Origin of the sequence: Nocardioides sp. YIM 152588 (assembly GCF_040191335.1) — a bacterium.
In the GTDB taxonomy this organism is placed as follows: domain Bacteria; phylum Actinomycetota; class Actinomycetes; order Propionibacteriales; family Nocardioidaceae; genus Nocardioides.
The window spans coordinates 1-50,721 of record NZ_JBEGDJ010000031.1 but is presented as its reverse complement, the minus strand read 5'-3'; the positions used below and the strand labels follow the sequence as shown (position 1 = coordinate 50,721).

Annotated in this window: 52 protein-coding genes; 13 read left to right on the top strand and 39 right to left on the bottom strand. The window is 72.8% G+C overall.

Translation table 11 applies throughout. From position 1 onward, the window contains the following. The 3 genes from ABLM29_RS14915 to ABLM29_RS14905 form a co-directional block, all read right to left on the bottom strand. On the bottom strand, positions 1-295 hold a 295-nt coding region (locus tag ABLM29_RS14915; RefSeq protein WP_349714914.1), incomplete at its 3' end, for a hypothetical protein. Between the two features lie 182 nt (positions 296-477). After that, the gene (locus ABLM29_RS14910; protein ID WP_349714913.1) at positions 478-738 is read right to left on the bottom strand and encodes a DUF4229 domain-containing protein; all 261 of its coding nucleotides are present in this window, start codon (positions 736-738) and stop codon (positions 478-480) included. A gap of 78 nt (positions 739-816) precedes the next feature. Then, a complete protein-coding gene (locus tag ABLM29_RS14905; protein WP_349714912.1) occupies positions 817-1,335 on the bottom strand; it encodes a hypothetical protein in 519 nt (172 codons plus the stop codon). Positions 1,336-1,412: 77 nt separating this feature from the next. Between ABLM29_RS14905 and ABLM29_RS14900 the strand changes: the two genes are divergently transcribed. Further along, complete coding sequence (locus ABLM29_RS14900; protein WP_349714911.1) at positions 1,413-1,634, top strand: hypothetical protein; 222 nt, start codon at positions 1,413-1,415, stop codon at positions 1,632-1,634. 89 nt (positions 1,635-1,723) lie between these two features. Here the strand turns inward: ABLM29_RS14900 and ccsB are convergent, their stop codons facing one another. Genes ccsB through hemL form a run of 6 tightly spaced genes read right to left on the bottom strand, consistent with a single transcriptional unit; the run spans position 1,724 to position 7,825 of the window. Beyond that, positions 1,724-2,779, bottom strand: a complete 1,056-nt coding sequence (ccsB, locus tag ABLM29_RS14895; RefSeq protein WP_349714910.1) for a c-type cytochrome biogenesis protein CcsB — start codon at positions 2,777-2,779, stop codon at positions 1,724-1,726. After that, positions 2,776-4,407 (bottom strand): cytochrome c biogenesis protein ResB, encoded by a 1,632-nt coding sequence (gene resB, locus ABLM29_RS14890; RefSeq protein WP_349714909.1) that lies wholly within the window; start codon positions 4,405-4,407, stop codon positions 2,776-2,778. Before resB ends, ccsB begins: the two co-directional genes overlap by 4 nt. Then, a complete protein-coding gene (locus tag ABLM29_RS14885) occupies positions 4,404-5,168 on the bottom strand; it encodes a cytochrome c biogenesis CcdA family protein (RefSeq protein WP_349714908.1) in 765 nt (254 codons plus the stop codon). Before ABLM29_RS14885 ends, resB begins: the two co-directional genes overlap by 4 nt. Further along, the gene (locus tag ABLM29_RS14880) at positions 5,161-5,784 is read right to left on the bottom strand and encodes a TlpA family protein disulfide reductase (RefSeq protein ID WP_349714907.1); all 624 of its coding nucleotides are present in this window, start codon (positions 5,782-5,784) and stop codon (positions 5,161-5,163) included. The genes ABLM29_RS14885 and ABLM29_RS14880 overlap by 8 nt, the downstream gene beginning before the upstream one ends. After that, positions 5,781-6,476, bottom strand: a complete 696-nt coding sequence (locus ABLM29_RS14875) for a histidine phosphatase family protein (protein WP_349714906.1) — start codon at positions 6,474-6,476, stop codon at positions 5,781-5,783. The genes ABLM29_RS14880 and ABLM29_RS14875 overlap by 4 nt, the downstream gene beginning before the upstream one ends. Beyond that, positions 6,473-7,825 (bottom strand): glutamate-1-semialdehyde 2,1-aminomutase, encoded by a 1,353-nt coding sequence (gene hemL / locus ABLM29_RS14870; protein WP_349714905.1) that lies wholly within the window; start codon positions 7,823-7,825, stop codon positions 6,473-6,475. Before hemL ends, ABLM29_RS14875 begins: the two co-directional genes overlap by 4 nt. A gap of 258 nt (positions 7,826-8,083) precedes the next feature. Between hemL and ABLM29_RS14865 the strand changes: the two genes are divergently transcribed. Continuing rightward, positions 8,084-9,337: a lytic transglycosylase domain-containing protein gene (locus ABLM29_RS14865; protein ID WP_349714904.1), complete on the top strand. Its 1,254-nt coding sequence runs from the start codon at positions 8,084-8,086 to the stop codon at positions 9,335-9,337. Positions 9,338-9,371: 34 nt separating this feature from the next. Here ABLM29_RS14865 and hemB read toward each other — a convergent pair whose 3' ends face one another. From hemB to ABLM29_RS14830, 7 genes are all read right to left on the bottom strand, one after another. Continuing rightward, positions 9,372-10,358 carry a porphobilinogen synthase gene (gene hemB / locus ABLM29_RS14860; RefSeq protein WP_349714903.1) on the bottom strand — a complete coding sequence of 329 codons (987 nt, stop codon included), beginning with the start codon at positions 10,356-10,358 and terminating at the stop codon, positions 9,372-9,374. Positions 10,359-10,623: 265 nt separating this feature from the next. Further along, the gene (locus tag ABLM29_RS14855) at positions 10,624-12,297 is read right to left on the bottom strand and encodes a bifunctional uroporphyrinogen-III C-methyltransferase/uroporphyrinogen-III synthase (protein ID WP_349714902.1); all 1,674 of its coding nucleotides are present in this window, start codon (positions 12,295-12,297) and stop codon (positions 10,624-10,626) included. Further along, entirely contained in the window at positions 12,294-13,331 is a 1,038-nt protein-coding gene (gene hemC / locus ABLM29_RS14850) for a hydroxymethylbilane synthase (RefSeq protein ID WP_349714901.1), read from the bottom strand. Before hemC ends, ABLM29_RS14855 begins: the two co-directional genes overlap by 4 nt. Beyond that, complete coding sequence (locus ABLM29_RS14845; protein WP_349714900.1) at positions 13,328-14,647, bottom strand: glutamyl-tRNA reductase; 1,320 nt, start codon at positions 14,645-14,647, stop codon at positions 13,328-13,330. Before ABLM29_RS14845 ends, hemC begins: the two co-directional genes overlap by 4 nt. After that, on the bottom strand, positions 14,644-15,309 hold the full coding sequence (locus ABLM29_RS14840; RefSeq protein WP_349714899.1) for a redox-sensing transcriptional repressor Rex: 666 nt from the start codon (positions 15,307-15,309) through the stop codon (positions 14,644-14,646). The genes ABLM29_RS14845 and ABLM29_RS14840 overlap by 4 nt, the downstream gene beginning before the upstream one ends. A gap of 170 nt (positions 15,310-15,479) precedes the next feature. Then, positions 15,480-15,752: a glutaredoxin family protein gene (locus tag ABLM29_RS14835; protein ID WP_349714898.1), complete on the bottom strand. Its 273-nt coding sequence runs from the start codon at positions 15,750-15,752 to the stop codon at positions 15,480-15,482. Next, positions 15,749-17,344 carry a class I adenylate-forming enzyme family protein gene (locus ABLM29_RS14830; protein ID WP_349714897.1) on the bottom strand — a complete coding sequence of 532 codons (1,596 nt, stop codon included), beginning with the start codon at positions 17,342-17,344 and terminating at the stop codon, positions 15,749-15,751. The genes ABLM29_RS14835 and ABLM29_RS14830 overlap by 4 nt, the downstream gene beginning before the upstream one ends. Positions 17,345-17,427: 83 nt before the next feature. Between ABLM29_RS14830 and ABLM29_RS14825 the strand changes: the two genes are divergently transcribed. The 3 genes from ABLM29_RS14825 (at position 17,428) to ABLM29_RS14815 (ending at position 20,585) form a co-directional block, all read left to right on the top strand. Beyond that, complete coding sequence (locus ABLM29_RS14825; protein ID WP_349714896.1) at positions 17,428-18,315, top strand: HAD family hydrolase; 888 nt, start codon at positions 17,428-17,430, stop codon at positions 18,313-18,315. A gap of 97 nt (positions 18,316-18,412) precedes the next feature. Next, positions 18,413-19,204 carry a sigma-70 family RNA polymerase sigma factor gene (locus ABLM29_RS14820; RefSeq protein WP_349714895.1) on the top strand — a complete coding sequence of 264 codons (792 nt, stop codon included), beginning with the start codon at positions 18,413-18,415 and terminating at the stop codon, positions 19,202-19,204. A gap of 148 nt (positions 19,205-19,352) precedes the next feature. Continuing rightward, the gene (locus tag ABLM29_RS14815) at positions 19,353-20,585 is read left to right on the top strand and encodes a DUF5667 domain-containing protein (protein ID WP_349714894.1); all 1,233 of its coding nucleotides are present in this window, start codon (positions 19,353-19,355) and stop codon (positions 20,583-20,585) included. 131 nt (positions 20,586-20,716) lie between these two features. Here the strand turns inward: ABLM29_RS14815 and ABLM29_RS14810 are convergent, their stop codons facing one another. The 4 genes from ABLM29_RS14810 to ABLM29_RS14795 form a co-directional block, all read right to left on the bottom strand. Continuing rightward, on the bottom strand, positions 20,717-21,949 hold the full coding sequence (locus ABLM29_RS14810; protein WP_349714893.1) for a 1-acyl-sn-glycerol-3-phosphate acyltransferase: 1,233 nt from the start codon (positions 21,947-21,949) through the stop codon (positions 20,717-20,719). Then, positions 21,942-23,027 (bottom strand): NAD-dependent epimerase/dehydratase family protein, encoded by a 1,086-nt coding sequence (locus ABLM29_RS14805; RefSeq protein WP_349714892.1) that lies wholly within the window; start codon positions 23,025-23,027, stop codon positions 21,942-21,944. The genes ABLM29_RS14810 and ABLM29_RS14805 overlap by 8 nt, the downstream gene beginning before the upstream one ends. Before the next feature lie 24 nt (positions 23,028-23,051). Next, a complete protein-coding gene (locus ABLM29_RS14800; protein ID WP_008356322.1) occupies positions 23,052-23,153 on the bottom strand; it encodes a 30S ribosomal protein bS22 in 102 nt (33 codons plus the stop codon). A gap of 150 nt (positions 23,154-23,303) precedes the next feature. Continuing rightward, positions 23,304-23,513, bottom strand: a complete 210-nt coding sequence (locus tag ABLM29_RS14795) for a helix-turn-helix domain-containing protein (RefSeq protein ID WP_349714891.1) — start codon at positions 23,511-23,513, stop codon at positions 23,304-23,306. A gap of 236 nt (positions 23,514-23,749) precedes the next feature. Between ABLM29_RS14795 and ABLM29_RS14790 the strand changes: the two genes are divergently transcribed. After that, the gene (locus tag ABLM29_RS14790; RefSeq protein WP_349714890.1) at positions 23,750-24,499 is read left to right on the top strand and encodes an HAD family hydrolase; all 750 of its coding nucleotides are present in this window, start codon (positions 23,750-23,752) and stop codon (positions 24,497-24,499) included. An 823-nt stretch (positions 24,500-25,322) separates the two neighbouring features. Further along, positions 25,323-25,592, top strand: coding sequence for a hypothetical protein (locus ABLM29_RS14785; protein WP_349714889.1), 270 nt, complete (start codon positions 25,323-25,325; stop codon positions 25,590-25,592). 67 nt (positions 25,593-25,659) lie between these two features. On the opposite strand, the gene ABLM29_RS14780 is transcribed toward ABLM29_RS14785, so the two are convergent. The 10 genes from ABLM29_RS14780 to ABLM29_RS14735 form a co-directional block, all read right to left on the bottom strand. Next, entirely contained in the window at positions 25,660-25,932 is a 273-nt protein-coding gene (locus ABLM29_RS14780; RefSeq protein ID WP_349714888.1) for a type II toxin-antitoxin system RelE family toxin, read from the bottom strand. Continuing rightward, positions 25,929-26,192 (bottom strand): type II toxin-antitoxin system Phd/YefM family antitoxin, encoded by a 264-nt coding sequence (locus ABLM29_RS14775; protein ID WP_349714887.1) that lies wholly within the window; start codon positions 26,190-26,192, stop codon positions 25,929-25,931. The genes ABLM29_RS14780 and ABLM29_RS14775 overlap by 4 nt, the downstream gene beginning before the upstream one ends. Positions 26,193-26,631: 439 nt before the next feature. Further along, positions 26,632-29,109: a DUF4132 domain-containing protein gene (locus ABLM29_RS14770; RefSeq protein WP_349714886.1), complete on the bottom strand. Its 2,478-nt coding sequence runs from the start codon at positions 29,107-29,109 to the stop codon at positions 26,632-26,634. A gap of 3 nt (positions 29,110-29,112) precedes the next feature. Continuing rightward, the gene (locus tag ABLM29_RS14765) at positions 29,113-29,505 is read right to left on the bottom strand and encodes a hypothetical protein (protein WP_349714885.1); all 393 of its coding nucleotides are present in this window, start codon (positions 29,503-29,505) and stop codon (positions 29,113-29,115) included. A 223-nt stretch (positions 29,506-29,728) separates the two neighbouring features. Continuing rightward, positions 29,729-30,529 carry a pyrroline-5-carboxylate reductase gene (gene proC / locus ABLM29_RS14760; RefSeq protein WP_349714884.1) on the bottom strand — a complete coding sequence of 267 codons (801 nt, stop codon included), beginning with the start codon at positions 30,527-30,529 and terminating at the stop codon, positions 29,729-29,731. Between the two features lie 5 nt (positions 30,530-30,534). After that, positions 30,535-31,470: a proline dehydrogenase family protein gene (locus ABLM29_RS14755; protein WP_349714883.1), complete on the bottom strand. Its 936-nt coding sequence runs from the start codon at positions 31,468-31,470 to the stop codon at positions 30,535-30,537. Positions 31,471-31,515: 45 nt separating this feature from the next. Next, on the bottom strand, positions 31,516-32,250 hold the full coding sequence (locus tag ABLM29_RS14750) for an ABC transporter permease (RefSeq protein WP_349714882.1): 735 nt from the start codon (positions 32,248-32,250) through the stop codon (positions 31,516-31,518). Beyond that, complete coding sequence (locus tag ABLM29_RS14745; protein ID WP_349714881.1) at positions 32,247-32,978, bottom strand: ABC transporter ATP-binding protein; 732 nt, start codon at positions 32,976-32,978, stop codon at positions 32,247-32,249. The genes ABLM29_RS14750 and ABLM29_RS14745 overlap by 4 nt, the downstream gene beginning before the upstream one ends. Positions 32,979-33,039: 61 nt before the next feature. After that, complete coding sequence (locus ABLM29_RS14740) at positions 33,040-33,810, bottom strand: sugar phosphate isomerase/epimerase family protein (RefSeq protein ID WP_349714880.1); 771 nt, start codon at positions 33,808-33,810, stop codon at positions 33,040-33,042. Between the two features lie 38 nt (positions 33,811-33,848). Further along, positions 33,849-34,787 carry a Ppx/GppA family phosphatase gene (locus ABLM29_RS14735; protein WP_349714879.1) on the bottom strand — a complete coding sequence of 313 codons (939 nt, stop codon included), beginning with the start codon at positions 34,785-34,787 and terminating at the stop codon, positions 33,849-33,851. 67 nt (positions 34,788-34,854) lie between these two features. Here ABLM29_RS14735 and ABLM29_RS14730 point away from each other — a divergent pair, with 67 nt between their 5' ends. From ABLM29_RS14730 to ABLM29_RS14720, 3 genes are all read left to right on the top strand, one after another. Beyond that, positions 34,855-35,628 (top strand): DUF3109 family protein, encoded by a 774-nt coding sequence (locus ABLM29_RS14730; RefSeq protein ID WP_349714878.1) that lies wholly within the window; start codon positions 34,855-34,857, stop codon positions 35,626-35,628. 138 nt (positions 35,629-35,766) lie between these two features. Next, positions 35,767-36,405, top strand: a complete 639-nt coding sequence (locus ABLM29_RS14725) for a VOC family protein (protein ID WP_349714877.1) — start codon at positions 35,767-35,769, stop codon at positions 36,403-36,405. After that, entirely contained in the window at positions 36,330-37,121 is a 792-nt protein-coding gene (locus ABLM29_RS14720) for a class I SAM-dependent methyltransferase (protein WP_502889244.1), read from the top strand. Before ABLM29_RS14725 ends, ABLM29_RS14720 begins: the two co-directional genes overlap by 76 nt. Positions 37,122-37,359: 238 nt before the next feature. On the opposite strand, the gene ABLM29_RS14715 is transcribed toward ABLM29_RS14720, so the two are convergent. Then, complete coding sequence (locus ABLM29_RS14715; protein ID WP_349714876.1) at positions 37,360-38,421, bottom strand: LacI family DNA-binding transcriptional regulator; 1,062 nt, start codon at positions 38,419-38,421, stop codon at positions 37,360-37,362. Positions 38,422-38,538: 117 nt separating this feature from the next. On the opposite strand from ABLM29_RS14715, the gene radA reads away from it, so the two are divergent. Then, on the top strand, positions 38,539-40,008 hold the full coding sequence (gene radA / locus ABLM29_RS14710; RefSeq protein WP_349714875.1) for a DNA repair protein RadA: 1,470 nt from the start codon (positions 38,539-38,541) through the stop codon (positions 40,006-40,008). A 115-nt stretch (positions 40,009-40,123) separates the two neighbouring features. After that, a complete protein-coding gene (disA, locus tag ABLM29_RS14705) occupies positions 40,124-41,203 on the top strand; it encodes a DNA integrity scanning diadenylate cyclase DisA (protein WP_349714874.1) in 1,080 nt (359 codons plus the stop codon). 75 nt (positions 41,204-41,278) lie between these two features. On the opposite strand, the gene ABLM29_RS14700 is transcribed toward disA, so the two are convergent. Beyond that, a complete protein-coding gene (locus ABLM29_RS14700; protein ID WP_349714873.1) occupies positions 41,279-42,172 on the bottom strand; it encodes a hypothetical protein in 894 nt (297 codons plus the stop codon). A gap of 132 nt (positions 42,173-42,304) precedes the next feature. Here ABLM29_RS14700 and ABLM29_RS14695 point away from each other — a divergent pair, with 132 nt between their 5' ends. Further along, positions 42,305-43,198, top strand: a complete 894-nt coding sequence (locus tag ABLM29_RS14695) for an HhH-GPD family protein (RefSeq protein ID WP_349714872.1) — start codon at positions 42,305-42,307, stop codon at positions 43,196-43,198. Between the two features lie 129 nt (positions 43,199-43,327). On the opposite strand, the gene ABLM29_RS14690 is transcribed toward ABLM29_RS14695, so the two are convergent. The 7 genes from ABLM29_RS14690 to ABLM29_RS14660 form a co-directional block, all read right to left on the bottom strand. Further along, the gene (locus tag ABLM29_RS14690) at positions 43,328-45,856 is read right to left on the bottom strand and encodes an ATP-dependent Clp protease ATP-binding subunit (protein ID WP_349714871.1); all 2,529 of its coding nucleotides are present in this window, start codon (positions 45,854-45,856) and stop codon (positions 43,328-43,330) included. Between the two features lie 190 nt (positions 45,857-46,046). Next, positions 46,047-46,370 (bottom strand): histone-like nucleoid-structuring protein Lsr2, encoded by a 324-nt coding sequence (locus tag ABLM29_RS14685; protein WP_349714870.1) that lies wholly within the window; start codon positions 46,368-46,370, stop codon positions 46,047-46,049. A gap of 157 nt (positions 46,371-46,527) precedes the next feature. Next, complete coding sequence (locus ABLM29_RS14680; RefSeq protein ID WP_349714869.1) at positions 46,528-47,304, bottom strand: type III pantothenate kinase; 777 nt, start codon at positions 47,302-47,304, stop codon at positions 46,528-46,530. Then, positions 47,304-48,242: a carboxylating nicotinate-nucleotide diphosphorylase gene (gene nadC / locus ABLM29_RS14675; protein WP_349714868.1), complete on the bottom strand. Its 939-nt coding sequence runs from the start codon at positions 48,240-48,242 to the stop codon at positions 47,304-47,306. Before nadC ends, ABLM29_RS14680 begins: the two co-directional genes overlap by 1 nt. Then, on the bottom strand, positions 48,239-49,921 hold the full coding sequence (locus tag ABLM29_RS14670; protein ID WP_349714867.1) for an L-aspartate oxidase: 1,683 nt from the start codon (positions 49,919-49,921) through the stop codon (positions 48,239-48,241). Before ABLM29_RS14670 ends, nadC begins: the two co-directional genes overlap by 4 nt. A 98-nt stretch (positions 49,922-50,019) precedes the next feature. Further along, positions 50,020-50,439 (bottom strand): aspartate 1-decarboxylase, encoded by a 420-nt coding sequence (gene panD, locus ABLM29_RS14665; RefSeq protein ID WP_349714866.1) that lies wholly within the window; start codon positions 50,437-50,439, stop codon positions 50,020-50,022. Beyond that, positions 50,424-50,597 carry a hypothetical protein gene (locus ABLM29_RS14660; protein WP_349714865.1) on the bottom strand — a complete coding sequence of 58 codons (174 nt, stop codon included), beginning with the start codon at positions 50,595-50,597 and terminating at the stop codon, positions 50,424-50,426. The genes panD and ABLM29_RS14660 overlap by 16 nt, the downstream gene beginning before the upstream one ends. Positions 50,598-50,721: the final 124 nt, after the last annotated feature.

The window sequence follows — 50,721 nt, the reverse complement described above, 5'->3', positions numbered from 1 at the left end:
AGCGCAGCGAAGACGCGCGCGCGGCAGCGTGGCGAGCGCAGCGAAGACGCGCGCGCGGCAGCGTGGCGAGCGCAGCGAAGACGCGCGCGCGGCAGCGTGGCGAGCGCAGCGTGGCGAGCGCAGCGAAGACGCGCGCGCGGCAGCGTGGCGAGCGCAGCGAAGACGCGCGCGCGGCAGCGTGGCGAGCGCAGCGAAGACGCGCTCGCGGCAGCGTGGCGAGCGCAGCGAAGACGCGCTCGCGGCAGCGTGGCGAGCGCAGCGAAGACGCGCTCGCGCCGTCGAGCACCGACCTCACGGCTGCCATCGCGGGGAACGCACGGCGAGCACGCGGAGGGAGCGCCAGCGACCGGAGCGGACGAGCCGGGCTTCTCCGCGCGCAGCCGCGGTGAGACGCCAGAACACCTGGCACCGAGCGAACCTCGACCGCGCGCGCGGCAGCGTGTCGAGCGCAGCGAAGACGCGCTCGCGCCGTCGGACTCAGTCCAGGTCTTCCTTGGACCGCGCGGCCTCGTAGCGCTCGGAGACCTTGCCGGCCCGGGCCTCGACCTTCGACGCGAACGCCGTGCGCTGGTCGTTGAGGAGCAGGAACGACGCGACGCCGCTGATCAGGAACGCCACCACGATCACCCAGAGCACGGGCACCGAGTCGGCGGCCAGGAACCAGACGCCGAAGACGATCGCGAACGCGCCGAGGAAGAGCCCCATGCGCAGGGCGGTGTAGATCCAGAACTCCTTCACACCCCCAGGGTAGGCGAAGGGCCGCCGGCGACCATGATCGTGGTCGCGGGCGGCCCTCGGCTGCGGTCCGGTACGGCGTCAGGGGCGCTTCTCGACGGTCAGGTCGATCAGGTCCGTCGCCATGGCGGCGGCATCCTCGGAGCCGACCAGGTCGGGCGTGATCGCGGTCAGCGTGTAGCGGTAGACGCCGGCGTTGTCGCGGTAGCCGACCTCGGTGTTGAGCTCGTCGTCGGTCCAGGCGACGTACGCGACGCCGTCGACGCCGTCGACCTCCTCGAAGTTCGCCCAGTTCTCCTCGGCTCCGGAGCGGTCCTCCTCGAAGGCGTCGACCTCCACCGCCGCGTCCGTCACCACGGCGACGCTGTAGGGGGTGTCGCCGACAGCGGTGAACGTGCAGCCGTCGGCCTCGGTGCCGACGCCGAGCCAGTCGGACAGCTCGGCCTCGGTGAAGGGGCAGGCGCCGAGGATCGTGGCCGGCTCCGAGGGGCCCGCGAAACCGTTCCCCGAGGAGGCGTCGTCGTCGCCGCTGCAGGCCGCGAGGGCGCCGGCGGTGAGCAGGGTGGCAGCGGACAGTCCGAGAATTCGACGCATCTTCACGGCGCGAACCTTATACATCGCAGATCCGGTGCCCTCGACCGGTGGGTTATCGGCGCCGCGCGACCTACTCTGGCTGTGTGAAGTTCCTGCTCGTCGTCATCATCATCGCGATCGCGGTGTACTTCGCGGTGCGGTTGATCCAGGACGGCGGGTTCTCCTCCTCCGGAGCGAAGCGCCCAGGACCGGCACCGCGGCGACCGCACCGCCCCGCCAAGCCCAGCCGGCCGGTCGCCCCGGACGACGATGAGGAGTTCCTCCGCGACCTCGACCGGAAGCGGCTGGACCCACCCGACAGCTAGCGCGGGCCGGCGGGGCCGACACCCGGCAGGCGTCCGGCCCCGCCGACCGAGCGCGCGGTGGCTCGCCCTGAGCCCCTGCTCGGCCTGCCCTAACCCCCGGCTCGGCCTGGCGCGAGCCCCGGCTCGGCGGCCAGGACGACCGACTGCTCGACGGGGCTGTCGACGGCGTACGAGTGCTGGCTCGAGGTCGAGAAGTAGTTGATCCCGATGAAGTTGAACCACAGGGTGCCCAGGCCGACCAGCGCCAGGATCGCGGCGTTGCGGCCCTTCCACCCCGCGGTCGCGCGGGCGTGCAGGTAGCCGGCGTAGACGACCCAGGTGATGAACGCCCAGACCTCCTTGGGGTCCCAGTTCCAGTACCGCGACCAGGCCTCGTGGGCCCAGATCGGGCCGGTGATGAGCACCGCGAAGGTCCAGACCGGGAACGCGAAGGCGTGCACCCGGTAGGCGACCCGGTCCAGCGCCGCCAGCGACGGCACCTGCCCCATCCAGCCGGCCAGCTCGGTGCCGCCGGCGCGACGCTCGGCGCGGGAGCGGACCAGGTACATGATCGAGGCGATGCCGCCGAGGGTGAACGCGCCGGTGGCGATCACCGCGGAGACCACGTGGATGACCAGCCAGTAGGAGTTGAGCGACTCGGCCAGCGGCGCGACCGGCTCGTGCAGCCAGATCACGGCGACCATCAGCACCGAGAGCACGAAGGTGATCACCAGCGGCGCCATCCAGGCGAGCTTGAGCCGCTTGTAGAGCACCAGGTACAGCAGCGTCACGACGAAGCTGCCGGAGATGGTGAACTCGTACATGTTGCCCCACGGCACCCGGTTCGGGTCCGCGGCCATGCCCCGGCCGACCAGGCCGACGAAGTGCGCAGCGCAGGCGATGATCGTCAGCAGCAGGCCGAGCCGGGCGAGGAACGCGATGCGGTCCGACCGGCGCGCGACGTCGGGACCGGCGGCGGCCGGCTCGCCCGCGTCGTAAGACGACCACTCGCCGCCCTGCGCGGGCACCGTCTCACGGGCCTTCTCGGCGGCCGGCTGGCGCAGCGCGGCCCACTCGGCCAGGTGGACCAGGAGCGCCAGGAAGTAGACCACCCCGGCGGCCGCAATGGCCTGGTTGCTCAGCGTTTCCCACGCGGCGTTGCTCACGAACCCAGCTCCTGCTTGTCGGACTTCAACTTCTCGGTGCTCAACTTCTCGACGAGGCCGTCGAGGACCTCGCTGACGTCGGCGTTGCCGGAGCGGTCCAGGACCGCGACCTCGACCATTGTGGCCCCCTCGGCCCCGTCGTCCACCCTGCGCGCCCGCACCCAGACCCGGCGGGGCCGGATGAACAGCGACCCGCAGAGCCCGATCAGCGCCAGCACGACGCCGATCAGCGCGACCTCCTTGCCGGGGGTCTGGCTGATCTGCACCCGCACCCACGGCTCGACGCCCTCGAACGTCACCGACCCCAGGCCGTCCGGCAGCTCCCGGGTGTCGCCGGGCTGCAGGTCGATCCGGAACGGCGAGTCGTCGTCCTTGGTGATCAGCTCCGCGTCGGACTTGTCCAGCACGTAGACCGACTGCGCCGCCCCGTCGTCGAGGCCGAGGTCGCCGGTGTAGGCGAGCATCGACAGCGTCGGGTTGAGGTCGTCGCCGAAGACGGTGACGGGGTTGCCGTCGACCAGGTCGAAGCTCGGGTAGAAGAAGCCCTCGAGCCCGATCTGGCCCGGCTTCGCCGCCGGCGCCTTGATCACGCCGAAGGAGAGGAAGCTGGAGTCCTGGGGCAGGAAGACCGTCGGGCCGGTGTAGGCGATGTTCCCCTCGCCGTCGGTGACGGTGACGATCGGCGCGTAGCCGTGGCCGATCAGGAAGACGTCGGTGGAGCCGATCCCCAGCGGGTGGTTGACCCTCAGGTCGTACGCCGCGGGGTCGCTGCTGCCGCAGCGCTCCTGGTAGGTCAGCCCGGCGTTGAACTTGATCGCCATGCCGGCGCGCGGGCCCTCGGTCAGCCAGGTGTCGTCGTAGGAGTCGACGTCGAAGCAGAAGTCGTCGAGCTGCTCGGTGCGGAAGAGGGCGCCGGGGTTGAAGTCGTCGTACTGGGTCAGGTTGTTGGTGAAGGTGCTGCCCTGCACCAGGATCACCCCGCCCTGGTAGCCGAAGAGCCCGCCGATCGCGAAGCCGGCCAGCACCACCAGCACCGACAGGTGGAAGAGCAGGTTGCCGGCCTCGCGCAGGTAGCCGCGCTCGGCGGCCACGGAGTCGGTCCCGTCCTCCGTCTCGCGCAGCCGGTACCGCCTCCCCAGTACGCCGCGGGCGCGCTCGAGCACCGCCGCGGGCTCGTCGGTGGTGGTGAACGTGGCGTGGTCGGGCAGCCGGGTGAGGTTCCTCGGCGCGGCGGGCGGCCGGGCGCGGGCGGCGCGGAAGTAGACCGCGGTGCGCGGCAGGATGCAGCCGACCAGCGAGACGACCAGCAGCAGGTAGATCGCGGAGAACCAGACCGAGTCGTAGACCGAGAAGAGGTCGAGCTTCTCGTAGATCGGGGTGAGCGTCGGGTGCTCGTCCTGCCAGCGGCTGACGCCGAGCGCGTCGACGCCGGACTGCGGGATCACCGAGCCCGGCACGGCGGCCAGCGCGAGCAGCAGGAGCAGCACCAGCGCGGTGCGCATCGAGGTGACCTGGCGCCAGGCCCAGCGGCCGAGCTCGCGGGCGGTCAGCTCGCCGGAGCGGCGCTGGTGCTTCGCCGGGCGCTCGCCGGAGTCCGGGGCGGGGCCGGTCGGCTTCGTGGAGGTCACACCGACACCTCGAACCCGTCGACCAGCTGGAGCTGGACCCAGGCGGTGAGGTGGTCCCACCAGCCGGTCACCATCAGCACGCCGACGGTGATCAGCATCAGGCCGCCGAGCCGCATCACCCAGACCTGGTGGCGGCGCACCCAGCCGAGCGCGCCGAGCGCCCGCCGGTAGAACAGCCCGGCGAGGATGAACGGGATGCCGAGGCCGAGCGCGTAGCAGAGCGAGAGCAGCGCGCCGCGGGCCGCGGTGGCGTCGACGAAGGTGAGGTTGACGATCACGCCGTAGGTCGGCCCGATGCACGGCTGCCAGCCGAGGGCGAAGAGGGCGCCGATCAGCGGCGCGGCGCCGAGCCCGACGGCGGGGACGGTGTGGAACCGCCACTCGCGCTGCAGGACCGGAACCACGCCGGCGAAGACGAGGCCGAGCCCGATCAGGCCGAAGCCCATCACCAGCGTGATCGTGTCCTGGTACTCGCGCAGCCAGCGCCCGATGGCGCCGGAGGCGGCCCCGATCAGCACGAAGACGGCCGAGAAGCCGGCCACGAAGAGCACCGAGCCGGCCAGCATCCGGCCGCGGTGCCGGGCCTCGGCGCTGCCGTCGGCCAGGTCCGCGCCCGACAGCCCGGTGGCGTAGGAGAGGTAGCCCGGGAGCAGGGGGATCACGCACGGGGAGAAGAACGAGACCAGGCCCGCGATCATCGCGACCGGCACCGCCAGCGCCAGCGACCCGCCGGCGGCCTGGCTCTGGAACCACTCACCCATCCGCGGCCGCCTGGCTGCCGGTGCCGCCGGTGCCGCCGGTGCCGCCGGGCAGCAGCTCCTCCACGAGCGCGGTGATGGTGCTGCGGGACGGGATCGGGCCGTTGATCAGCGCCGCCACCCGGCCGTCGGTGTCGAGCACCAGCGTGGCCGGGGGCGCGTACGGCGCGTAGCGGCCGAACCCGAGCAGCGTGGTGCTGCCGGGGTCGTAGAGCGAGGGGTAGTCCACGCCACGGTCGCGCTCGAACGCGGCGGCGTTCTCCGGCGCCTGGTCGCGGATGTTGATCCCGACGAAGGAGACCTGGCCGGGGTGCTCGGCGGCGAGCTGCTCCTCGGCCTCGACGAGCATCGGCATCTCGGTGCGGCACGGGCCGCAGCCGGACCACCAGACGTTGACGACGACCACCTGGCCGCGCAGGTCGGCCAGGTCGAGCGGGTCGCCCGCGACCGTGGTGCCGGCGACGTCGACCGGCTCCTGCCGGTCGTTGGCGGCGACCTCCACGACGAGGCCGTCCCCGGCGACGTACTCGACGCCGTCGGTGCCGCCGACCTTCGAGCAGCCGGAGACCAGGAGCACGGCGGCCGCGAGTGCTGCCGCAGTGCGCAGGGCGCGGTTCATGCCGGCGTCGGCCCCTCCGGCTTGTTCTCCTCGGGGGCGTCGCCCGCCGAGAACGGGTCGTGGACGTCCGCGGCCGGGATCAGGTCGATCGCGGGCTCGGCGTAGGAGACCTGGGCGATCTCGGTGCCGACGAAGTGGAACGAGGTGACCGAGCAGAGGGTGCACTGGCGCTTGCGCGGGTCGTGCAGGAACGAGCGCCCCTCCACGGCGAGCCGGGTGGTCCAGATCGGCAGCTGGTGCGAGACCAGCACCGCCTCGTGGCCCTCGGCCTCCTTGCGGGCGTCCTCGACCGCGGCGAGCATCCGGACCACGATCGCCTTGTAGGGCTCGCCCCACGACGGGCGGAACGGGTTCCACAGGAACCGCCAGTTCGCCGGGTTGCGCAGCGCGTTGTCGCGCTTGCCGAACCGCATCCCCTCGAACCTGTTGGTCGACTCCAGCACGCGGTCCTCGAGTCCGACCTCGAGGCCGAGGCTGCCGGCGAGCGGGGCGGCCGTCTCGCGGGCCCGCTCCAGCGGGGAGGACCGGACGACGGTGATGTCGCGCTGGGCCAGGTGCTCGGCGGTCTTCAGCGCCATCGCCTGGCCGCGGTCGGAGAGGTGGAACCCGTCGCGGCGGCCGTAGAGGATGCCCTCGGGGTTGTGCACCTCGCCGTGGCGGACCAGGTGGACGACGGTGTCGGGGGTGCTCATCGGCCCTCACCCCCGGCGGCGGCAGCGGCGGCCCGGGCGGACTCCGGCAGCGCGTCCAGGATGGTCTGGACCGCGCGGTCGTCGTGGGCGGCGGAGACGAACCACGCCTCGTACGCCGACGGCGGCAGGTGCACGCCGCGGTCGAGCATCGCGTGGAAGAACGCCCCGTACGCCGCGCCGTCGGTGCGCTGCGCGCCCGCGTAGTCGGTGACCGGCTCGTCGGTGAGGAAGACCGAGAACATCGACCCGGTCGACTGGATCACGTGCGGCAGGCCGGCCGCGGTGAACGCCTCGGCGACGCCGGCGCGCAGCGTGTCGGCGACGGAGCCCAGGTGGGCGTAGACCTCGTCGGTGGCCGCCCGGAGCGTGGCCAGCCCGGCGGCGGTGGCGACGGGGTTACCCGACAGCGTGCCGGCCTGGTAGACGGGGCCGTCGGGGGCCAGGTGGCCCATCACGTCGGCGCGGCCGCCGAACGCCGCGGCGGGCAGGCCGCCGCCCATCACCTTGCCGAAGGTCATCAGGTCCGGCACCCAGCCCTCGACGGCACCGTCGGTGCCCCACTGGCCGGCCTTGGAGACCCGGAAGCCGGTCATCACCTCGTCGCTGATGAACAGCGCGCCGTGGGCGCGGCAGGTCTCGGCGAGGAACGCGTTGAAGCCGGGCGCCGGCGGGACCACGCCCATGTTGCCGGGGGCGGCCTCGGTGATCAGGCAGGCGATCCGGTCGCCGTGCTCGGCGAACGCCGCGGTCACCGCGGCCCGGTCGTTGTAGGGCAGCACCAGCGTGAGCGCGGTGGAGGACTCCGGGACGCCCGGGGTGCCCGGGATCGCGAACGTGGTCAGCCCCGAGCCGGCCGCGGCGAGCAGCGAGTCGACGTGGCCGTGGTAGCAGCCGGCGAACTTCACGACCAGGTCGCGGCCGGTGAAGCCGCGGGCGAGGCGGATCGCGGACATCGTCGCCTCGGTGCCCGAGGAGACGAGGCGGGCCCGCTCGACCGGCGTACGGGCGACGATCTCCTCGACCAGAGCGATCTCACCCTCGGTGGGCGTGCCGTAGGAGGTGCCGCGGGCGACGGCGGCGCCGATCGCGGCCATCACGTCGGGGTGCTGGTGGCCCAGGAGCATCGGGCCCCAGGAGCAGATCAGGTCGACGTAGGTGTTGCCGTCGACGTCGGTCAGCCACGGTCCGGCAGCGCTGGCGATGAAGCGCGGCGTACCGCCCACGGCGTTGAACGCGCGGACCGGGGAGTTGACCCCGCCGGGCGTCACCGCGCGGCCACGGGCGAAGAGCGCCTCGGAGGTCGCGGTCGGTCGGTCGACGGAGCGCTGCAGTTCAGGAGCGGGCGTCACACGGGACATTGTCACCGATCGGCCCCAATGGCCCACATCATGGCCGCCCCGGCCGATTCCACACGGAGGGAAACTCCGACTACTTACCATCAATCTTGCGCGAAAACCTGGAACTTGTTCCTGTGACGCGCGTAACGTCATCTCGCAACCACCGTTGGAGATGTGTCGCTTCCGTGGGAGGGCAGCGGCGAGGCGCGGACCGTCCGGGACGCGCCGGCGAGACCCGATCGTCCGCGAACGGGTGCTAGGGGAGAGAGCATGTCGAGGAAGCGTCTGGGGCGGCTGCAGCGCGCCGCAACGATCGTGCCGCTGGCCCTGCTGTCGGCGGCGTGGACCGCCAGCGTCGCGGGGACGGGCGGCCCCGTCGCCCCGATGCTCGCCTCCGACCTCGGCGAGGGCACCCTGGCCGACGGCACCGGCGTCCCCGACGACACCATCGACGACCCCGCGAGCCTCTCCAACCCCGGCTCCGTCGAGGGCGTGGAGAAGCGCAACGAGGCCGGCATCGTCGCGGCCGCGGCGACCAACCAGATCCCGTCGGCCGCGCTCGCCGCCTACCAGCGGGCCGAGAGCGTCATCAACTCAGCCGACAAGTCCTGCAAGCTGACCTGGCAGGTGCTGGCCGCGATCGGCCGGATCGAGTCCAACCACGGCCGCTCCGACGGCAACGTGCTCAGCGACGACGGCGTGGCCGAGCCCGGGATCTACGGGGCCGCGCTGAACGGCAGGAAGAAGACCACGGCGATCCCGGACACCGACGGCGGCCAGTTCGACAACGACCAGCGGTGGGACCGGGCGGTCGGCCCGATGCAGTTCATCCCGTCCACCTGGTCCGTGGTCGGCGTGGACGCGGACGGCGACGGCCAGCGGAACCCGCAGGACATCGACGACGCGGCCCTGGCCAGCGCCGTCTACCTCTGCTCGGGCAAGGACAACCTGTCCACCGCCTCCGGCAAGCGCACCGCGATCTACCGCTACAACAACAGCGACGACTACGTGAGCCTCGTGCTGAAGGTCGCCGACGCCTACGTCGACGGCGACTACGCGACGGTGCCCAACAACTCCACGGCGGCCGGCTACATCGTCCCGGAGCCGACGTACGCGCCCACCCCGAAGGCGCCGGCGCCGACCAAGAAGCCCGCCGGCACGACCGGCAAGAGCCCCGGGGTCGGCTCCCCCAGCCCCGCGGCGCCGACCGGCGGGTCCGGCACGACCCGGTCCGACGGCGGCTCGGGCAGCACCACCGGCTCCGGTGGCAGCGGCGGGGTGACCGACAGCGGCGGCAGCTCGGGCTCGGGCTCGAAGGACTCCGGCGGCACCAAGGGCAGCGACGGCCCGATCGACGTGCCCTCCACCGGAACCCCGCTCGACGACGTCGTGGAGCCGGTGGTGACCGCGATGAACGGCATGCTCGGCAAGCTCCTGCCCGAGATCGGCAAGACCCGCTGCCGCGTGGTCTTCGCGCTGTGGCCGAGCAAGCGCGAGGAGTGCCTGGCGTCGTACGGCGGCTGAGCCGTACGGCGTCCGCCGGCCGGGCCGGTCGGGCTCAGCGCCCGAGCAGCCGTGCAGCCTCGGCGGCCCAGTAGGTGAGGATCACGTCCGCGCCCGCCCGCCGGATCGAGGTCAGGGTCTCCAGGATCGCCGGCTCGCGGTCGATCCAGCCCCGCTCCGCGGCGGCCTCCACCATCGCGTACTCGCCGGAGATGTTGTACGCCGCGACCGGCACGTCGACGGCCTCGCGGACCCGGTGCAGGACGTCGAGGTAGGCCAGGGCCGGCTTCACCATCACCATGTCGGCGCCCTCGGCGACGTCCAGCAGCGCCTCGGCGACGCCCTCGCGGCCGTTGCGCGGGTCCTGCTGGTAGGTGCGCCGGTCCCCCTCGAGCGTGCTGTCGACGGCCTCGCGGAAGGGGCCGTAGAAGGCCGAGGCGTACTTGGCCGAGTAGGCCAGGATGCCGGTGCCGGTGTGGCCGACGGCGTCGAGCGCGTCGCGGACCACCGCGACCTGGCCGTCCATCATCCCGCTCGGCCCGACCATGTCGACGCCGGCCGCGGCCTGCACCTGCGCCATGGCTGCGTACCGGGCCAGGGTGGCGTCGTTGTCGACCTCCCCGGCCGCCGTCAGCACGCCGCAGTGGCCGTGGTCGGTGAACTCGTCGAGGCACAGGTCGGCCATCACCACCAGGTCGGTGCCGACCTCGGCCTTCACGTCGGCGATGGCGACGTTGAGGATGCCCTCGGGGTCGGTGGCGCCGGTGCCGTCGGCGTCCTTGGCCTCCGGGATCCCGAAGAGCATGACGCCCCGCAGCCCGGCCTCGGCAGCCTCGACGACCGCCTTGCGCAGCGTGTCGCGGGTGTGCTGGACGACGCCCGGCATCGAGCCGATCGGGCGCGGCTCCGCGAGCCCCTCGCGGACGAAGAGCGGCAGCACCAGCTGGGCCGGGCGGAGCGTGGTCTCGGCGACCAGCTCGCGCATCGCCGCGGTGGTCCGCAGGCGGCGGGGGCGGACGACGGGGGGCTCGAAGTCGCTCATGGGGGTGACCCTAGTCCCGGGGGCGGCGGGGTGGCTGCGCGGGCGGTGTGGGAATCACCGGTCGACCGGTGATTCCCGCGCTTGGCAGCCGTTGCAACCCCCGACAAGCGCGTGAAGTACCTGTCCGCTGCGACGCCTGATGAGCCTGAGGCACACGACCGGCCACGCCCAGCAGGCCGAAAACGCACCGGGAGACCGCGGGCGAGGTGCCCACGGTCTCCCGGTACGACGTGCGGCTCGACCGCCGCGCCGGTCGACGCTCGGCTCAGGCCTTGCGGCGCCGACCCGACGGCTTGCGGTCCGACGGCTTGGTGACGGGCTCGCCGGCCTCGACCAGCGCGGCGCGGCGGGCGGCGCCGAACCCGGCGAGGGCGTCCACGAGAACCTCGATGTCGGGCTTCGAGGCCATCACGTCGACGCGGAGGCCGTGCTCCTCGGCGGTCTTGGCGGTGGCCGGGCCGATCACCGCGATCACCGTCGAGGGGTGCGGCTTGCCGGCGATGCCGACCAGGTTGCGCACGGTCGAGGAGGAGGTGAAGACGACGGCGTCGAACTTGCCGGTCTTGATCGCGTCACGCGTCGGCGCCGGCGGCGGCGAGGCACGCACGGTCCGGTAGGCGGTGACGTCGTCGCACTCCCAGCCCAGGTCGATCAGGCCGGCCACCAGGTTCTCGGTGGCGATGTCGGCGCGCGGCAGGAAGACCCGGTTGATCGGGTCCAGCTGCTCGTCGTACTCGGGCCACACCTCGAGCAGGCCGGCCGCGGACTGCTGACCGGTCGGCACCAGGTCGGCGCGCAGGCCCCAGGCCGCGATCGCGGCGGCGGTCTTGTCGCCGACCGCGGCGATCTTGAGGCCGGAGAACGCGCGGGCGTCCAGGCCGTACTCCTCGAACTTCTCGCGCACCGCCTTGACCGCGTTCACCGAGGTGAAGGCGATCCACTCGTAGCGGCCCTCGACCAGGCCGCGGACGGCCTTGTCCATCTGCTGCGGGTTGCGCGGGGGCTCCACCGAGATGGTCGGGACCTCCTCCGGCACGGCGCCGAAGCTGCGCAGGCGGGTCGAGAGCGAGGCCGACTGCTCCTTGGTGCGGGGCACCAGCACGCGCCAGCCGAAGAGCGGCTTGGTCTCGAACCAGGAGAGCTTCTCGCGCAGGTCGACCACCTTGCCGACCACGGTGATCGCGGGCGGGGCGATCCGGGCGGCGCGGGCGTCCGCGGCGATGTTCGCCAGCGTCGAGGTCACCGTCTCCTGCTCGGTGGTGGTGCCCACCCGGGTCATCGCGACCGGGGTCTGCGGCGAGCGGCCGATGGCGACCAGCTGCTCCGCGATCTCACCGATCTGGCCGACCGCGGAGAGCAGCACCAGGGTCGGGGTGTCCTTGTAGCGGCTCCAGTCGACCTTCTCGCCGCACGTGATCACGGCGACCTCGCGCTGGTCCTTGGTGGTCAGCGGGATGCCGGCGTAGGCGGGCACCGCGGCGACCGAGGAGACGCCGGGGACGACCTCGAAGGAGAAGCCGGCCTTGGAGACCGCCTGCGCCTCCTCCGGGCCGGAGGCGTAGAGGAACGGGTCGCCGCCGAGGAGGCGGACCACCTGCAGGCCGCGCTTGACGTGCTTCACCACGAGCCGCGAGCGGTGGGCGTGGGTCAGCGGCTGGCCGTCGTCGCCGAAGCCGCCGTCGAAGAACTCCGGGCCGCCCTCGGACTCCGCGTCCGCCTCGGCGTCCAGGGTCACGTCGTCGCGCAGCGCGGCGACCAGGGCGCGGTGCTCGGGGGCCTCGGTGATGATCACCTCGGCGTCCTTGATCAGTTGTACGGCACGGACTGTCAGCAGCTCGGGGTCACCCGGGCCCGTGCCGACGAACGCAACACCTCCCGCGGTGATCTGGGGGGCCTCGGCGGTCGGGGCAGCCGTGGTGGCTGTCGTGGCTCGCGTCATGCGTTCTGCACCTCTGCTGATTGTGCGGTCGTGTGCGTGTGCGGGTCGTGCTCGTCGCCCGGGTCGGCGGCGAGCTCGCCCGCGCCGTCCTCGAGCATCTCGGTGGCCAGACGATCACCGAGGGCCGCCGCGTCCTGCGGCCAGCCCACCGGGTCCTCACCCAGCAGCGCGGAGGCGGACCTCCGTACGGCGAGGGTGCCGTCCTCGGACAGGACGACCGCACGGAGCCACAGCTCCCAGCGGCCTTCCTCGTCGCTCTCGGCCACCTCGGCCAGCGCCCCGATGGGGGCGGAGCATCCGCCCTCGAGGGTGGCCAGGGTGGCGCGCTCGGCGAGGACGGCGGCACGGGTGCCGGGGTCGTCCAGCGCGGCGAGCGCGTCACGGGTCGCGTCGTCATCGGCGCGACACTCGATCGCCAGCGCACCCTGTCCGGGCGCCGGCAACATCTGGAGGGGGTCGATCACCTCGGTGACCTCGTCGCCGCGGCCCAGGCGGGCCAGGCCGGCGCGGGCCAGGATCACGGCGTCGTACTCGCCGGAGGTGACCTTCGAGATCCGGGTGTCGACGTTGCCGCGCAGGCCGCGCACCTCGACCCCCAGGCCGAGGGCCCGGAGCTGGGCGGCGCGGCGCGGGGAGCCGGTGCCGACGACGCTGCCCGGCGGCAGCTCGCCCAGGGTCAGCCCGTCGCGGGCGACCAGCGCGTCGCGGGGGTCCTCGCGCTGCGGGATCGCGACCAGGGCGATCCCCTCGGCGGGCGCGGTCGGCAGGTCCTTGAGCGAGTGGACGGCGACGTCGACCTCGCCGGCCAGCAGCGCCTCGCGCAGCGCGTTGACGAAGACGCCGGTGGCGCTGGAGCCGGCCAGCGGGGTGCCGGCGGCCTGGGACCGGTCACCGTCCGTGGTGATCTCGACCAGCTCGGTGCCCAGGCCCAGGCCCTCGACCATCGCGGCGACGTGGCCGGTCTGGGTGGTGGCCAGGGCGGAGCGGCGGGTGCCGATGCGCAGCGCGGCGGGACGGTTCTGCTCGGTGCTCATGCCTCGCCCTCCTCGGGTACGCCGACCACGCGGGTGACCGCGTCCACGGCCTCCGGATCGAGCGCGAACAGCTCGGCGAGCGCGGCCGCGTAGGAGACGGCGCCCTGCTCGTTGGCGAGCTCCTTCACCCGGACGGTCGGCTCGTGCAGCAGCTTGTCGGCGACCCGGCGCACGGTCTGGCGCACCTCGGCCAGCACCAGCGGGTCCAGCTCGGTGAGGCGGCTCTCCAGCCGGGTCATCTCGGCGTCGACAACCGATGTGGCCATCGAGCGCAGCGCGACCACCGTCGGCGTCACGCTGGCCTGCCGGCGCGCGGCGAGGAAGGAGGTGACCTCCTGGCGCACGATCCGGCGGACCTCGTGCACCTCCTCGGCGGCGTCGCCGGGCAGCATCACGGTCGCCAGGTCGGCGAGGCCGACCAGGCGGACGCCGGGCAGCTCCCCGACGGCGGGCTCGACGTCGTGCGGCAGCGCCAGGTCGATCACGCCCAGCGGCGCGGCGTCGGCGCCGCGCGCGGCCGCGACCTGCTCGGCGGTGACCACGGCGCCGACCGCGCCGGTACAGCTGATCAGGACGTCGGCACCGGCGAGCCGCTCGTGCATCGCGCTCCAGGGCGCCGGCTCGGCGTCGTACTGGGTGGCGAGGCGCTCGGCGCGCTCGGCCGAGCGGTTGACCACGGTGATCCGACCGGCGCCGAGGCGGCGCGCGGTGGCGGTGGCCAGCCCGGCCATCGCGCCGGCGCCGACCACCACGACGTTCGCGCCGGCGATCGGGTCGGGGCGGTCGAAGGCGGAGCCGATCTCGGCGAGCGCGGCGGTCACCAGCGTCGGCGCGACCTGGTCGATCCCCGTCTCGGCGCGGGTGCGCTTGCCGACCCGCAGGGCCTGCTGGAAGAGCACGTTGAGGGCGGGGCCGACGGTGCCGACCTCCTGGCCGCGGCGCAGCGCCTCCCGGGTCTGGCCCAGGATCTGCCCCTCGCCCAGGGCCATCGAGTCCATCCCGGCGGCGACCTGGAACAGGTGGGAGATGGCGCCGTCGTCGTAGTGGACGTACAGGTGCGGCAGCATCGACTCGGTGCTCGCCCCGGCACGGTCCACGAGCAGCCGGGAGAGCTGCTCGATGCTGCCGTGGAAGCGGTCCACCTCGGTGTAGATCTCGAGCCGGTTGCACGTGGAGATGACGGTCGCCTCGGTGACGTGGTCGCACGCGGCCGCGTCGGCGACCAGCTTCGTCACGCCGGCGTCGTCGAGGGCGACGCGCTCCAGCAGCGCCACCGGCGCGGAGTTGTGGGAGATGCCCACCACCAGGATGCTCACGCGGCACCTCCGTTGGCCTTGCGCTGCTCGTGGTACGCCAGGATCTGCAGCTCGATCGACAGGTCGACCTTCCGCACGTCGACGCCCTCGGGCACGGTCAGCACCGACGGCGCGAAGTTGAGGATGCTGGTGATCCCGACCGCGACCATCCGGTCGGCGACGTCCTGCGCGGCGGTCGCCGGGGTGGCGATCACGCCGATCGCGACGTCGTTGTCCCCGACGATCCCCTCGAGGTCGTCGAAGGCGCGGACCGGGATGCCCGCCACGACCTCGCCGTGCATCGCCGGGTCGGCATCCAGCAGGGCGACCACGCGGAAGCCGCGGCTGCGGAAGCCGGAGTAGTTGGCCAGCGCCTGGCCCAGGTTGCCGATGCCGACGATGACCACGGGCCAGTCCTGGGTCACGCCGATCTCGCGGGCGATCTGGTAGCGCAGGTAGTCGACGTCGTAGCCGACGCCGCGGGTGCCGTAGCTGCCCAGGTAGGACAGGTCCTTGCGGAGCTTGGCGGAGTTCACGCCGGCGGCGGAGGCGAGGTCCTCGCTGGAGCACGTGCGGATGCCGTTGTCGGCCAGGCCCGTCAGCGCCCGCAGGTAGACGGGCAGGCGGGCGACCGTGGCCTCGGGGATGACCCGGGCGTTGTCGCTCGAATTCCGTGCGGTCACAGCTCTTCTCTCCAGCCCTCCCCTTCGGGTGCGGCGGGCTCACTGTAGGAGCTTGTGAACGTGCGAAACAAATCTAAGGGACGGCGGTCCCGGATGCCCCCCGAAGGGCCGGATCACCCTGTGCTAAAGGCCAGGTTACGGGTTGGTAACGGCCGCGCCAGGGGTGCTGGTCAGCGGGTCAGGGCGGCACGCAGCCGCTCCGGGCTGACCCGCCAGAAATCGTGTTGGCGGCCGTCCACGAAGGTCACCGGGATCTCGTGACCGAAGCGGGCCGCGAGGTCGGCGTCGCCGTCGATGGAGATCTCCTCGAACTCCTCGCCGAGCTCGTCGCAGACGGCCGCGACCACCTCGCGGGCGTCGTCGCAGAGGTGGCAGCCGGGCCGGGAGTACACCGTCACCCGGGGCCGCCCGTCCGACGCGCGCGACCGGCGCCGCCCGATCATCCGACCAGCCCGCCGGCGCGGCGCCGCGCGATGCCACGGAGCACGCCCTTGCGGATCTTGCCGGTGACCGTGCGCGGCAGCGCCTCCACGAGCTCGACGCGGGCCGGCCGCTTGAACCCGGCGAGCCGCTCCTCGCAGCGCGCCCGGATCGCCTCGAGCAGGTCGGCCGCGGCAGGGTCGTCGATCCCGGCGTCGGGCACCACGTAGGCGACGACGGCCTCGCCGGTGCCCGCGTCGGGTACGCCGACCACGGCCGCGGCACGCACGCCCTCGACGTCGGCGATCACCGACTCCACCTCGATCGGGTAGACGTTGAAGCCCGAGACGATCACCAGGTCCTTGACCCGGTCCACCAGGTAGAGGTCGCCCTCGGCGTCCAGGAACCCGACGTCGCCGGTGGACCACCAGCCCTCGTCGCCGGGGGCCTCGGCCCCGTCGGGCCAGTAGCCGCTGAACAGGTTCTCGCCGCGGATCTGGATCTCGCCGGGGTCGTCGTGGTCGGCCGCCGCGCGCGGCCGCCCGTACTCGTCGACCAGCCGGATCTCGATGCCCGCGAGCGCGGTGCCCACCGAGCCCGCCTTCGCGGCGTCGGAGTGCAGCGTCGTGGTCACCACCGGCGCCGCCTCGGTCAGCCCGTAGCCCTGGTGCACCGGCACCCGCGCCCCGGCCTCGAAGGCCTCCACCATCTCCGCGGAGAGCGGCGCCGACCCCGACAGCACGAGGCGGACCGGTCCGAGCCGCTCCGCGAGCCCCTCGACGCCGAGCCAGTGCGCCAGCACCGGGGGCGCGACCGGGACCACGCTGCAGGCCTCGTCCTCGATCAGGTCGAGCGTGCCCTCCGGGTCGAACCGCTCGGTGAGCACCAGCTTCGCCCGGTGGCGCAGCACGCCGCCCAGCACCGCGTTGAGCCCGTAGACGTGGAAGAGCGGGAGCAGCCCCAGCACGACGTCGTCGCTGCCCACCAGCGGCGGCTCCACCGCGGCCACCTGCTCGGCGTTGGCCAGCAGCGCCCGGTGGCTCAGCATCGCGCCGCGGGGCGCGCCGGACGCGCCGCTGGTGTAGAGCAGCACCGCGAGCTTCTCGGGATCGGGCAGCGGCGGGACCGGCCGCGCCTCGGCGGTCACCAGGTCGGCGTACGGGACCTCGTCGGGGCGCGGCGCCTCGTCGACCACGACCACCCGCGGCGTCCTGGCCTCACCGGGCAGCGCGGCGACCGCACCGCGCACCGCCTCGATGCTCTCCTCGTCGGCCAGCACCACCCGGGCTCCGGAGTCGGCGAGCAGGCCCGCCAGCTCCACCGCCGTGGAGCCGGGGTTGACCGGGACGGCGACCGCCTGCGCCCGCAGCACGCCGAGGTAGCCGGCGACGAACTCCAGCCGGTTGCCGAGCGCCAGCATCACACGGTGGCCGGCGACGATGCCGAGGTCGCCCAGGCCGGCCGCGACGCCCGAGACCTCGTCGTCGAGCTGCGCCCAGGTCAGGCCGCGGCCGCCCGACTCGATCACGGCGAGGCGCTCGGGCAGGTCTGCCGCCGCGGCGGCGACGAGCGCGGCGACGTCCCGCGCCGGCTCCGGTGAGTCGGACGCTGACATGGGTCGATCCTACGGATCGACGGAACCCCCGTCGGGGGTCGGTCTGGCCCCTGGGAGGGCGCGGAAGTCTCTACGCTGACCCCATGCCCGCGCCCTCGGACCGCCACCGACGACACAACCTCCAGCAGCGCTCCAGGCTGGCCGGGGAGGCCGCCGCGGCCGCGGCCGAGGTCGAGACCGCGCTGACCACGCCCAGCGACCCGAGCGCGGCCGCCTTCTTCGACGTGGACAACACCGTCATGCAGGGCGCGAGCATCTTCTACCTGGCGCGCGGCATGTACCGGCGCAAGTTCTTCAACACCCGCGACCTGCTCGGCGCGATCTGGAAGCAGACCTACTTCCGGGTGGCCGGCGTGGAGGACCCCGAGCACGTGGCCGACGCCCGCAACTCGGCGCTGGCGATCATCGCGGGGCACACGGTCGCCGAGCTCGAGGAGATCGGCGAGGAGATCTTCGACGAGGCGATGGCGCACCGGATCTGGCCGGGCACCCGCGCCCTCGCCCAGATGCACCTGGACCAGGGGCAGCGGGTCTGGCTGGTCACCGCGGCGCCCATCGAGATCGCGTCGCTGATCGCGCGCCGCCTCGGCCTGACCGGCGCGCTGGGCACGGTCGCGGAGAGCATCGACGGCGTCTACACCGGGCAGCTGGTCGGCGACCTGCTGCACGGACCGGCCAAGGCGGTCGCCGTCCGGGCGCTGGCGGAGCGGGAGGGGCTCGACCTGGCCCGCTGCTCGGCGTACTCCGACTCCGCCAACGACCTGCCGATGCTGAGCCTCGTCGGGGACCCCTGCGCGATCAACCCCGACCCCACGCTGCGCGACCACGCGCGGGCCAACGGGTGGCGGATCCGGGACTACCGGACGGGGCGCAAGGCGGCCCGCGTCGGCCTGATCGCCGGGTCGGCCGCGGCCGGGGCGGCGGTCGCCACCTCGCTGGTACGGCGTCAGGTGCGGCGTCTCAGCCACTGACACGGTGTCGCGGGTTTCTGCGATCCTGGGCTTCCGGGGCCGATAGGCCCGTAGGATCCCCGATCGGGGGAGCTGTACCGGAGGGAGGGGACCGGTCATGACGTGGAGCGGCTATGCCGCGGACGGCCTGGACGCACTGCGCGCCGCCGTCCTCGCAGCGCTCGCGGCCGAGCCCGCGCCGGCCGCCGCGGGGGCACCGGCGACGGGTCCCGACGCGGGGCGCGTCCGTCGCCGCGGGGCGACCTGGCTGGCCATGGAGGCCACCGACCAGCACCACCGGACCCAGCCGGACGGGCACGGCGACTCCGGCCTCGCGGCCTCCTCGGAGGACTCCGCCGCCGACCGCGAGCGGCTGATCGGCCTGGTCGAGCTGGCGCGCGGCGGCGACGCCGACGCGTTCGGCCTGCTCTACGACCACTACCAGCCGTCGGTCTACCGCTTCCTCTACTACCGGACCCGCTCGGTGCAGGTCGCCGAGGACCTCACCTCCGAGACCTTCTTCCGGGCGCTGCGCAACATGTCCTCCTTCCGCTGGCAGGGCAAGGACTTCGGCGCGTGGCTGATGACGATCGCGCGCAACCTCGCCACCGACCACTTCAAGGCCGGACGCACCCGGCTCGAGGTGACCACCGAGGACATGAGCCCGCACGACGACGCGACCGAGGGGCCCGAGTCCGCCGTGCTGGCCAGCCTCACCCACCAGGTGCTGCTGGAGGCGCTGACCCAGCTGCCGAACGAGCAGCGCGACTGCCTGGTGATGCGGTTCCTGCAGGGGATGAGCATCGCGGAGACCGCGACCGCCCTCGGCCGCAGCGAGGGCGCCGTCAAGCAGCTCCAGCTGCGCGGGGTCCGCAACCTGGCGAAGCTGATGCCGGAGGGGATCCGATGACCCGGGCGTCCGCAACGGGCAGGGTTACCTGTACCGCGCTGTCACACCAAAAAGGCCTCTCACCTGCCGTAACCCGGTCTCGGGCGGCCTCGTTGTCCAGTCACACCAGCACCACCGAGAGCACCACTGAGCGAGTAGGACGAGCACGATGATCGGCCCCGGACAGACGCGACGAGGCGAGGAGTTCGACGCCCTCGTCAGCGGCCGCGCCCCCGCGCGCCACGGCGGGGAGTACGACGACCTGCTCGACGTCGTGGCCTCCCTGCGCTCGGTGCCGGAGGTCGACGCCCGCCCCGCCTTCGTGGCCGACCTGCGCAGCCAGCTGCTCGCCGCCGCGCAGCAGCAGGAGGTGCGGGTCGTCGACGACGCCACCGCGCGCCTGCTCACCCCGAAGCAGCGCCGCGGCACCCGCGAGCGTCGCCTCGCCGCCGTGGTCGGCGGCTTCGCGGTGGTCGCCGCCACCGGTTCGATGGCGGTCGCCTCCCAGGGCGCGCTGCCCGGCGAGGCGCTCTACCCCGTCAAGCGCGCGATCGAGAACGCCCAGACCAACCTCGCGGGCAGCGACGCGGCCAAGACGGAGTCGCTGCTGGAGCACGCCGACATCCGACTGGCGGAGGTGGAGGCGCTCGCCGCCCGGGAGAACGCCGACGCCGCGGCGATCGCCGAGACCCTCGACGCCTTCAACGAGCAGACCAACCAGGCCGCCGCGCTCGCGCTCGACGACTACACCGACGGCGACCGGGCCGGCCTGGAGGGCCTGCGCTCCTTCAACAAGGACAGCTTCGAGCGGCTCGGCGCGCTCGACGAGACGGTGCCGAGCGACAGCCGCGACGCGCTGGCCGACGCCGCAGAGAACCTGAGCAAGGTCGAGCAGACCGCCGCCGGCCAGTGCCCCGAGTGCGGCGGGGCGGACCTGTTCAGCCTGCCCGACTTCGACCCGTCCGCCTTCGGTGCGAAGCTCGAGGACATCGACCTGTCCGGGATCTTCTCCCCCGGCCGGGGCAGCGGTTCGGCGACCGGTCAGGCGGACCCGACCACGGTCGACGGCGCCGGCGACAAGGCCGGGAAGTCCGGCAAGAAGTCGACGTCGGGCACGTCCGGGAAGTCCAAGAAGACCGGCAGCGCCGCGCTGCCCGACGACCCCGACGCCGAGGAGGTGCCGGAGCTGCCCGACGAGTCCGGCTTCCTGCCGCCGGCCCCGGACACCGACGCCGACACCAGCGGCGGGTCCACCGGCTTCACCACCGACCGCCGCAGCGGGCCGCTCAGCAAGGCACTGAAGGCGATCTCGGAGAGCCTCGGCCTCGAGCAGCCGGAGTCCTCCGACGGCACCCAGACCGGTGGCCTCGGCCTGCTGGGCCTGCTCGGCCTCAAGCGCTGAGCGCGCGTCGGCAGAAGCCGACCGGCCCGGCGGGTCGATCTTCACGCAGCGCCCGCCGAGTCGGCAGCCCGGTCGCGCTCGCTGCGCTCGCTTGCCCGGCCTCGGGCAGCCTGCCGGGCAGTGCCTGAGCCTCAGCCGAAGACGGAGGGACGCTCCATCAGCAGGCTGTAGAGGGTCTGCTGAATCGTCTCGCGGACCTGGTCGGTGACGTTGAAGACCAGCATCGGGTCGTCGGCGGCGCCGGCCTCGTACTCGTCGGTGCGGATCGGCTCGCCGAACTCCAGCAGCCACTTCGACGGCAGCGGGACCAGGCCCAGCGGCCCGAGCAGCGGGAAGAACGGCGTGATCGGGATGTACGGCAGCCCGAGCAGACGCGCCAGCGACGGCACGTTGCCGACCAGCGGGTAGATCTCCTCCGCACCGACCACCGAGAGCGGCACGATCGGCACGCCGGTGCGCAGGGCGGCGGAGACGAAGCCGCCGCGGCCGAACCGCTGCAGCTTGTAGCGCTCGGAGAACGGCTTGCCGATCCCCTTGAACCCCTCCGGCCAGACGCCGACCAGCTCGCCGCCGTGCAGCATCCGCTCCGCGTCCTCGGCGCAGGCCATGGTCGCGCCGCCCTTGCGGGCCACGGAGCCGATGAACGGCAGCCGGAAGACCAGGTCGGCGCCGAGCGGGCGCAGGTGGCGCCCGGTCTCGTCGTGGATCGACACCATCGTCATCAGACCGTCCACCGGGAGCGTCCCCGAGTGGTTGGAGACGACCAGCGCGCCGCCGGTGGCGGGGATGTTCTCGGCGCCGCGGACCTCGATCCGGAACCACTTCCGGGCGATCGGTCGCAGCGCGGCCATGAGGAACTTCTCGGTGACCTCGGCGTCGAAGCCGTACTCGTCGATGGCGTAGTCGCCGCTGACCCGGCGGCGTAGGAACGCGAGGAAGCGCGCCAGCTGCGGCTCCCACTGGTCGCCGAACAGCTCGCGGGACGCGTGCTGGAACGCGGCGAGCCAATCGCCGGCGGGGATGCCGTGCGGCTCGCGGACGACGGTGGTGGACGTCGTACCGGCGTCCGGGGCGGGCTCCGCCTCGGCGTCGGTCTCCGCGTCGGCGCCAGCCGGCGGATCGGCCGCCACCTGCCCCTCGGCCGCCGTGGGCGCCTCGGGGTCGGCGGTGGGCGCCGACTCGTCCGCGTCCTCCGGGACGGTCGGGTCGGCCTCGGCCGGCGGATCCGGGTCGGCGGCGCGCCCGGCGCGCTTGGGCGGCGGCTTGCCGCCGGCCAGGTTGCGCGCGGCCGACGACGGCCGCGTGCCGGTCCCGCGGCCCGGGCGGCCCCGGGTTCCGATCGGGATGATCTCTGCGTCACCCATCGCTGCCTCCGGCGATCGAGAGCGGGTGGCTGCGGCCCGCGTCAGCGGGGGCCTCGGAGGACGGCGCCTCCGCTGTCAGGCGAGTCGAGAGGGCGTCGAGCGCCCGCTCGGTGCGGCCCCCGGACGGGGGCAGGGTGGCGGCGAACTCGGCGAGCGCCGCCTCGGTCGAGTAGGTCGGCGCGAAGCCGAGCACCTCGCGCATGGCGGACGTGTCGACGCCGCGACCGTAGGTCAGGAAGCCGAGCAGCTCCGGGGAGAGGTCGGCCCGCCGCAGTGAGCGCAGCGCCGAGCCGACGCCGCCGAAGCTGAACGAGGGCAGCGCGACGCTGGCGCGCCGGATCCGGCGCAGCGCCTGGGAGAGCAGGATGACGCCGTCCCCGGCCACGTTGAACGTACCGCCCACCTGCTCGACCACGGCGTGGCGGAGCACCCGGTGCAGGTCGGACTCGTGCAGGAACTGCAGCCGCGGGTCGTAGCCCAGCACCGTCGGCACCACGGGCAGCCGCAGGTACGACGTCAGCGGGCTGTCCACCTCGGCGCCGATCACGTTCGCGCAGCGCAGCATCGTCACCGTCACGTCGGGGCGACGGCGGGCGAACCCGCGCACGTAGCCCTCGACCTCGGCGACGTCCTTGGCATAGCCGGTCCGCGGCGCCCGCCGAGGCTCCATGTCCTCGGTGAACATCGCGGGGTCGCGGCTGCTCGCGCCGTACGCCGTCGTCGTCGACTTCACGACCAGGTGCCGCACCTGCTCCGACTTCTGGCAGGCGGCGAGCAGCTGCATCGTGCCGATGACGTTGAGCTCCTTCATCGTCCCACGCGCGCCGGCGGTGCCGGGGGTGGCGATGACGCTCATGTGGACGACGGTGTCGACGTCCTCCTTCGCGATGACCTTCGCGATCACCGGATTCCGGATGTCGGCGCGGACGAAGCTGACGTCCCCGATGTCACCCCGCGGAGGGACGGCATCGACACCGATCACCCGGTCGACCCCGGGATCGACCGCCAGGGAGCGCGCGAACGTACGACCGAGGTCCCGGGAGACCCCGGTGATCAGGACGGTACGTCCGGCGCCCACGACATCGAGTCCTGGGGGCGGTGCTTACTTGCCGAGCTTGCGGCGCTGCACCCGCGTCTTCTTGAGCAGCTTGCGGTGCTTCTTCTTCGCCATCCGCTTACGGCGCTTCTTGATGACCGAACCCACAGGGAACCTCCACGCCGGGCCTGGGGCCCGGGCTCGTACGACTAAGCCCCCGACGGCAGTCGGGGGACTCGGACCAGCCTACTGGGGTAGGGGCCCTGGCAGAGAATCCGGCCGCCCGCCGGGACCGGAGGGCCGCCGGGCGGCGGCCCGCTAGCCGGCGTTGAAGAAGCTCTTGCGGAGGTAGTCGTTGACGTCCTCCTCGGTCACCCGGAACGAGCGGCCGACCCGCACCGCGGGCAGGTCGCCGTTGTGGACCAGGCGGTAGACGGTCATCTTCGAGACGCGCATCATCGTTGCAACCTCGGCGATCGTCAGGAACTTCGGATCAGGCAAGGACTCCGGGCGCGACGATGGTGTCATGGCAGACCACGCTTTCTGTGCGCCCGTCACCGCCTTCCCCCAGCGGTGTTGAACGAACGCCTCGAGCGTGAGAATAGAGCCTGCTGTGACACGTGGGGAAGGGAATCACCATTGAAACCTCGAATTATCGGCGTGTCGTCTTGACCGACTTACCTCAAAATGGTGAATCTCCGCTGTCACCCCGGGGTCACGGGGCCCCCGCCCGGCTGTCGGCGGCCCCTGCGAGACTCGTGGCCATGCAGCACCGGGACCCCCTCGACGGCACCCTCGACGGAGCCGTCGGCCACGCCCTCGAGGCGGTCCTGTTCGACCTCGACGACACCCTCGTCGACCACCGCGGCGCCTCCGAGCGCGGCCTGCGGGCGTGGCTCGCCGGCCTGGGCCTGGCCGACGACCCGGTCACCCTCGAGCAGCACGTCGAGCGCTGGCTCACCGTGGAGGCGCGGCACTACGAGCGCTACCAGCGCCGGGAGATCACGCACCTCGAGCACCGCCGCCACCGGATCCGCGACTTCCTGCCGGGCTGGGACCTGGCCGACGACCGGCTCGCGGACGAGACCTTCGCCGGCTTCCTGGCCTGCTACCAGGCCGCCTGGCGCGCCTTCGACGACGCCGCGGACGCGATCACCGCGGCGCGCGAGGCCGGGCTGCGGGTCGGCATCCTCACCAACGGCGAGCAGGCCGTCCAGGAGAACAAGGTGCGCCGCACCGGCCTCGACCGCCTCGGCGTCCCCGTGCTCGCCTCCTCCGAGCTGCCCGCGGCGAAGCCCGACCGCCGGGCCTACCACTCCGCCTGCGACGCGCTCGGCGTCGAGCCGGCGCGCTGCGCGATGGTCGGCGACTCGCTGCGCCACGACGCCGACGGCGCCCGGCGGGCGGGCCTGGTCGGCGTACTGCTGGACCGGCGGGGCAGCCAGCGCTCCGCGGCCGTCCCCCGGGTCACCAGCCTGCGCCAGCTGACCTGGCGCGGCCGCGGCGCCGCGTAGCGGCGCCTGGTGTCGAGACGCAGCGAAGACTGACGAGCTCCGCGCGCTGAACACTGACGAACCGATTCGGATCAACGCGAGGTCGTCAGAGTCGGCACGCAGTGCCGTAGGCCGTCCCGGTCCCGGGAGCCTCACCGGACGGGTCTAGCGGGACGGCGTGCATGTCGACGCTGTCAGCGGCGTCGAACGGGGCGGGTGCTCGCCGATGGAGGTTCGGCTTGCGGGGCGTGTTCGTGCGGGCGCGCGGGGGCGGGTCGTGTGCCCGAGAACCCTCTATGCCGATGCCCCGGGCACACGACCCGGCCCCGGGTCGGGGTGCGCGCCGGGCGCCGCTGTAACACGCCGTCCGCCGCACTACGAGGCCGTTGGCGTTGCTTCCAGACCGTTGCAGCGGGCTCCTACAGACGTGGACGGCCGAGCAGTCAGGCGGACGGCGTGTTACATGAGCCCGTCCGGCGACCCGCAAGCCGATCCTTCGCGGTCACGCTCCGCGTGACGATCGGTAGCTGAAACGGGATCGCCTTCTACTTCGATAGCGGACGGACTACTTCGATAGCGGACGGAGTCACGACAAGTTATCTTGGAGGGGTGCCGGTTGATCCGATCATCGCCCCGTCCGCGCTCAAGCACGGCCTCGACGAAGAAGACATCTTGCACGCCTACCGAAACCCCTCCGCGCGTGGGACCTCGGCGAGGGTTTCACCATGATGATCGGCCCGAACCGGGCCCCGATCATCCTCGAAGTCGGATACGTCGAGGGCGTCGAAGCCGTGGTGATCGTCCACGCCATGCTCGCCCGCAAGAAGTTCCTCAGGTGATGACCATGCCCCGTTCAGTCGATGACATCCTCAAGCACGCCGACGAGCTCGCCGCACGCTTCGAGAACTACGAGCCCGAACCCGGCCAGGAGATGGACCCGGACGCGGTGGCTGCGCTCCGAGGCGCCGTGCAGGAGCGCTCCGACGCCGAGCGGCACATCCTGGAGGCGATCCGGCAGGCACGTCAGGCCGGGATGTCCTGGTCAGTGATCGGCGCCTTCGTCGGAACCAGCGGCGAGGCCGCCAGGCAGCGCTACGGCAGCAAGGTCGCGTAGCCGGACGGAGTCAGCGATCTGGCAGGCCGGGCGCCGGTTCTCCACCCTCGCCCCGATTGCCGATCGGTCAGCGGCGACGGTAGATCTCGCGACGGTGGCCAACTGCGAGGACGAGGATTACCAGCACCTCGTCACGGATCTCGTAGACGATCCGGTAGTCGCCGGTGCGGACGCGCCACTCGCCGTCTCCATCGACGAGCTTCTTCGCCCCGGGCGGCCGGGGGTTCGACGCCAGCAGCTCGATAGCGGCCTGGATTCGTCGTCGCTCGCTCGGGTCGAGCTTGCGGAGCTGCCGTACCGCGGGTCGGGAGACCTCGATGCGGAAGTTGGGCTGGGTCATGCGAGTCCGAGGTCGGCCTTGACCTGGTCCCACGGGATCGGAGCCTCGCCGGCGTCGATCTCCTCGCGGGCCTCCCGCGCGGCGCGGATGTCAGCCAGGTCCTCCGCCGCCTCGATCAGGCTCTCGAGCTGATCGGCGTCGACGACCGCGGCGACCCGGCGGCCACGCCGGGTCAGGAACACCGGGTCGTGCGCGACGCGGGCCTCGTCGATCACGTCAGCCAGGCGTGCCCGAGCCTCACTCACGGTCATCTCGCTCATACGACCAGTATGCGCTTGAAACGCCGAAACGTACAAGAGCGCCTTTTCGGTGGCACGCGTCTCGCCGCTGACCGATCCCGTTGTGGGATGCCGACGGTCTCCTGCCTGAAGAACCCGAGTGGCTCCAAACAACTCTTGCCCTCAGCGACCCGCTCATCGAAGACCTCACAAGGTGGGGCGATGACATGGAGGCGCTTGATGCGGCTCCGAGCCGTCGGAGGACTGACGCCTACGAAGCGCTCGATGCCCGTGCAAGAGTGCTGGTGGAGCAACTTCAACAGGAGCTCGGATCCCGGTTCAGCGTCCAGTTATCGGCGCTGGTGACGGTCGACCGGATCTGCCGCGGTGAGTGCGCACACATGCCGAGATCAGGTCGGCCGACCTGATACGGCCTTCCGCCGCCTGCGGGTGCCCTGCTTGGTGTCGGGGCCGGCCAGCCTCACCGTCTGGTGATCTGTGACGTGATGGTTTGGTCTGTGATGGCTCGGTCATTGGCGAGCAGCATCGCCTTGGAGAGCACGATGCTGAGCATCCGGTCGCCCTCAAAGGGGAGCATCACGCCGCTCGGCCCGTCGTCTCCGCGCCCGGGGACGATGCAGAGGTACTGGTCGTTTGGCTCCATCAGGATGTTCCCCGACCCGAGGTGGATCTTGTAGGTCCGCAGCGAGCCCCTCACGACCAGGAACTTCTCGTCGAGCGACGCGACGTCGCTGATCGCGAGCTTCGGCAGCAGCCGCGCCAGCAGGTCGCGGCGTACCTCCGCGGCGACGTTGAGCTCGCCGAACGAGTACGACGACCAGTACTCGCCCCACGTCTGACGACGGGCGTCGCCGGAGTCCTGCCAGTTGGGGTCGTTGCCGATCGAGGCGACCCCGACGAAGAGGTCGACGTCGCGGAGCACCTCGGTGAGGACCCGCGCGGGGACGTCGGCCAGGTGGACGTTCGCACCGGCGGTCGTCGTGAACCGGACCTGGTCGGTCAGGACGTGGTTGAAGACCCCGCTCTCGTTCCAGTCGTCGTCGGCGTCCCACGGGCGGTCGACCCAGTAGCCCACCTGCAGCCCGCGCTGCTCGAGCGACAGCGTGGCCATCTCGTCCGGTTGGTCCCAGGCACCCTGCAGCGCGTACTTCCAGCCGCGAGCCCGGGCGAGGGCGGCGAACTGGTGCTGGCGCAGGATGTGGCCGGCGAAGCGGTTGGAGTAGACGTCCGTACGCCGCTCGGCGTCGGTCAGCAGGTAGACCTCGCGGTGGGCCTGCTTGAACGGCTGGACGACGCCGATCTCCTCGATCCGGACTCGCCAGGCCTCGACCTCGGCGGTCGGGACCAGGGCGGGGTGCCACAGCTCGATCCGATCGCCGGCTCCCCACGACACCGGCGAACCCTCGACGTCCTCGCAGTCGCCGTCCGGCGCCACGAACGGCCGCCGGCCGTCCTCGCCCACGACCTGCCAGATCAGCGGCCTCGCCATGACGGAGACGAGTGAGTGGTCGAGGTAGCGCTCGCGCCAGACCTCCGGCTCCCACGACCGCTCGTCCATCAGCAACCGCTCGAGCCGCAGCCGCTGGGCCGACAGCATCGTCGAGACGTCCTTGGCCAGCGCGCGCAGGTCGGCCAGCTCGGCGGCGTGGTCGCGGCGTACTACGGCGGGAACCGACTTCCGCACCTTGCCGTCGGCCCCAGCCACCGACACCGCGGCCTTGCCGCGCTCGACGCCGACAGTCGCGACGTAGTCGCCCAGCGGCACGGTCCTCACGGCGCCGACCTCGAGGCCGTACGACGGCACGACTCGCTCCTCGAACTCCTCGCGCGGGATCCCGAGCTCAGTGGCCGCGGCGTCGATGGCGGCGTCGACCTCCTTGACCGCCTGGGACTGCTTGACCAGCGCCCGTGCGCGGCCGAGCTCGACGGCGCCCCCGTCGCCGAGGCGGGCCAGCGCCCACAAGGCGCCGCTCGCACCCTTGCGACATCGCGCGCCCACGTTGGGGACCTTCGTCCAGCCAGTGACGACCCACGCGCCGAGGCTGGCCGCCAACTCGGGGGTCGGCGTGGCCGCGGAGGCGATCCAGCACAGCCCGCGTACGGCGTCCCCGGTCACGGAGTCGACGACACCGCGCTCCGCGGTGACCGGCAGCGCGCCCGAGCGGAGCAGCGCGGTAAGGGCTCGCGCGAGGTCGTCGCCGTGCTTCTGCGACAAGTCGGCGGCACTGTCGAGAAAGCGCTTCGGCGGCTTGGCCAAGGAGGCGGTCGTGGCCAGTTGGAGCGCCGCGGTGGCGGCTTTCGCGACGTCGCCCGGCAGGTCGGCGAGGCACCCCTCGATCGCCCTCGCGCACCAGTCGGGGTTGGTGAAGACCGCGCCGGCGTCCTCCGGCGTCACCCCTAGGAGGGCGTCGACCCTCGGCACGGCGCGCTTGGCGTCGGCGGTGCCCGTCTCGACCAGCGCGGCACGGACGCGCCCCAGGAGGTCGGCCTCGGCGGGGAAGCGCTCGACCTCGCCGCCGCGCTCGAGGGCGCGGAGCACGCTGCGGGTGTGGTCCCAGCTGGCGTCGAGCCGCTGGTAGCCGTGACCGATGCGACCGGCGTACGCGACGAGGGCCGTCAGCATCGCGACCCGGTCCTCGGCGGTCAGGGCGACCTTCTTCTGGAGGATCTGCTGGCCGAGGATGACCATGGCGGCACCCGCCCTCGAGTCGCTGGACTTCCTGGCGGCCCGGGTGAAGGCCTCGATGGCGACCGCGACCCGGACCTCCTCGGAAGCGGCGGACACCTTCTCCCACGCATCGGTGGCCCGCACGTCGTCGGCGTAGGGCCAGCCGCGGTGGCTGACCTGTGCCGTCACCGCGTCGACGAGGGCGCGCACCTCGGGGTCGCCACCGGCGCCGGCCTCGTCCTGGGTGCGCCGGCGGCTAAAAAGCCCCATGCGTCAGCCCCCGACGAGCGGAATGAGCTTCAAGAACGTGACCGCGCTGCCGGGTCCGAGGACGACCTCGTCGGCAAGCTCGGTCAGCTGACGGTCGTCGACGAGCAGCAGGACCCGGCCACGCGAGAACGCGTCGAGGGCGACCTCGACCTGCTTCTCGGGATCGATCCGCTTAGGTGGCCGTGGCCCGTTCAGCCTCTCCTCGTGGCGCTCGGGTTGTACGAGCCCGCGGTAGGGCTCGGATGCGTCGGACGCGTGGTGAGCCCGCACCTCGGCCTCGACGCGCGTGCGAATCAACTCGGCCACGGTCAGCCGCTCACTGGACAGCTGGAGCGCCAGCTCCTGCAGGACGTCACCCGATGTCGTCTCGTCTCTGACCCGCACATCGATGGACATGGGCGGATCTTGTCATCGGCTCCCGGACGCTGTCAGGCGGTCTGAGTGCTTCTCGCCGGCCGCGCTCGTCGTCGGGCCCACAAGCCGATCGAGTTCCGGAGCACCCTGGGAGTGACCGCTCTACGCGACCTCAGCGCACGCCTTGACCCGGCGCCCTTACCTCACGTCGGAAGACTGCCTCTTCTTCACGATCGATCCGACGATCCTCACTGCATCTCGACACCTAGGAGGAGCCGAGGGCGACGGAGCGGTCCCGCGCCGCCTCCAGCGCGGCCAGGAACGCGGCCCGCACCTTGTGCACCTCGAGCTCGCGCAGCGCCGCCGCGGTGGTGCCGGCCGGGGAGGTGACCTGCTCGCGGAGCACCGTCGGGTGCTCCCCGGTCTCCTTCAGCATCGCGGCCGAGCCCACCAGCGTCTGCACCACCAGCTCGTGCGCGGTGGTCCGCGGCAGGCCGAGGTGCACGCCGGCCTCGATCATCGACTCCACCATGAAGAAGACGTACGCCGGACCGGAGCCGCTGATCGCGGTCACCGCGTCCTGCTGCTTCTCCGGGACCCGGACCACCTTGCCGACCGAGGCCATCAGGGCCTCGGCCTCGGTCAGGTGCACGTCGTCGCAGTGGGTGCCGGCCGAGATCGCCGACATGCCCTCGTCGACCAGCGCCGGGGTGTTCGGCATGACCCGGACCACCGCGACGCCCTCGGGCACCCGGGACTCGATGAAGGACGTGGTGATGCCGGCGGCCAACGAGACGACCAGCTGGCCGGCCCGCAGCGCCGGCGCGATCTCGGCCAGCACGTCCGCCATGTCCTGCGGCTTCACCACGAGGGCGAGGGTGTCGGCCTTCGTGGCCGCCTCGACGTTGTCGACCACGGAGACGCCGTACCGCTCCTCGAGCTCCGCGGCCCGCTCCGGGCGCTTCTCGCCCACGAGCAGGGTGTCGACGCGGCGGCCGGCGCGGACGAGGCCCGAGAGCAGGGTCTCGCCCATCACCCCGGCGCCGATGACGGCAGTCTGGTTCATCGCACTCACTTCTTGGAGATCAGGGACGTGACGAACAATGTCAGGTTCCGCGGACGCTCTGCGAGGCGACGCACCAGGTAGCCGTACCACTCCTCGCCGTAGGGCACGTAGACCCGCACCCGGTGGCCCGCCTCGGCCAGCCGGCGCTGCTCGACCGGGCGCACGCCGTAGAGCATCTGGTACTCGTACGTCTCCGGCCGCCGCGCGTGCCGCTGCGCCAGCGCCTCTGCGATCCGGACCAGCCGCGGGTCGTGGGTGGCGATCATCGGGTAGGCACCGCCCTCGAAGAGCACCCGCAGGCAGCGCACGTAGCTGCGGTCGACCTCGGCCGGGTCGGTGAACGCGACGTCGGACGGCTCGTCGTACGCGCCCTTGCAGAGCCGCACCCGGGAGCCCTCGCGGGCCAGCCGGCGGCAGTCGGCCTCCGTGCGTCGCAGGTAGGACTGGACCACCGCGCCCGTCTCGGGGAAGTCCTGGCGCAGCTCGCGCAGGATCGCCAGCGTCGCGTCGGTGGTCGTGTGGTCCTCCATGTCGACCGTGACCGTGGTCCCCGCGTTGCGCGCCGCCCGGCAGATCGTGCGCGCGTTCTCCAGCGCGACCCGGTGCCCGCCGCCGGGCAGGCTCAGGCCCAGTGCGGTCAGCTTCACGCTGACCTCGGCCTGCTCGGCCAGCCCGCGCTCGGCGAGCCGGGCCAGCAGCGCGAGGTAGGCCTCCACCGTCGCCCGGGCGTGCTCCGGCTCGACCGTGTCCTCGCCCAGGCGGTCGACGGTCGCGTCGATCCCGTGCTCGGCCAGCCCGGCCACCGCCTCGACCGCCTCCTCGACGGTCTCCCCCGCGACGTAGCCGCGCACCACCCCCGCGGAGACCGGCAGCGACGTCACCATCCGCTTCAACCGCTCGCTGCGGGCGAGCAGCAGGAGCGAGTCGCGGAGGGGGCGCATGGATCGAATGTACGGCGGGGGGTGGCCCCGTCCGCACCGACGCGCCTACTCGGTACGCCGGCGCAGGGTCGCCGCGCCGAGCCCGAGCGCGGCGAGGGCGAAGCCGGCGACGACCGCCACGTCCGCCCACACCTCGCCCGTCCCGGTCGACGTCGACAGGTGCTCCATCGCGTCCACCGCGTAGGAGAGCGGGAGCAGGTCCGAGACGAACGACAGGATCCCCGGGAGCTCGTCGCGGGGCTGGATCAGCCCGCAGAGCAGGATCTGGGGCACCACGACCGCGGGCAGGAACTGGACCGCCTGGAACTCGGTGCGCGCGAACGCGGAGACGAAGAGGCCCAGCGCGGTGCCGAGGACCGCGTCGGCGATGGCGACCACGCCGAGCAGCCAGACCGGCCCCATGATGTCCAGGCCGAGCAGGCCGACCGTCACGGCCACCGCGACCGCCGCCTGCACGGCGGCGACCAGGCCGAACGCGGCGGCGTACCCGAGCAGGAAGTCCAGCCGCTGCATCGGCATCGTGAACAGCCGCTCCAGGGTGCCGCTCGAGCGCTCGCGCAGCGTGGTCACGCTGGTCACCAGGAACATCACGAAGAACGGGAAGATCGCCAGCAGCGCCGGTCCGATCCGGTCGAAGATGGCCGGGCTGTCCTGGTAGACCCACCACAGCAGCGCCTGCAGCGCCACCGGCAGCACCAGCAGCATCGCGAGCGTCCGGTGGTCGCGCCGCAGCTGGACCAGCACCCGCCCGGCGATCGCGCCGGTGACCCGCGGGCTCATGCGGCGTCCTCGCCCGACTCGACCAGGGCGAGGAAGGCCGACTCGATGTCGTCCGCGCCGGCCGCCTCCTTCACCGCCGCCGGGGTGTCGTGCGCCAGCATCCGGCCCTCCCGCATCAGCAGCAGCTGGTCGCAGCGGTCCGCCTCGTCCATCACGTGGCTCGAGATCAGCACCGCCGTGCCGTCCTCGGCCAGCCGGTGGAAGAGGTCCCACAGGTCGCGGCGCAGCACCGGGTCCAGGCCGACCGTGGGCTCGTCGAGCACCAGCAGGTCGGGGTCGCCGAGCAGCGCGACCGCGAGCCCCACCCGGGAGCGCTGGCCGCCGCTGAGGTTGCGCACCACCTGGTCCCGCTGGCGCTCCAGGTCGACGGTGGCGACCACCGGGTCGATCGCGCCGGCGTCGACGCCGAGCACGCGGGCGAAGAACCTCAGGTTCTCGGTGACGCTCAGGTCGTCGTACACGCTCGACTCCTGGGTCATGTAGCCCACCCGGTCGCGCAGCGGGGCCGTGCCGCCCGGCTCACCGAGGACGGTGACGGTCCCGGACTCGATGCGCTGCACGCCGACGACGCTGCGCAGCAGGGTCGACTTGCCGCAGCCGGACGGGCCGAGCAGCCCGGTGACCCCCGACCCGATCCGCAGGTCGAGGCCCTCGAGCACCGTGTTCCCCCCGCGGACCACCGTCAGGCCGGAGGTCTCGATGACAGGTCGTGCGTGCGCGCCACCCATGGCCGCCATCATGCCGGTGACCCGGCCCGGAGTCGGCAGAAACGCTCCGACCGTCGGGGGGTCACGGCGTGGGCGCCGCCGCCTCCAGGTGGGTCCGGGCGAACTCCAGCGACTCGCGCAGGTCCGCCTCCCGGGCCTCGCGGCTGGGGCACCGGCGGGTGTTGATCTCCAGCACCACCTCCCCGGCGAAGCCCGAGGTGGTCAGGTGCTCGAGGAACGTGTCGGCCCCGATGTCGCCGCGGCCGGGGACCAGGTGCTCGTCCTTGGCGGAGTCGGTGCCGTCGGTGAGGTGGATGTGCCGGAGCCGCGGACCGAGGCGCTGGGCCATCGCGACCGGGTCGTCGCGGGCGATCGAGGCGTGGGACAGGTCGATCGTCGTGTTGGCGTAGGGCTCGTCCGAGGGGTCCCAGCCGGGCAGGTACATCTCCATCCGCCGCCGCGACGAGGCCCGCCACGGGTACATGTTCTCCACCGCGAACGCGATCCCGCTCGACGTCTCCAGGGCGGCGATCCCGTCCACGAAGTCACGCGCGTAGTCCCGCTGCCAGCGGAACGGCGGGTGCACCACGACCACGTCCGCGCCGACGGCGGCGGCCATCTGCGCCGAGCGCTCCAGCTTGCCCCAGGGCTCCAGCCCCCAGACCCGCTGCGTGAACAGCAGGCACGGCGCGTGGATCGCGCTGATCGGCACCCCGTGGTGGTCCGAGAGGCTCTTCACGGCGCTGATCTGCTGCGAGAGCGCGTCGACGCCGACCATCACCTCGACCGACTCGTAGCCGACGGCGGCCGCGTAGGCGAACGCGTGCGCGGTCGACTCCGGATAGACCGACACGGTGGACAGTCCGATCCGAGGTCGCCGCGGCAGGTCGCTCACGTGCGGTCAGTGACCCCGAGCTTGTCGATCCGCTCCAGGATCACGCCCTCGCGCAGCGCCCACGGACAGATCTCGAGCCGCTCCTCGTCGAAGATGTCCATGCACGCCTCGGCGACCAGCGCCCCCGGCACGATCTGGTGCGCCCGGCTCGGCGAGACCCCCGGCAGCGCCGCCAGCTCCGCCTCGCTCATCGTCACCAGCTTGGGGATCCAGTCCCGCAGCTCGGCGAGCGGGAGCGTGCGCGGCGTCAGCGGGCCGTCCCCGGACGGCGCGGCGCCACAGATCCGGGCCAGCGACCGGAACGTCTTCGAGGTGGCCGCCGCGCGGTGGGTGGCGCCGTTGCGCAGGACGTGGCCGGCGTCGCGGGCGAGCGCCGCCCGGATGTCGCGGCGCACCCGCCGCAGACCGTCGGCGTCGGCGACGTCGTGGCGCCACGTGCTCGCCAGGCGCGCCGCGCCCAGCGGCAGCGACTGCGCGACGTCGGGCCGCTCGTCGGCGCCGGAGGCGATCTCCAGCGAGCCGCCGCCGATGTCGAAGACGATCAGCCGGCCCGCGGACCAGCCGAACCACCGCCGTACGGCGAGGAAGGTCAGCCGCGCCTCGTCCTCACCGGGCAGCACCTGGATGTCGACCCCGGTGCGCTCGCGCACGTGGGCCAGCACCGACTCGGCGTTGCCGGAGTCGCGCACGGCGGAGGTGGCGAACGGGAGCATCTCCTCGCACCCCTTCTCCTCCGCGACCACCAGCGCCTCGGCGGTGAAGGAGGCCAGCGCCTCGATCCCGGTCCAGGAGACGTCGCCGTTCTCGTCGAGGTGCTCGGCCAGGCGCAGCGGCTGCTTGTACGAGTACGCCGGCAGTGGCGCGGCGCCGTCGTGCGCGTCGACCACCAGCAGGTGACCGGTGTTCGAGCCGATGTCGAGCACGCCCAGACGCATGGGACCCACGGTACTAGGGCGCTTCGTCGAAGTCCGCGCACGACCACCGCGCCACTAGATTGGGCCGGTGCCCGAGGTCGACCTGGATTTCCCCCGCGCCTACGTCGAGTTCGTCAACCCCGACGACGCCGACGAGGTCTTCCGCTGCGACCTGACCTGGCTGACCTCCTCGTTCGTCTGCATCTTCGGCCAGGGCTGCCGCGGGATCTTCGCCGACTCACCGGACACCGGCTGCTGCACCCTCGGGGCGCACTTCTCCGACGCCGACGACGAGAAGCGGGTGGCGGGCTTCGTCGCCCAGCTCACCCCGGAGACCTGGCAGTTCCACCCCGGCCGGAAGGTCCGCACCCAGGACTGGGTCGAGACCGACGAGGACGGCGAGCGCAAGACGCTGGCCATCGAGGTCGACGGCCAGCGCGGCTGCATCTTCCACAACCGCAGCGACTTCGACTCCCCCGCCGGCGGCGGCGCCGGCTGCGCGCTGCACGGCCTCGCACTGGCCCAGGGGCGCAACCCCCTGGAGACCAAGCCGGACGTGTGCTGGCAGCTCCCCATCCGGCGCACGTTCCGCACCGTCGAGCGGCCCGACGGCACCGAGTACACCGAGGTGGGGATCGGCGAGTACGACCGGCGCGGCTGGGGCCCCGGCGGCCACGACCTGGACTGGTACTGCTCGGGCAACACCGACGCGCACGTCGGCATGGAGCCGGTCTTCGTCACCAACCGGCCCGAGCTGGTCGCGCTGATGGGCGAGGCGGCGTACGACGAGCTGGCCGGCCACTGCGAGGCGCACCTGCGCTCGAGATCCGCGCTCGCCCTGCACCCGGCGTCGCCCCACTGAACCGCGGGCGACGGGCGGATGTGACCGAGGTAACAGCGGGCGACGCGCGCGTCCGCTTGAAGTGAGATCAACCTCTCGACATCAAGAGACCACCACCCCGATGCACGGTCCGGGACCGAGCAGGCACACAATGAGGCCATGCGCCTCGATCACCTGTCGTACGCCGCCGGACCGGACGGACTGGCCGCCACCGCCGAGCGCCTCGGCGCCGCCCTCGGTCGCGAGTTCGTCGACGGCGGCATCCACCCGCGCTTCGGCACCCGCAACATGATCCTGCCGCTGGCGGGCGACATGTACCTCGAGGTCGTCGAGGCTCTCGACCACCCCGCCTCGGACAAGGCCCCCTTCGGCCAGGCCGTCAAGGCCCGCTCCGCGCTCGGCGGCGGCTGGCTCGGCTGGGTCGTCGCGGTCCCCGAGATCGCCGTGGTCGAGACCCGCCTCGGGCGCAGCGCGGTGGAGGGCCACCGGCACCGCCCCGACGGCACCGAGCTGTCCTGGAAGCAGATCGGCATCAACGGCCTGATCGCCGACCCGCAGCTGCCCTTCTTCATCGAGTGGGAGACCCCGCGCGACCTGCACCCCTCCGCCGGCGCGGACGAGGCGTTCTCCCTCGCCGGCATCGAGATCGCCGGCGACCCGCTGCGGGTCAGCGAGTGGCTCGGCGAGTCCGTCGACGCCCCGCTGGAGGACGTGAAGGTCGACTGGGTCGCCCCGCACGGCACCCCCGGCATCCTCGCCGCCCAGGTCCAGACCCCCACCGGCATCGTCCGGATCTGACGCTGACCCAGCAGCCGCTCCGCGGGTCGATCCCGAGCCCCAACATCTGGGGCCACACGGCGACCTACGAGCTCGAGAACCACGCCGCCGACCCCGACGGTCGGCTGTGGTCGGCGATGCTCGCGCACTGCGGCCCCGCCGGCTGGTCCGGGCGCACCGTCCTGGACCTCGGCTGCGGGAGCGGGTTCCACCTGCCGCGCTTCGCCGAGACGGCCGCGCGCACGGTCGGCGTCGAGCCGCACCCGGGCCTGCTGCGGCTGGCGCAGCGGCGTACCCGGCGGCTGGTGGACGTCGAGGTGCTGGCCGGCACCGCGCAGGAGCTCCCGCTCGCCGACCGCTCCGTCGACGTGGCCCACGCGCGCTGGGCCTACTTCTTCGGCCCCGGCTGCGAGCCGGGCCTCGCCGAGCTCGACCGGGTCATGCGGCGCGGCGGCACCGCGCTGATCATCGACAACGACAAGAGCCGCTCCACCTTCGGCGGCTGGTTCCGGCAGGGCTACCCGGACCTCCCCGACGCCGCGGTGATCGAGCGCTTCTTCACCGCCCGCGGCTGGCACCTCGACCGCGTCGACATGGGCTGGCGCTTCGCGTCGCGCGCCGACCTGGAGGCGGTGGTCCGGATCGAGTTCTCCCCCGAGGTCGCCGACCGGGTGCTGGCCGAGCACACCGGCACCGAGGTCGACTACGCCGTGAACCTCTGGTCACGGCAGTACTGAGTCCGACGGGCCGAGCGCGTCTCCGCTTCGCTCCGCCGCGCTGCCGGCCGCGCGGTCGAGCGCTTCTCGGTGCCGGGTGGTCTGGCGGCCTGCGGCGGCTGCACGCGGCGAATGCTCGCCTCGACCGCTCCGGTCGCTTCGCTCCCTGCGCGGGCTCGGCTCGCGTTCCCCGCGCTCGCAGCCGCTAGACCGGTGGTTGAGGTGCGAGCGAAGCGAGCCTCGAAACCACCACCACCGGTCAGGGGGCGCTCGAGCCCCGGACCGACAGCGTCGGGGTCAGCAGCACGCCCGGCTGGGGCCGGGGCTCGCCGCCGAGCAGGCCCCGCAGCGCCTCGACGACCTCCGCGGCGACCCGGTCCAGGGGCGCCCGCACGGACGTGAGGCCCGGCGGCACCACCTGCGCGGTCGCGGAGTCGTCGAAGCCGACGACGGCGACGTCGTGGCCCGGCCGCAGGCCGCGCTCGGCGAGGACGTGCAGCACCGCCAGGGCCAGCGTGTCCGAGGCGCAGACCACCGCCGAGGGGCGGGCCACGTCCAGCATCTCCGCGGCCGCGCGGCGACCGGCCTCCAGCGTGTCCTCGCAGCGCCAGACCAGCCCGCTGGTGTCGCAGCTGCGGAACGCCATCGCCCGCTCCCAGCCGGTACGACGGTCCTCGCCGATCCGCGAGTCGGCCGGCCAGCCCAGCCAGCCGATCCGGTGGTGGCCGCGGTCCAGCAGGTGCTCGGTGGCCTGGCGGGTGCCCGCCGCGCCGTCGACGTCGACCCACGCGTGCCGGGCCGCGGGGTCGTCCCAGGGCCGGCCGAACGCCACGAACGGCGCCCGCCGCTCGGCGAGCCAGGCCGTCTGCGGGTTGCCGAGGTAGGTGTCGGTCACGACGAAGGCGTCGACCGTCGTGGAGCGCAGGAGGTCGTCGTACCCCTTGATCGGGTCGGGCAGCCGGGTCCCGGTGCTGTCCTCGTTGTAGCCGTCGGCGACCAGCAGCACGTGGTAGCCCGCCAGGCTGCAGGCCTCCACCAGCGAGTGCACGAACCGGTCCATCGTCGAGCTCGCGATCTGCTCCGGCACCGGCGGCACCCGCAGCCCGATCAGGCGCGAGGTGCCGGTGCGCAGGTTGCGGGCCGCGCGGTTGGGCAGGTAGCCGAGCTCGAGGATCGCCTGGCGCACCCGGGCCAGCGTGTCCGCACGCAGCAGCGACGGGTTGTTGATGGCGTTGGAGACGGTCTGCCGGGAGACGCCGGCCCGCTCGGCGACGTCGGCGAGGGTCGGCGGCAGCGTGCCGTGGTCCGGGCTGATGCCCATCCCCCTCACCTCCCCGTGCCTGTTGCGTGGTGCCCGTGCTGTGCCGTGCGGCGCAATTCTCCCACCACCGGCCGGTCGCCGCGGGAGGTGTCGGACCCGTCGCCTACCGTCACCACCATGGCCTCCGCTTCGTCGCGCTCCACGCGCGCCCCCCGGACCGTCCACCGGTGCACCGAGTGCGGCTGGACGACGGCGAAGTGGGTGGGCCGCTGCGGCGAGTGCCACGCCTGGGGATCGGTGGTCGAGAGCGCGCCCGAGCCCTCCGTCGGCTCGGGCCGCACCGCTGCCTCCCCGGTGACCTCCCCGGCCGTCCCGATCGGCCGCGTGTCGGCCGAGCAGGCGCTGCACCACCGCTCCGGCGTACCCGAGCTGGACCGCGTGCTGGGCGGCGGCCTGGTGCCCGGCGCCGCGGTGCTGCTCGCCGGCGAGCCCGGCGTCGGCAAGTCGACGCTGCTGCTGGAGGTGGCCGCCCGCACCGCCGAGCGCGGCCAGCGCACGCTCTACGTCACCGGCGAGGAGTCGGCCTCCCAGGTCCGGCTGCGCGCCGACCGCACCGACGCGGTGCACGACGAGCTCTACCTGGCGGCGGAGACCGACCTCGGCGCGGTGCTGACCCACGTCGAGCAGGTCCGACCCACGCTGCTGGTGCTCGACTCGGTGCAGACGATCGGCGCCTCCGGCGTCGACGGCGTGCCGGGCGGCGTCACCCAGGTCAAGGAGGTCGCGCAGGCCCTGGTCCGGGTGGCCAAGACCCGCGACATCACCGTGGTGCTGGTCGGCCACGTGACCAAGGACGGAGCGATCGCCGGACCGCGGGTCCTGGAGCACCTGGTCGACGTGGTGCTCCACTTCGAGGGCGACCGCAACTCCCGGTTCCGGATGGTCCGCGCGGTGAAGAACCGGTTCGGCCCGGTGGACGAGGTCGGCTGCTTCGACCTCGGCCCGGGCGGGATCTCCGCCGTCGACGACCCGACCGGGATCTTCGTCGAGCGCCACCACGGCCGGGTGGCGGGGACCTGCGTCGCGGTCACGCTGGAGGGTCGCCGCCCGCTCCTGGCCGAGGTGCAGGCACTCGCCACGGAGACCCCGCAGGACCGGCCGCGACGGACCACCTCCGGCGTGGACTCCTCGCGCCTGGCGATGGTGCTGGCCGTCCTGCAGCAGTACGCCGGCATCGCGCTCCACAAGCACGACGTCTTCGCCTCGACCGTCGGCGGCGCCCGGCTGACCGACCCCGGCAGCGATCTCGCGGTCGCGGTCGCCGTGGCCTCGGCGCACTTCCTGACCCCGCCGCCGCTGGGCACCGTCGCCCTCGGCGAGATCGGCCTCTCCGGCGAGCTGCGCAGGGTCCGCGACCTCCCGCAGCGCCTGGCCGAGGCGGCACGCCTCGGCTTCGCGATGGCGGTGGTCCCGGCTGAGCCCCGCGAGGCACGGAGCGGGCCCCGCCGCGACCGGGTCGTCGACGGGATGCGCGTCGTCGAGGCGCCGGACGTGGTCAGCGCGCTGCGATCGCTCGGACTGGGCGCCGGCGCGGCCCGCCGTCAGGCCCCCTCGCTCGAGCTGGTCGAGGCGGGCGAGGATTTCTGAGGCACCCCAACACGGGACACGGGACGCGCGGGGTGATATTGAGTGCGGGTGAGCAAGCGCTCACTCTAGGGTGAACCCAGCAGTTCGTATGGGTCTTTTGGTTGAGGGAGAGCACGTGGCCACGGAGCGGAGCGGGGACCCCCGCCTGCGGGAGACACTCTCCTCGATCGCGCCCGGTACGTTCCTGCGCGACGGCCTGGAGCGGATCCTGCGCGGCCGCACCGGCGCCCTGATCGTCCTCGGCCACGACAAGGTCGTCGAGCAGATCTCCACCGGCGGCTTCGAGCTGGACGTCCCGTTCACCGCGACCGGGCTGCGCGAGCTGGCGAAGATGGACGGGGCCGTGATCGTCGACTCGGCCCGCACCCGGATCATCCGGGCCGCCGTGCACCTGATGCCCGACCAGTCCATCCCGACCGAGGAGACCGGCACGCGGCACCGCACCGCGGACCGCGTCGCCAAGCAGACCGGCTTCCCGGTGATCTCGGTGTCCCAGTCGATGCAGATCATCGCGGCGTACGTCGGCGAGACCCGCCACGTGCTCGAGGACTCGGGTCAGATCCTGTCCCGCGCGAACCAGGCGCTGGCCACGCTGGAGCGCTACAAGCTCCGCCTCGACGAGGTCTCCAGCACGCTCTCGGCCCTGGAGATCGAGGACCTGGTCACCGTCCGCGACGTCGCCGTCGTCGCCCAGCGCCTGGAGATGGTCACCCGGATCGCCCGCGAGATCGAGGACTACGTGCTCGAGCTCGGCACCGACGGCCGCCTGCTCGCCCTGCAGCTGGAGGAGCTGGTCACCGGTGTCGACATCGAGCGCGAGCTGGTGATCCGCGACTACGTCCCCTCCCGCAAGCGCAGCCGCGAGCCCTCCGAGCTGCTGGACCGGCTCGAGCAGCTCTCCGCGACCGACCTGGTCGACCCCGCCTCGGTGGCCCGGGTCCTCGGGATCGGCGCCGGCGAGCACCTCGACGGCGCGGTCGCGCCCCGCGGCTACCGGCTGCTGACCAAGGTGCCGCGGCTGCCCGCGGTCGTCGTCGAGGGTCTCGTGGACCACTTCGGCACCCTGCAGAAGCTGCTCTCGGCGGGGATCGACGACCTGCAGGCCGTCGAGGGCGTCGGGGAGCTGCGCGCCCGGAGCGTCCGCGAGGGCCTCTCCCGGCTCGCCGAGTCCACGATCCTGGAGCGATACGTCTAGGACCCATCGGTAGGCGCGGGCCGGCAGAAACTGACGGTCAGTTTGTGCCGAGTCGGGGTGATCTAGGGGTGTTGGTCAGCGTCGGGGCTCGCCCGACGGGGTGGCGTCCGGCGTGGGCTCGTCGCCCTCCTGCCGCTGCGCCCGTCCGTTCTCGGTCTTCTTCGCCTTCTTCGCCTTCTTGGTCTTCTTGGCCTTCTTCGCCTTCGGCTGGTCCGGCGTGACCTCGATGGTCTCGGTCACCGCCGTCGGGGTGTCCAGGTCGAAGGTGGTCTCGCTCGGCTCGCCGCCGATGGCGGAGGTCACCAGCGTGTAGTCGCCGGGCTGCGCCCAGCCGGCTCGCGGCGTGCAGCCCTCGTCGGACTCCCGGGCCTCCGTCCACGTCATCTCGACGACGGTCGCGATGATCCGGCGGACCACCACCGTCTCCTCGGGGACCAGGCCCGGGCACTGGCGGCTCGTCCAGACCTCCCGGCCGTTGTCGAGGATCTTGACCAGCGCGGTCCGCCGGTTCAGCCGCCAGGTGCACGCCTCCGCCTGCTGCGTCTGCAGGCGCAGCCCGATGGTGACGTCGCGACCGGCGACCGCGTCCTCGACGTCGCTCGCGACCAGCACGTCGTCGGCGGCGCAGGGGCCGCTCGGCTCGGCCAGCTCGGTGACCGGCTCGGACGGACCGAAGACGGGCCCGGTCGCGCCGGAGCCCTTGCCCGACTTCGTGCCCGCCTGCTGGCCGGCCTTCTTCCCGTTCTTCCGCTTCTTCTTGGTGCCGGGGGCGACCGTCACGGTCCCGCTCGGCTCCACGACCCCGGCCTGGCTGGCGACCGGCGCGGAGGAGACGCCGTCGCTCCCCCCGGAGAGGAGGCTGCCGATCAGGAAGACCAGCGTGCCGGCCAGCGCGATGACGAAGAAGCGGCGCCGCCAGTAGATCCCCGGCGGGAGGGACCCGCGGGTCAACGTACGGCGGCTGTTCATGGCGGGAACGGTAGTCAGACTCGTCGCCGGATCGGCGCTCCCCCGCCGAGCCACCCCGAGTCCGGTGGAGTCGGGCACGTCACGTCCGGGCCGCCCCCGCCCGACCACCGGCGACCCGCGACAATGGCCGCGATGAGCACGCCCCTGGTCGACCCGATCCTGCGCTGGTACGACGAGCACGCCCGCGACCTGCCGTGGCGCCGCCCGGAGGCCTCACCCTGGTCGGTGCTGGTCTCGGAGTTCATGCTGCAGCAGACGCCGGTCAGCCGGGTGCTCCCGGTGCACGCGGCCTGGCTGGAGCGCTGGCCGACCCCGGCCGACCTGGCCGCCGCCCGCACGGGCGAGGCCGTCCGGGCCTGGGGCCGCCTCGGCTACCCCCGCCGGGCGCTGCGCCTGCACGGCGCCGCGACCGCGATCGCCGCCGACCACGGCGGCGAGGTGCCCGACGACTACGCCACCTTGCTCACCCTGCCCGGCGTCGGCGACTACACCGCCGCCGCGGTGGCCGCGTTCGCCTACGGGCGTCGCCAGGTGGTGCTCGACACCAACGTGCGCCGCGTCCTGGGCCGCGCCGTGACCGGGGTGGAGTTCCCGGCCCGGTCGGTGACCCGCGCGGAGCGGGACGTCGCGGCCGCGCTGCTGCCCGACGACGAGCCGACGGCGGCGACCTGGTCGGTCGCGGTGATGGAGCTCGGCGCCCTGGTCTGCACCGCGGACCGGCCGCGCTGCGACACCTGCCCCGTGCGCCGCGCGTGCGCCTGGCACGCGGCCGGCAAGCCGCCGTACGACGGGCCGCCGCGCCCCGTGCAGGCGTGGGCGGGCACCGACCGCCAGTGCCGCGGCCGCCTGATGGCGGTGCTGCGCGACGCCCCCGGGGCGGTCCCGAAGGCCCGGCTCGACGCCGCCTGGGACGAGCCGGTGCAGCGCGAGCGCTGCCTGGAGTCGCTCCTCGCCGACCGACTCGTGGTCCGCCTCGCCGGGCCGGGCACGGCGGGTCGGGACGACGACCACTACGCCCTCCCCTGACCGCCGAACCGGGGCTCGCGCCACGCCGAAAAGCACCGAACCGGCAGCCGCTCCGCGCTGTGCGGAACAACTGCCGGTTCGGCCTGGCCTAGGTGCCGGTTCGGGCTGCCCTGAGCCCCGGCTCGGCGCTCAGGCCTCGGGGTCGGTGTCGCCCTCGGAGACCGTCTCCAGCGGCGGCATGTCGGGCAGCTCGCTGATCTTCTGACCCTCGAACGTGAAGGTCCGGGCGGGACCCTCGCCGTCCACGTCGACGAGCACGATCTGGCCGGGGCCGACCTCGCCGTACAGCATCTTCTCGGCGAGCACGTCCTCGATCTCGCGCTGGACCGTGCGGCGCAGCGGCCGGGCGCCCAGGACCGGGTCGAAGCCCCGCTCGGCGAGCAGGTTCTTCGCGGCCTGGGTGAGCTCGATCTTCATGTCGCGGTCCTTCAGCCGGACCTCGACCGCGGCGATCATGTTGTCGACCATCGAGATGATCTGCTCCTGGCTCAGCGGCGGGAACACGATGATCTCGTCGACACGGTTGAGGAACTCGGGGCGGAAGTGCTGCTTGAGCTCCTCCGAGACCTTGCTCTTCATCCGCTCGTACGAGCCGGCCGCGTCGCCACCCTGGTTGAAGCCCAGGTGCACGCCCTTGGCGATGTCCCGGGTGCCCAGGTTGGTGGTCATGATGATGACGCAGTTCTTGAAGTCCACGACCCGGCCCTGGGAGTCGGTCAGGCGACCCTCCTCCAGGATCTGCAGCAGGCTGTTGAAGATGTCCGGGTGGGCCTTCTCGACCTCGTCGAAGAGGACCACGGAGAACGGCTTGCGGCGCACCTTCTCGGTGAGCTGGCCGCCCTCCTCGTAGCCGACGTAGCCCGGGGGCGAGCCGAACAGGCGGGAGACGGTGTGCTTCTCGCCGAACTCGGACATGTCGAGCTGGATCAGCGCGTCCTCGTCGCCGAAGAGGAACTCCGCGAGCGTCTTGGACAGCCACGTCTTACCGACACCGGACGGGCCGGCGAAGATGAACGAGCCTCCGGGACGCTTCGGGTCCTTGAGGCCGGCACGGGTACGACGGATGGCCCGCGACAGCGCCTTGACGGCCTCGTCCTGGCCGATGACGCGCTTGTGGAGCTCGTCCTCCATCTTGAGGAGTCGGGTGGACTCCTCCTCGCTGAGCTTCACGATCGGGATGCCGGTGGCGACCGCCAGCACCTCGGCGATCAGCTCCTCGTCGACCTCGGCGACCTCGTCCATGTCACCCGAGCGCCACTGCTTCTCGCGCTCGGACTTCTTCAGGATGAGCTGCTTCTCCTCGTCGCGCAGGCGCGCGGCGGCCTCGAAGTCCTGGCCGTCGATCGCGGCCTCCTTGCGCTGGCGGACCTCGCCGATCTTGTCGTCGTACTCGCGCAGGTCGGCCGGCGCGGTCATCCGCCGGATCCGCAGCCGCGAGCCGGCCTCGTCGATCAGGTCGATCGCCTTGTCCGGCAGGAACCGGTCGGAGATGTAGCGGTCGGCCAGCGTCGCCGCCGAGACCAGGGCCTCGTCGGTGATGGTGACCCGGTGGTGCGCCTCGTAGCGGTCCCGGATGCCCTTGAGCATCTCGATGGTGTCCGCGATGGAGGGCTCGGGCACCTGGATCGGCTGGAAGCGGCGCTCGAGGGCGGCGTCCTTCTCCAGGTACTTCCGGTACTCGTCCAGGGTGGTCGCGCCGATGGTCTGCAGCTCGCCGCGGGCCAGCATCGGCTTGAGGATGCTGGCCGCGTCGATCGCGCCCTCGGCCGCGCCGGCGCCGACGAGCGTGTGGATCTCGTCGATGAACAGCACGATGTCGCCGCGGGTCTTGATCTCCTTGAGCACCTTCTTCAGGCGCTCCTCGAAGTCACCGCGGTAGCGCGAGCCGGCGACCAGCGCACCCAGGTCGAGGGTGTAGATCTGCTTGTCCTTGAGCGTCTCGGGCACGTTGCCCTTGACGATGTCCTGGGCCAGACCCTCGACGATCGACGTCTTGCCGACGCCGGGCTCGCCGATCAGCACCGGGTTGTTCTTGGTACGTCGGGAGAGCACCTGCATCACGCGCTCGATCTGCTGCGCGCGGCCGATGATCGGGTCCAGCTTGCCCTCGCGGGCGTCCTGGGTCAGGTTCCGGCCGAACTGGTCGAGCACCAGCGACGAGGACGGCGCCTCGCTGCCGCTGCCGGTGGAGGCGGCAGCCGCGGCGGACGACTCCTTGCCCTGGAACCCGGAGAGCAGCTGGATGACCTGCTGGCGGACCCGGTTGAGGTCGGCGCCGAGCTTCTGCAGCACCTGGGCGGCGACGCCCTCGCCCTCGCGGATCAGGCCGAGCAGGATGTGCTCGGTGCCGATGTAGGAGTGGCCGAGCTGCAGCGCCTCGCGCAGGGACAGCTCGAGCACCTTCTTGGCGCGCGGCGTGAACGGGATGTGGCCCGAGGGGGCCTGCTGACCCTGGCCGATGATCTCCTCGACCTGGGCGCGGACCGCCTCGAGGGAGATGTCGAGGGACTCGAGCGCCTTGGCCGCCACACCCTCGCCCTCGTGGATCAGGCCCAGCAGGATGTGCTCGGTGCCGATGTAGTTGTGGGAGAGCATGCGGGCCTCTTCCTGGGCCAGCACCACCACTCGTCGGGCTCGGTCGGTGAACCGCTCGAACATGTTTCGCTCCTCAGCTTCCTCGGGGCCTCCGCTCGCACGGAGGGGACCTCACGAAAGAGACAACCCCGGGGACAGCCTATGCGTTCCAGGTAACCGCAAGATCACGTCCGCTGTCAGCGAACAGCGGGACCGGGCCGCTCGGCGGCCCGGTCCCGGTGCACGGTTCCTGGATGTCCCCAGGCGGCTGGCGTCAGCTGGCGGCGTCGAACGCCTCGCGGACCTCGGCCGGGATCCGGCCGCGGTCGGGGACCTCGTAGCCGTTGGAGCGGGCCCAGTCGCGGATCTCCTTCGCCGACGGGCCGTCGCTGGCCGGCTTGGCGGAGCGCTTGGAGGTGGCGCGGCCGACCTTGCGGGCGTTCCCGACGTACTCGGCCAGGGCCTCGCGCAGCGCGGCGGCGTGCTCGTCGTTGAGGTCGATCTCGTAGTTGGCGCCGTCGAGACCGAACGAGACCGTGGTGCTGGCCTCACTTCCGTCGAGATCGTCGACCAGGATGATGCTGACCTTCTGAGCCATGGATGCCCCAATGCCTTTCCGGTGAAGAAGAATGGAATCCAGAATACTGATATCCGGGAATACCGGCGACCGTAGCACGGAACGCGCGAACACCGGTATAGACCGGGTGTCGCGAATTAGTTCACCCGGGATTATCAGTCCGAGATTCAGTCGCTATTCACCGGTGGTTGCGAAGAAAGATCTTCTCCAGGCCCTGCAGCGTCAACGCCGGCGCATGGTCGGTGAAACAGCTGCATTCGGAGATAACCAGGTCGGCGAGATATCCGGTCGCGATCACGGCGACCTCGTCCTCGTCGCAGCCCAGCGCCTCGACCAGCCGCTCGACCATCCCCTCGACCTGGCTGGCCACGCCGAAGACCACACCCGACTGGAGCGCCTCGACGGTGTTCTTCCCGATCACGCTGCGGGGACGGGCCAGCTCGACCATCCGCAGCTGGGCGCCACCACGGCTCAGCGCCTCCAGCGAGATCTCGATCCCGGGCGTGATCGCGCCACCGACGTACCGCCCCTCGGCGTCGACCACGTCATAGGTCGTCGCGGTGCCGCCGAAATCGACGACGATCGCGGGACCGGTGAAATCGGCGGCCGCCGCGAGCGCATTCACGATCCGGTCGGTGCCGACCTCCCGGGGGTTGTCCACCAGGATCGGTACGCCGGTGCGGACGCCCGGCTCGACGATCACGCGCGGCACATCCGCGAAATGCGAGTCGAGCATGTCGCGCCATTCGTTCAGCACGCTCGGCACGGTCGCGCAGACCGCCACGCCGGTGACCGATCCGGCGTCCCGGCCGAGAAGTCCGCGGATCAGCACCGCCCATTCGTCGGCGGTGCGGTGCTCGTTGGTGGAGACCCGCCAGTCGGCGAGCACCTGGCCCTCGGAGACGAGGCCGAGGACGGTGTGGGCGTTGCCGATGTCGGCGGCGAGGAGCGGCATCAGTCGGAGCCTCCCGGGTCCTCGGCGTCCCGGAAGTCCAGGCCCAGGTCGAAGACCCGGACCGAGTGGGTGAGCGCGCCGACGGAGATGAAGTCGACCCCGGTCCCGGCGACCTCGCGGGCCCGCTCCAGGGTCAGCCCGCCGGAGGCCTCCAGCGCGGCCCGGCCGCCGTGCTCGGCCTGGTTGATCCGCACCGCCTCGGCCATCTCGGCGGTGCTCATGTTGTCCAGCATCACCTCGGTGCACCCGGCGGCGAGCACGGCGCGCAGCTCGTCGAGGTCGGCGACCTCGACCTCCACCCGCAGGCCGGGGTTGGCCGCGACGACGGCCCGGTAGGCCTCGACGACCCCGCCGGCGGCCACCGCGTGGTTGTCCTTGACCATCGCCCGGTCGACGAGGCTGAACCGGTGGTTGACCCCGCCACCGCAGCGCACGGCGTACTTCTGCAGGGCCCGCCAGCCGGGGAGCGTCTTGCGGGTGTCGAGCACCCGCGCCCGGGTGCCGGCCAGCGCCTCGACCCAGGCGGCGGTCGCGGTCGCCACGCCGGAGAGGTGGGAGGCGAAGTTGAGCGCGGTGCGCTCGGCGGTGAGCACGCCCCGCAGCGGCCCGGTGACGGTGAGCACCACGTCGCCGGGCTTCACCTCGGTGCCGTCCGGCACCCGGCCGGAGACCTCGACGTCGTCGCCGAGCGCGTAGCGGAACGCGAGCTCGGCGATCGCCAGGCCGGCGACCACGCCCGGCTCGCGGGCGGCGAAGTCGGCGACCGCGGTGCCCATCGCCGGCATCGCCGCGCTGGTGACGTCGTCGACCCCGCCGGGCAGGTCCTCCTCGAAGGCCAGCGCCACGTGGTCGTGGACGGCCCGCGGGTCGAGCCCGGCGTCGGCGATCTCGGCGACCAGCGCGGCGGGCAGGTCGTCGTACGGGGTGCGGGCGATCATGCTGCTCCGTCCGTGGCGGGGGCGGGGGTGAACGAGGCGTCGAGGACGCCGCCGACGAGGGAGAGGTCGAAGTGGCCGGCCCACCGCGCGTCGTCGCGCTCGGGGAAGTCCTCGCGCCAGTGCGACCCGCGGGTCTCCTCGCGCCCGGCGGCCACCGCGGTGAGCGCGGCGGCGATGGTGACCAGGTTGGTGGCCTCCCAGGAGTCCTGGTCGGCGGTCCCGGTGACGCAGCCGGCGAGCTTGTCGATCAGCTCGGCCGCCTCGGCGAGGCCCGGGGCGCTGCGCAGCACGCCGACCCGGGTCGTCATCGTCTCCTGCACCTCGCGGCGCACGTCGGCGGCGACCAGGCCGGAGGCGCGCCGGTCGGTGCGCAGCGGCACCCAGGGCGCGAGCTCGCCGGCCAGCACCGCGGCGATCCGCCGGGAGAAGACCAGACCCTCGAGCAGCGAGTTGGAGGCGAGCCGGTTGGCGCCGTGCACCCCCGAGCAGGCGACCTCGCCCGTGGCGTACAGGCCCGGTACGTCGGTGCGCCCGTCGAGGTCGGTGCGGACCCCGCCCGAGGCGTAGTGGCAGGCCGGCGCGACCGGGATCAGCTCGGTGACCGGGTCGATGCCGTGGGAGCGGGCGGTGGCCAGGATGGTCGGGAAGCGGCGCTCCCAGAACTCGCCGCCGAGGTGGCGGGCGTCGAGCCACATGTGCGGTCGGCCGGTCTCGAGCATCCGCTTCATGATCGCCTTGGCGACCACGTCGCGCGGCGCGAGGTCGGCGAGCTCGTGGACGCCCTGCATGAACCGGGTGCCGCCCTCCTCGGGCGGGCCGTCGACCAGGAAGGCGCCCTCGCCGCGCACCGCCTCGGAGATCAGCGGCTGCTGGCCGCGGGAGTCGGGGCCGAGGTACATCACCGTCGGGTGGAACTGGACGAACTCGAGGTCGCGCAGCGTGGCGCCGGCCCGCAGCGCCACGGCCATCCCGTCCCCGGTCGCGACGACCGGGTTGGTCGTCTGGGTGAAGACCTGCCCCAGCCCGCCGCTGGCCAGCACCACGGCCCGGGCGTGCACGGCCCCGATCCCGTCGCGCTGGCCCTCACCCATCACGTGCAGGGTGAGCCCGACGGCCCGCTCCTCCCCGTCCGGCCCGGTGCCGAGCAGCAGGTCGACGGCGAGCGCGTGCTCGATGACCTCGATGTCGGGGGCGGCCTGGACGGCGGCGATGAGCGCGCGCTGGATCTCGGCGCCCGTGGCGTCGCCGCCGGCGTGGGCGATCCGGTCGCGGTGGTGCCCGCCCTCGCGGGTCAGCGAGATGGCGCCGTCGGCGTCGAGGTCGAAGTTGGTGCCCAGCGCGATCAGCTCACGGACCGCCTCGGGCCCCTCGGTGACCAGGATCCGCACCGCCTCGGCGTCGCAGGCGCCGGCGCCCGCGACCAGCGTGTCGGTCTCGTGCTCGGCCGGGGTGTCGCCGGGGCCGAGCGCGGCGGCGATGCCGCCCTGGGCCCACTGCGTCGAGCCGGCGTTGAGGACGTCCTTGGTGACCACCAGGACCTTGTCGACCTCGTCCCGCAGCCGTAGCGCGGCGGTGAGCCCGGCGATGCCCGAGCCGACGATGACGACGTCGGCGCGGGTCGTCCAGCCCGGCGCCGGTGCGGTGAGCCGCCCGGGGAGGCGGCGGGGTGCGGCGGTCACGTCGTAGTCCGATCGGTCGGTGAGGCCGGCGGCGCCGGCCGGCTGCGGGGAGCGGGGTCTGACCAGCCAGTATCGCGCAGGCGGTGCCGGCGGTGCTCTCAGCGGGTCGCGGTCAGGTCCCCGCGACGCAGGTCCGGGTCCTCGAAGGTGTCGGCCGGATCGGCGCTGGTGCCCATGATCCGGTTGTCGCCGTCGACGAAGACCACGTGCGGCCGGTGCGCCCGGGCCTCCTCGGTGGTCATCTGGCCGTAGCCGATCAGGATCACCAGGTCGCCCGGGTGGACCAGCCGCGCGGCGGCGCCGTTGATGCCGATCACGCCCGAGCCGCGCGCGCCCGCGATGGTGTAGGTCTCCAGGCGCGCGCCGTTGGTGATGTCGACGATGTGGACCAGCTCGCCCGGGAGCAGGTCGGCGGCGTCGAGCAGGTCCTCGTCGACGGTCACGGAGCCGACGTAGTGCAGGTCCGCCTGGGTCACGGTGGCCCGGTGGATCTTGCTGGTCATCATGGTGCGGAGCATCGGGATTCCTCTCCGGTGGGGTGGTCGCCGCTCGGCCCGAGTGCGAGCGGGACGTTGTCGATCAGGCGGGTGGTGCCGACGCGGGCCGCGACGAGCGCGCGGCCCTCCCCGACGTACGGCGCGGCGCCGTCCAGCGGGGCCAGGGCCGGCGTGGTCACGGCCAGGTAGTCCAGGTCGACGCCGGCGGCGCCGCTGGTCGTTCACCTCGGCCAGGCGCGTGCGCGCTGCGGCGAGGTCTCCTGCGGCGAGCTCCATGCGCACGCCCCGGAGTGCACCCTCGGT

Coding starts and splice junctions, on each gene's coding strand:
- hemB (WP_349714903.1), bottom strand. CDS start 10,358: ATGAGCGACTTCGAGCCCCCCGTCGTCCGCCCCCGCCGCCTGCGGACC.
- proC (WP_349714884.1), bottom strand. CDS start 30,529: ATGAACCAGACTGCCGTCATCGGCGCCGGGGTGATGGGCGAGACCCTG.
- ABLM29_RS14855 (WP_349714902.1), bottom strand. CDS start 12,297: ATGACGCGAGCCACGACAGCCACCACGGCTGCCCCGACCGCCGAGGCC.
- ABLM29_RS14780 (WP_349714888.1), bottom strand. CDS start 25,932: ATGACCCAGCCCAACTTCCGCATCGAGGTCTCCCGACCCGCGGTACGG.
- ABLM29_RS14770 (WP_349714886.1), bottom strand. CDS start 29,109: ATGGGGCTTTTTAGCCGCCGGCGCACCCAGGACGAGGCCGGCGCCGGT.
- ABLM29_RS14700 (WP_349714873.1), bottom strand. CDS start 42,172: ATGAACAGCCGCCGTACGTTGACCCGCGGGTCCCTCCCGCCGGGGATC.
- nadC (WP_349714868.1), bottom strand. CDS start 48,242: ATGATCGCCCGCACCCCGTACGACGACCTGCCCGCCGCGCTGGTCGCC.
- ABLM29_RS14875 (WP_349714906.1), bottom strand. CDS start 6,476: ATGAGCACCCCCGACACCGTCGTCCACCTGGTCCGCCACGGCGAGGTG.
- ABLM29_RS14825 (WP_349714896.1), top strand. CDS start 17,428: ATGCCCGCGCCCTCGGACCGCCACCGACGACACAACCTCCAGCAGCGC.
- ABLM29_RS14880 (WP_349714907.1), bottom strand. CDS start 5,784: ATGAACCGCGCCCTGCGCACTGCGGCAGCACTCGCGGCCGCCGTGCTC.
- ABLM29_RS14755 (WP_349714883.1), bottom strand. CDS start 31,470: ATGCGCCCCCTCCGCGACTCGCTCCTGCTGCTCGCCCGCAGCGAGCGG.
- ABLM29_RS14715 (WP_349714876.1), bottom strand. CDS start 38,421: ATGGGCATCAGCCCGGACCACGGCACGCTGCCGCCGACCCTCGCCGAC.
- ABLM29_RS14745 (WP_349714881.1), bottom strand. CDS start 32,978: ATGGGTGGCGCGCACGCACGACCTGTCATCGAGACCTCCGGCCTGACG.
- ABLM29_RS14795 (WP_349714891.1), bottom strand. CDS start 23,513: ATGACACCATCGTCGCGCCCGGAGTCCTTGCCTGATCCGAAGTTCCTG.
- panD (WP_349714866.1), bottom strand. CDS start 50,439: ATGCTCCGCACCATGATGACCAGCAAGATCCACCGGGCCACCGTGACC.
- ABLM29_RS14785 (WP_349714889.1), top strand. CDS start 25,323: ATGCCCCGTTCAGTCGATGACATCCTCAAGCACGCCGACGAGCTCGCC.
- ABLM29_RS14735 (WP_349714879.1), bottom strand. CDS start 34,787: ATGCGTCTGGGCGTGCTCGACATCGGCTCGAACACCGGTCACCTGCTG.
- ABLM29_RS14695 (WP_349714872.1), top strand. CDS start 42,305: ATGAGCACGCCCCTGGTCGACCCGATCCTGCGCTGGTACGACGAGCAC.
- ABLM29_RS14775 (WP_349714887.1), bottom strand. CDS start 26,192: ATGAGCGAGATGACCGTGAGTGAGGCTCGGGCACGCCTGGCTGACGTG.
- hemC (WP_349714901.1), bottom strand. CDS start 13,331: ATGAGCACCGAGCAGAACCGTCCCGCCGCGCTGCGCATCGGCACCCGC.
- ABLM29_RS14690 (WP_349714871.1), bottom strand. CDS start 45,856: ATGTTCGAGCGGTTCACCGACCGAGCCCGACGAGTGGTGGTGCTGGCC.
- ABLM29_RS14810 (WP_349714893.1), bottom strand. CDS start 21,949: ATGGGTGACGCAGAGATCATCCCGATCGGAACCCGGGGCCGCCCGGGC.
- ABLM29_RS14685 (WP_349714870.1), bottom strand. CDS start 46,370: ATGGCTCAGAAGGTCAGCATCATCCTGGTCGACGATCTCGACGGAAGT.
- radA (WP_349714875.1), top strand. CDS start 38,539: ATGGCCTCCGCTTCGTCGCGCTCCACGCGCGCCCCCCGGACCGTCCAC.
- ABLM29_RS14765 (WP_349714885.1), bottom strand. CDS start 29,505: ATGTCCATCGATGTGCGGGTCAGAGACGAGACGACATCGGGTGACGTC.
- ABLM29_RS14680 (WP_349714869.1), bottom strand. CDS start 47,304: ATGCCGCTCCTCGCCGCCGACATCGGCAACGCCCACACCGTCCTCGGC.
- ABLM29_RS14815 (WP_349714894.1), top strand. CDS start 19,353: ATGATCGGCCCCGGACAGACGCGACGAGGCGAGGAGTTCGACGCCCTC.
- ABLM29_RS14835 (WP_349714898.1), bottom strand. CDS start 15,752: ATGATCGGGCGGCGCCGGTCGCGCGCGTCGGACGGGCGGCCCCGGGTG.
- ABLM29_RS14830 (WP_349714897.1), bottom strand. CDS start 17,344: ATGTCAGCGTCCGACTCACCGGAGCCGGCGCGGGACGTCGCCGCGCTC.
- ABLM29_RS14885 (WP_349714908.1), bottom strand. CDS start 5,168: ATGGGTGAGTGGTTCCAGAGCCAGGCCGCCGGCGGGTCGCTGGCGCTG.
- ABLM29_RS14790 (WP_349714890.1), top strand. CDS start 23,750: ATGCAGCACCGGGACCCCCTCGACGGCACCCTCGACGGAGCCGTCGGC.
- ABLM29_RS14820 (WP_349714895.1), top strand. CDS start 18,413: ATGACGTGGAGCGGCTATGCCGCGGACGGCCTGGACGCACTGCGCGCC.
- ABLM29_RS14865 (WP_349714904.1), top strand. CDS start 8,084: ATGTCGAGGAAGCGTCTGGGGCGGCTGCAGCGCGCCGCAACGATCGTG.
- ABLM29_RS14750 (WP_349714882.1), bottom strand. CDS start 32,250: ATGAGCCCGCGGGTCACCGGCGCGATCGCCGGGCGGGTGCTGGTCCAG.
- ABLM29_RS14725 (WP_349714877.1), top strand. CDS start 35,767: ATGCGCCTCGATCACCTGTCGTACGCCGCCGGACCGGACGGACTGGCC.